General features: G+C 68.0%; 49 protein-coding genes and 1 riboswitch (2 of these 50 only partly in view). Of the genes, 32 read left to right on the top strand and 17 right to left on the bottom strand.

Annotation, left to right across the window (positions count from 1 at the left end; translation table 11 throughout):
- Positions 1-250, top strand: partial view of a curli assembly protein CsgF gene (locus IEX88_RS02320; protein ID WP_188848933.1) — the 3' portion only. 47 nt of this gene lie to the left of the window's left edge; only the last 250 of its 297 coding nucleotides appear in the window; its start codon lies beyond the left edge, outside the window; it ends in the stop codon at positions 248-250.
- A gap of 57 nt (positions 251-307) precedes the next feature.
- On the opposite strand, the gene IEX88_RS02315 is transcribed toward IEX88_RS02320, so the two are convergent.
- Positions 308-712 (bottom strand): hypothetical protein, encoded by a 405-nt coding sequence (locus tag IEX88_RS02315; RefSeq protein ID WP_188848932.1) that lies wholly within the window; start codon positions 710-712, stop codon positions 308-310.
- 865 nt (positions 713-1,577) lie between these two features.
- Here IEX88_RS02315 and IEX88_RS02310 point away from each other — a divergent pair.
- From IEX88_RS02310 to IEX88_RS02300, 3 genes are all read left to right on the top strand, one after another.
- Positions 1,578-2,533, top strand: a protein-coding gene (locus tag IEX88_RS02310) for an IS630 family transposase (RefSeq protein ID WP_188849286.1) whose coding sequence is annotated in 2 segments (ribosomal slippage) — positions 1,578-2,256 and positions 2,256-2,533 — 957 coding nt in all. Because the reading frame shifts where the segments join, the coding sequence is not laid out codon by codon here.
- A 609-nt stretch (positions 2,534-3,142) separates the two neighbouring features.
- Complete coding sequence (locus IEX88_RS02305; protein WP_244639768.1) at positions 3,143-4,111, top strand: mechanosensitive ion channel family protein; 969 nt, start codon at positions 3,143-3,145, stop codon at positions 4,109-4,111.
- A gap of 473 nt (positions 4,112-4,584) precedes the next feature.
- A complete protein-coding gene (locus IEX88_RS02300; protein ID WP_308423823.1) occupies positions 4,585-4,938 on the top strand; it encodes an OsmC family protein in 354 nt (117 codons plus the stop codon).
- A 97-nt stretch (positions 4,939-5,035) separates the two neighbouring features.
- Here IEX88_RS02300 and IEX88_RS02295 read toward each other — a convergent pair whose 3' ends face one another.
- Entirely contained in the window at positions 5,036-5,566 is a 531-nt protein-coding gene (locus IEX88_RS02295; protein WP_188848930.1) for a dihydrofolate reductase family protein, read from the bottom strand.
- A gap of 219 nt (positions 5,567-5,785) precedes the next feature.
- Here IEX88_RS02295 and IEX88_RS02290 point away from each other — a divergent pair, with 219 nt between their 5' ends.
- The gene (locus tag IEX88_RS02290) at positions 5,786-7,300 is read left to right on the top strand and encodes a cation:proton antiporter (RefSeq protein WP_308423815.1); all 1,515 of its coding nucleotides are present in this window, start codon (positions 5,786-5,788) and stop codon (positions 7,298-7,300) included.
- A 389-nt stretch (positions 7,301-7,689) separates the two neighbouring features.
- On the opposite strand, the gene IEX88_RS02285 is transcribed toward IEX88_RS02290, so the two are convergent.
- On the bottom strand, positions 7,690-8,904 hold the full coding sequence (locus IEX88_RS02285) for an adenylate/guanylate cyclase domain-containing protein (RefSeq protein WP_188848929.1): 1,215 nt from the start codon (positions 8,902-8,904) through the stop codon (positions 7,690-7,692).
- Positions 8,905-9,029: 125 nt separating this feature from the next.
- On the opposite strand from IEX88_RS02285, the gene pabB reads away from it, so the two are divergent.
- The 3 genes from pabB to IEX88_RS02270 are packed head-to-tail and all read left to right on the top strand — an operon-like array spanning position 9,030 to position 11,870.
- Positions 9,030-10,433, top strand: a complete 1,404-nt coding sequence (gene pabB / locus IEX88_RS02280; RefSeq protein ID WP_373289533.1) for an aminodeoxychorismate synthase component I — start codon at positions 9,030-9,032, stop codon at positions 10,431-10,433.
- On the top strand, positions 10,430-11,026 hold the full coding sequence (locus IEX88_RS02275) for an anthranilate synthase component II (RefSeq protein WP_188848928.1): 597 nt from the start codon (positions 10,430-10,432) through the stop codon (positions 11,024-11,026). The genes pabB and IEX88_RS02275 overlap by 4 nt, the downstream gene beginning before the upstream one ends.
- Positions 11,007-11,870, top strand: coding sequence for an aminotransferase class IV (locus IEX88_RS02270; RefSeq protein WP_188848927.1), 864 nt, complete (start codon positions 11,007-11,009; stop codon positions 11,868-11,870). Before IEX88_RS02275 ends, IEX88_RS02270 begins: the two co-directional genes overlap by 20 nt.
- Here the strand turns inward: IEX88_RS02270 and IEX88_RS02265 are convergent, their stop codons facing one another.
- On the bottom strand, positions 11,871-12,281 hold the full coding sequence (locus tag IEX88_RS02265) for a dihydrofolate reductase (RefSeq protein WP_188848926.1): 411 nt from the start codon (positions 12,279-12,281) through the stop codon (positions 11,871-11,873).
- Between the two features lie 269 nt (positions 12,282-12,550).
- Between IEX88_RS02265 and IEX88_RS02260 the strand changes: the two genes are divergently transcribed.
- From IEX88_RS02260 to IEX88_RS27020, 8 genes are all read left to right on the top strand, one after another.
- Positions 12,551-12,973 (top strand): MarR family winged helix-turn-helix transcriptional regulator, encoded by a 423-nt coding sequence (locus IEX88_RS02260; RefSeq protein ID WP_244639767.1) that lies wholly within the window; start codon positions 12,551-12,553, stop codon positions 12,971-12,973.
- 100 nt (positions 12,974-13,073) lie between these two features.
- Positions 13,074-14,042: an aldose epimerase family protein gene (locus IEX88_RS02255; RefSeq protein ID WP_188848925.1), complete on the top strand. Its 969-nt coding sequence runs from the start codon at positions 13,074-13,076 to the stop codon at positions 14,040-14,042.
- Positions 14,043-14,390: 348 nt separating this feature from the next.
- Entirely contained in the window at positions 14,391-15,950 is a 1,560-nt protein-coding gene (locus IEX88_RS02250; protein WP_244639766.1) for an OpgD/OpgG family glucan biosynthesis protein, read from the top strand.
- Entirely contained in the window at positions 15,950-16,333 is a 384-nt protein-coding gene (locus IEX88_RS02245) for a hypothetical protein (RefSeq protein ID WP_188848923.1), read from the top strand. The genes IEX88_RS02250 and IEX88_RS02245 overlap by 1 nt, the downstream gene beginning before the upstream one ends.
- A gap of 144 nt (positions 16,334-16,477) precedes the next feature.
- Positions 16,478-18,277: a glucans biosynthesis glucosyltransferase MdoH gene (gene mdoH / locus IEX88_RS02240; RefSeq protein WP_188848922.1), complete on the top strand. Its 1,800-nt coding sequence runs from the start codon at positions 16,478-16,480 to the stop codon at positions 18,275-18,277.
- 26 nt (positions 18,278-18,303) lie between these two features.
- Positions 18,304-19,518, top strand: a complete 1,215-nt coding sequence (locus tag IEX88_RS02235) for an OpgC family protein (protein WP_373289532.1) — start codon at positions 18,304-18,306, stop codon at positions 19,516-19,518.
- A 126-nt stretch (positions 19,519-19,644) separates the two neighbouring features.
- The gene (locus IEX88_RS02230) at positions 19,645-21,126 is read left to right on the top strand and encodes an L-lactate MFS transporter (RefSeq protein ID WP_373289531.1); all 1,482 of its coding nucleotides are present in this window, start codon (positions 19,645-19,647) and stop codon (positions 21,124-21,126) included.
- 11 nt (positions 21,127-21,137) lie between these two features.
- A complete protein-coding gene (locus IEX88_RS27020) occupies positions 21,138-21,260 on the top strand; it encodes an MFS transporter small subunit (RefSeq protein WP_274604568.1) in 123 nt (40 codons plus the stop codon).
- Positions 21,261-21,514: 254 nt separating this feature from the next.
- On the opposite strand, the gene IEX88_RS02220 is transcribed toward IEX88_RS27020, so the two are convergent.
- Positions 21,515-23,011, bottom strand: a complete 1,497-nt coding sequence (locus tag IEX88_RS02220) for a CoA-acylating methylmalonate-semialdehyde dehydrogenase (protein WP_188848919.1) — start codon at positions 23,009-23,011, stop codon at positions 21,515-21,517.
- Positions 23,012-23,136: 125 nt separating this feature from the next.
- Between IEX88_RS02220 and IEX88_RS02215 the strand changes: the two genes are divergently transcribed.
- Both IEX88_RS02215 and IEX88_RS02210 read left to right on the top strand, forming a co-directional pair.
- Positions 23,137-24,018 carry a LysR family transcriptional regulator gene (locus IEX88_RS02215; RefSeq protein ID WP_188848918.1) on the top strand — a complete coding sequence of 294 codons (882 nt, stop codon included), beginning with the start codon at positions 23,137-23,139 and terminating at the stop codon, positions 24,016-24,018.
- 199 nt (positions 24,019-24,217) lie between these two features.
- Complete coding sequence (locus IEX88_RS02210) at positions 24,218-24,412, top strand: DUF3329 domain-containing protein (RefSeq protein WP_188848917.1); 195 nt, start codon at positions 24,218-24,220, stop codon at positions 24,410-24,412.
- Positions 24,413-24,570: 158 nt separating this feature from the next.
- On the opposite strand, the gene IEX88_RS02205 is transcribed toward IEX88_RS02210, so the two are convergent.
- The 3 genes from IEX88_RS02205 to cobT form a co-directional block, all read right to left on the bottom strand.
- Entirely contained in the window at positions 24,571-26,511 is a 1,941-nt protein-coding gene (locus IEX88_RS02205; protein WP_188848916.1) for a putative bifunctional diguanylate cyclase/phosphodiesterase, read from the bottom strand.
- Entirely contained in the window at positions 26,511-27,029 is a 519-nt protein-coding gene (locus tag IEX88_RS02200) for a putative pterin-binding protein (protein WP_188848915.1), read from the bottom strand. Before IEX88_RS02200 ends, IEX88_RS02205 begins: the two co-directional genes overlap by 1 nt.
- A 252-nt stretch (positions 27,030-27,281) precedes the next feature.
- Positions 27,282-28,298: a nicotinate-nucleotide--dimethylbenzimidazole phosphoribosyltransferase gene (gene cobT, locus IEX88_RS02195; protein ID WP_188848914.1), complete on the bottom strand. Its 1,017-nt coding sequence runs from the start codon at positions 28,296-28,298 to the stop codon at positions 27,282-27,284.
- 284 nt (positions 28,299-28,582) lie between these two features.
- On the opposite strand from cobT, the gene cobS reads away from it, so the two are divergent.
- Complete coding sequence (cobS, locus tag IEX88_RS02190; protein ID WP_188848913.1) at positions 28,583-29,362, top strand: adenosylcobinamide-GDP ribazoletransferase; 780 nt, start codon at positions 28,583-28,585, stop codon at positions 29,360-29,362.
- On the opposite strand, the gene cbiB is transcribed toward cobS, so the two are convergent.
- Together cbiB and IEX88_RS02180 are read right to left on the bottom strand one after the other, a co-directional pair.
- Positions 29,349-30,326, bottom strand: coding sequence for an adenosylcobinamide-phosphate synthase CbiB (gene cbiB / locus IEX88_RS02185; RefSeq protein WP_188848912.1), 978 nt, complete (start codon positions 30,324-30,326; stop codon positions 29,349-29,351). The two genes, cobS and cbiB, sit on opposite strands and share 14 nt — an antisense overlap.
- Before the next feature lie 304 nt (positions 30,327-30,630).
- Positions 30,631-31,980, bottom strand: a complete 1,350-nt coding sequence (locus IEX88_RS02180; RefSeq protein ID WP_188848911.1) for a cobyrinic acid a,c-diamide synthase CobB — start codon at positions 31,978-31,980, stop codon at positions 30,631-30,633.
- Between the two features lie 152 nt (positions 31,981-32,132).
- Here IEX88_RS02180 and IEX88_RS02175 point away from each other — a divergent pair, with 152 nt between their 5' ends.
- Together IEX88_RS02175 and IEX88_RS02170 are read left to right on the top strand one after the other, a co-directional pair.
- Positions 32,133-33,257, top strand: coding sequence for a cobalt-precorrin-5B (C(1))-methyltransferase (locus IEX88_RS02175; RefSeq protein WP_188848910.1), 1,125 nt, complete (start codon positions 32,133-32,135; stop codon positions 33,255-33,257).
- A complete protein-coding gene (locus IEX88_RS02170) occupies positions 33,247-33,981 on the top strand; it encodes a cobalt-precorrin-6A reductase (protein ID WP_188848909.1) in 735 nt (244 codons plus the stop codon). The genes IEX88_RS02175 and IEX88_RS02170 overlap by 11 nt, the downstream gene beginning before the upstream one ends.
- 19 nt (positions 33,982-34,000) lie before the next feature.
- Here IEX88_RS02170 and cobM read toward each other — a convergent pair whose 3' ends face one another.
- The 6 genes from cobM to IEX88_RS02140 form a co-directional block, all read right to left on the bottom strand.
- The gene (cobM, locus tag IEX88_RS02165; RefSeq protein WP_188848908.1) at positions 34,001-34,777 is read right to left on the bottom strand and encodes a precorrin-4 C(11)-methyltransferase; all 777 of its coding nucleotides are present in this window, start codon (positions 34,775-34,777) and stop codon (positions 34,001-34,003) included.
- On the bottom strand, positions 34,774-36,831 hold the full coding sequence (gene cobJ, locus IEX88_RS02160; RefSeq protein ID WP_188848907.1) for a precorrin-3B C(17)-methyltransferase: 2,058 nt from the start codon (positions 36,829-36,831) through the stop codon (positions 34,774-34,776). Before cobJ ends, cobM begins: the two co-directional genes overlap by 4 nt.
- Positions 36,828-37,586, bottom strand: a complete 759-nt coding sequence (cobI, locus tag IEX88_RS02155) for a precorrin-2 C(20)-methyltransferase (RefSeq protein ID WP_188848906.1) — start codon at positions 37,584-37,586, stop codon at positions 36,828-36,830. The genes cobJ and cobI overlap by 4 nt, the downstream gene beginning before the upstream one ends.
- Positions 37,583-38,881, bottom strand: a complete 1,299-nt coding sequence (gene cbiE, locus IEX88_RS02150) for a precorrin-6y C5,15-methyltransferase (decarboxylating) subunit CbiE (protein WP_188848905.1) — start codon at positions 38,879-38,881, stop codon at positions 37,583-37,585. Before cbiE ends, cobI begins: the two co-directional genes overlap by 4 nt.
- Complete coding sequence (locus IEX88_RS26750; RefSeq protein ID WP_244639813.1) at positions 38,878-39,537, bottom strand: precorrin-8X methylmutase; 660 nt, start codon at positions 39,535-39,537, stop codon at positions 38,878-38,880. Before IEX88_RS26750 ends, cbiE begins: the two co-directional genes overlap by 4 nt.
- 902 nt (positions 39,538-40,439) lie before the next feature.
- Positions 40,440-41,744: a sirohydrochlorin chelatase gene (locus IEX88_RS02140; RefSeq protein WP_188848903.1), complete on the bottom strand. Its 1,305-nt coding sequence runs from the start codon at positions 41,742-41,744 to the stop codon at positions 40,440-40,442.
- Between the two features lie 755 nt (positions 41,745-42,499).
- On the opposite strand from IEX88_RS02140, the gene IEX88_RS02135 reads away from it, so the two are divergent.
- Together IEX88_RS02135 and IEX88_RS02130 are read left to right on the top strand one after the other, a co-directional pair.
- A complete protein-coding gene (locus IEX88_RS02135) occupies positions 42,500-43,243 on the top strand; it encodes a TSUP family transporter (protein ID WP_188848902.1) in 744 nt (247 codons plus the stop codon).
- 2 nt (positions 43,244-43,245) lie between these two features.
- A complete protein-coding gene (locus IEX88_RS02130; protein ID WP_188848901.1) occupies positions 43,246-44,751 on the top strand; it encodes a cobyric acid synthase in 1,506 nt (501 codons plus the stop codon).
- Here the strand turns inward: IEX88_RS02130 and IEX88_RS02125 are convergent.
- Positions 44,729-45,577 carry an SDR family NAD(P)-dependent oxidoreductase gene (locus tag IEX88_RS02125; protein WP_188848900.1) on the bottom strand — a complete coding sequence of 283 codons (849 nt, stop codon included), beginning with the start codon at positions 45,575-45,577 and terminating at the stop codon, positions 44,729-44,731. The genes IEX88_RS02130 and IEX88_RS02125 overlap by 23 nt on opposite strands.
- A 124-nt stretch (positions 45,578-45,701) precedes the next feature.
- Positions 45,702-45,949: riboswitch (cobalamin riboswitch) on the top strand.
- A 31-nt stretch (positions 45,950-45,980) separates the two neighbouring features.
- Between IEX88_RS02125 and IEX88_RS02120 the strand changes: the two genes are divergently transcribed.
- The 9 genes from IEX88_RS02120 to IEX88_RS02080 all read left to right on the top strand — a co-directional run.
- Entirely contained in the window at positions 45,981-46,157 is a 177-nt protein-coding gene (locus IEX88_RS02120; protein ID WP_188848899.1) for a CbtB domain-containing protein, read from the top strand.
- Positions 46,158-46,341: 184 nt separating this feature from the next.
- A complete protein-coding gene (locus tag IEX88_RS02115; protein WP_188848898.1) occupies positions 46,342-47,121 on the top strand; it encodes a CbtA family protein in 780 nt (259 codons plus the stop codon).
- Positions 47,118-47,654 carry a bifunctional adenosylcobinamide kinase/adenosylcobinamide-phosphate guanylyltransferase gene (gene cobU / locus IEX88_RS02110; RefSeq protein WP_188848897.1) on the top strand — a complete coding sequence of 179 codons (537 nt, stop codon included), beginning with the start codon at positions 47,118-47,120 and terminating at the stop codon, positions 47,652-47,654. Before IEX88_RS02115 ends, cobU begins: the two co-directional genes overlap by 4 nt.
- A gap of 2 nt (positions 47,655-47,656) precedes the next feature.
- The gene (gene cobW, locus IEX88_RS02105) at positions 47,657-48,736 is read left to right on the top strand and encodes a cobalamin biosynthesis protein CobW (RefSeq protein WP_188848896.1); all 1,080 of its coding nucleotides are present in this window, start codon (positions 47,657-47,659) and stop codon (positions 48,734-48,736) included.
- Positions 48,736-52,809: a cobaltochelatase subunit CobN gene (cobN, locus tag IEX88_RS02100; RefSeq protein ID WP_188848895.1), complete on the top strand. Its 4,074-nt coding sequence runs from the start codon at positions 48,736-48,738 to the stop codon at positions 52,807-52,809. Before cobW ends, cobN begins: the two co-directional genes overlap by 1 nt.
- Positions 52,809-53,447 carry a cob(I)yrinic acid a,c-diamide adenosyltransferase gene (cobO, locus tag IEX88_RS02095; RefSeq protein WP_188848894.1) on the top strand — a complete coding sequence of 213 codons (639 nt, stop codon included), beginning with the start codon at positions 52,809-52,811 and terminating at the stop codon, positions 53,445-53,447. Before cobN ends, cobO begins: the two co-directional genes overlap by 1 nt.
- A gap of 820 nt (positions 53,448-54,267) precedes the next feature.
- Positions 54,268-54,795, top strand: a complete 528-nt coding sequence (locus IEX88_RS02090) for a 2Fe-2S iron-sulfur cluster-binding protein (protein WP_373289545.1) — start codon at positions 54,268-54,270, stop codon at positions 54,793-54,795.
- Positions 54,792-55,775 carry an FAD binding domain-containing protein gene (locus IEX88_RS02085; RefSeq protein ID WP_188848892.1) on the top strand — a complete coding sequence of 328 codons (984 nt, stop codon included), beginning with the start codon at positions 54,792-54,794 and terminating at the stop codon, positions 55,773-55,775. Before IEX88_RS02090 ends, IEX88_RS02085 begins: the two co-directional genes overlap by 4 nt.
- Positions 55,772-57,671 carry the 5' portion of a xanthine dehydrogenase family protein molybdopterin-binding subunit gene (locus IEX88_RS02080; RefSeq protein WP_188848891.1) on the top strand. Its footprint extends 335 nt past the window's final position, so the window shows 1,900 of its 2,235 coding nt (coding positions 1-1,900); its start codon is at positions 55,772-55,774; its stop codon lies beyond the right edge, outside the window. The genes IEX88_RS02085 and IEX88_RS02080 overlap by 4 nt, the downstream gene beginning before the upstream one ends.

The following is a 57,671-nucleotide window of genomic DNA, read 5'->3' as shown; positions in this document are numbered from 1 at the left end:
TCTCGCCGCCGGTTCCACCACCTCGGCCTCGGAACTGGTCTACCGGCCGATCAATCCATCTTTCGGTGGCGATGCCATCAACGGGAACTGGCTGCTATCCCAGGCGACTGCCCAGGCACCTGGCGCAGGCAGCGGCACCGGGGGCTTCACCATCGATTTCCCTGATTTCGGCTCGATTCCGCAGACGACACCGACCGATCCGACGACCCTGCCGGAAGTTCCGATTACCACGCCCGTCGTCGGCAACTGAAACTGAGGCGTCGGCCGTCGCGCCCACCCGCGGCCATGGCGGACAGCGACGCTGCCGCTATCGCTGGGCGATGAAGGCCTGATTTCCGCGGCCGCTCTGCATGATGAAGGCGCTGTGGTCGTTGCCAAGCTGCGATATCGCCGCGATGTTGTAGGCGCCGGTCTGCTGAATGACGCCGACATTGTACTGCCCGTACTGCTGCACGGAGGCGGCGTTGCCCTCACCGTCTTGCAGCGTGTAGGCCAGATTGTTGGCGCCAGCGGCCGGAGATGGGATTGCGGCGATCTGCGCGGCAATCGGCCCGAAGATGTCTTTCGTCGTCGGGAAACTGCCCAGCTGTGAATAGGCCGACTGGCTGATCTGCGGCAGGTAGGCCAGCGAAGTGAACGAATCGTCGGCCTTCGTCGGCAGGGCGCCAAGGCTGAACGCGGCGACGGTCGCAATCCTCACGAGCATTGTCATGGTCTATCTCCTCAAGCGTCTTTGCAGTATTAGAATTACCTCATTCGTCGTAAGTTTCGGTTGATTAGAACGGTTACTTAAATACCTATTGGATAGACAAAATTCGAATAAATTTGTTTAGATTGTGTTGACTGTAGAGCTGATCGCGGGCGTCAGATCCGCGACGCAATCATCAGGCATAAGGCGGCCGATTGCGGCTCGATCGACGGGGTGCCACAGGTCGCCTGCTCGACAAGCCCCGCTGGGCAAAGCCCAAGCAAACGGCAGGAAGGAGAAAATGGTGGAGATCCGCCTATCGGCGCTTCTCATGAATAACGGTCGCCGGCACCCGCAGCCGATGGTTGACACCAAACACTAAATCCTTCTGACAAAATGGGTTCCCAGATCGCCTGAGGCGTGATTCAGGGGCGTCTTTTTAGGAGGCCGCATTGGCGCGGGACGATCTGTTGGACGAGGAATGGGCCGAAATCGGGCAGTTTCTGGCAAGCGAGCAGGGTCGCAAGTCGCGCGGGTCGTACGACAACTGCCGCGCTCCTCGACCGCCTGACCCATCACCGCGATATCGTTGAGACGGCAGCGAAAGCTGGCGGTTCAAGAGTCGGGTCTGATACCCGCGTCAGCCCTTAAGAGAAAATGACCAAGCGCCCGGCGCCCGCCAACAGCGGCAACAGGACCAGCGTCAGGAAAAAAGGCGCCCTTCATATACGAGTCGAACAGCGCGTCGAACTGAGCCTCCGTTGTCTCCGGCAGGCTCGCAGTTTCATATTGTCTGGCATTTTGACTAGAGCGTCGGACTGAATCCCAGAATCCGCGGCCCGCTTCCCTTTAAGCCTTCACCGTGATTCCCTCGTTTTGGAGGCGGATCCTGAGCAAGAGCTATTCGATTGATCTGCGTGAGCGTGTCGTCGGCTTCATCGACAAGGGCCAGTCGCGGCGGGCAGCGGCGCGCCATTTTGGCGTCAGCGAGAGCTTTGCGATCAAGCTGGACCAGCGGCGGGTGCAGTCGGGATCGATCGCGCCGTGCAAGCAGGGCCGCCCTCGCGGCAGCGGCAAGTTGGAAGTGTTCGAGGTCTTTTTGATCGCCGCCGTCGAGGCCAAGCCCGACATTACCATGCCGGAACTGGCTGTGCTGCTGTTGAAGGCGCACGGGATGACCGCAGCCCCGGCGGTCGTGTCGCGTTTTCTGTGCCGGCGCGGCTTCACATATAAAAAATGCCTGATGGCGTCGGAATGCGCACGCGCCGACGTGCGTGAGGAGCGCCGGATCTGGATGACCAAACGCCAGCCCCGGATGCGGCTGGCGCCGCAGCGCCTGGTGTTCATCGACGAGACCTCGGTCATCACCACGATGACCCGGTTGCGAGGGCGCAGTCGGCGCGGCCGCAGACTGCGGGCCGACGCGCCCTTCGGCCATTGGGGCACCCAGACCTTCATTGCCGGCATGCGCTGCCACGAGCTGACCGCACCCTGGGTGATCGACCGGCCGCTCAATCGATCCGCCTTCGACACCTACATCGAGACGCAGCTCGCCGCGACGCTGCGCACGGCGACATTGTCATCCTGGACAATCTCGCCGTCCACAAAAGCCAGCGGGCGGCCGAGTGCTTTCGACGAAAAGGCGCCTGGTTCCTGTCCCTGCCGCCCTATTCGCCGGACCTGAACCCGAGCGAGATGGCGTTCTCGAAGCTGAAGGCACATCTGCGCAAGGCTGCCGCCATGACATTCGGCGATCTCTGGAAAGCCATCGGCGATATCTGCGGCCTCTTTGAACCAGAAGAGCGCTGGAACTACCTCAAGGCCGCGGGATGCGCGTCTGATTAAGTGTCCGCTGCTCTAGATGGTCGAAGGTGGTACGGCCCCATTGCCGGAGAGATTCTCGAGGACGCGTCCGGCGAAGCTCGGACGCCGCCGATATCGGTGACGTTGAGGGGGAGTGCGACGGCCTTCCGCCCGAGCGGTTCGCCGCGTCCTCGGCATGGCGTTAACAGAGGATGACGTTACTGCCCTTCCGGTCGCTCAGCCAACTCGGTGGATTTGCCATAGTTGATCAACTTCGCCCGCCTCCGCGGTGGAGACGATCCCCTGGCAGGTACAGAATGTCCGATTCTGGGAAAAAGGTTTGTGTCCGGACAACCGTAAAGGGCGCGAAGCGGAAAATCATTTCCGATGACGCAGAGGGGCCGAAAGCGGCATGTTCGCTTCTGGGGCGCCTCCGCGGAAAGCTGCCGTTCTGCAAACGACCGGTAAGGGATGCCGTCGGCGGCCGGCGCTCCATCTTCTCCGGACGATCCCCGAAGCGATGTACCGTTCGCCGGCGTTCAACCGAAAGTCGTTCCATGCTCGAAGCCCAGGCGCAGACCGTCGCGCCCACCCGATCCCGCCGCCATCGACACCCTTGCGGCAACGGCGCCGCAGACGGTCGACCAGGCCGTGCGGATCGATCCCGCGTTTATTCTGGCGAAGATCGAAAGCTGGGTGGTCGGCTTTCAGAAGCTTCTTCCCAACATCGTCGTGGCACTCGTCCTCTTTGCGATCGTGTTCCTCGTCGCCTGGGGCGTCGAGCGCAGCTTTCGATCCTGGGCGCAAAAGCACGACCGCTCGAACCTTGGCGCGGTGCTCGGATCTTTCGTCAAATGGTTCATCCTTCTCGTCGGCGGTCTGTTGGCGCTGACGATCGTCATCCCTTCGCTGAACCCCGGAGACCTTATCGCTGGCCTCGGCATCGGATCGGTCGCGATCGGGTTCGCGTTCAAGGACATCCTCCAGAACTGGCTGGCGGGTCTCCTGATCCTCATCCAGCGTCCCTTCGGCGTCGGCGACCAGATCGTCGTCAACGGCTATGAGGGCACCGTTGAATGGATCGAGACGCGGGCCACGATCATCGCCATGTACGACGGCCGCCGCGCGATCATCCCCAATGCCGACGTCTATTCCAACGCGGTGACCGTGAACACGGCGCGCCCGACGCGGCGTTCCCAGTACGATGTCGGCATTGGCTATGGCGACGACATCGAGGCGGCGCGGATGGCGATCCTGGACGCGGTGGCAAGCGTGTCCGGCATCGAGGCGGAGCCGAAACCCGAAGTGCTCGTCTGGGATCTCGCAGGGTCGAGCGTCAACCTTCGCGTCCGCTGGTGGACGCACTCGAAGCGCACCGACGTCGTTCATGTCCAGGCCGCAGTGCTCGAGGCGGTGAAGGTGGCGTTGGACAAAGCGGGCATCAACATGCCTTTCCCGACGCAGGTCATGCTTTTCCACGACCAGTCCGAAGAAACCGACGGCCTGCGCGGGGCGCAGCGCGAAGGCTGGCCGAAGAAGCCCGGCCACGAGCCCCCTCGGCCGGCACGCGATCTTCGACTGGAAGTCCGCGACGGAGATCGCCTGCGAGGCGACTTGTAATCCGCACCGGCTGTTCGTCCCGCGGCATTTCAATCGTTGCCCGGTTCGGTCACCCTCCTTTGGTCGTTCGCGGGGTGCCGCATCGCGCCAGTATCGATCTGAAAGTCTTTAAGCTGCCGGTATCCCTCGCGAGCGGCTTGGTCCACTCAGCCAAATCAGAATAATCTCTGATCGCCGGAATGGGCCGAAAGCTGACCGTCCGCTCCTGGGGTGCCGTCGCGATAGCTGCCGTTCGCTCGCGGCCCCTCCGAGACGATTGAGTGCGCGTCGCCAGTTAGTGAGAGGAGCCACTTATTTGCCGTATCCCATGCAAGCTATGCGGTCTGTCTCACCTCATCTTGCGGTTTCATTATCCGTGGCTAGGCTTGACCCACAATTGACAAACGGATCCAACCTGATGGCTTCGATAACGGTAGAACTGCGCAGCGTGGATAACACAGAAGCCGCGTTAGGATGGGGCCGGTCATCATACAATAGTCGTTGATCGACCCGAGGGGAAAGCCGGCGGCTTAGGACTCGGGTTTAACGGCGCTCAACTCCTCGGCTTTGCGATCGGGGGCTGCTTTTCCAATGATCTTCGATACGTCGCCCACGATATCGGGGTGAAAGTCGGATCGATCACGATCACAGTCACCGTCGAACTGGATGGCGATCCATTGCTGATGACGGGCGCGACGATGACGGTGGCATGCGAAACGCTCGACGGCTCAGATTCCCATGACCTGATCACAAAGGCCGCGGCGACAACGATGGTCACGAACTCCATCCGCAACGGGGTACCGGTAACAATCCAGACAACCGGATCGAACGGCGCGAGGCCGACCTGAAACAAAGTAGGTCTTCTGCCTAAAGCTGCGACTGCTTATGATTTTACGCGCACGTCCGTTGTCGACCCGAAGCTCAGCGGTGAAATCCGTCGAGCGATCAAGCAGGAACGTACGTCAACCGGACCACATCCTCGTCCATCTGGTCACTGGTCACAAGGCGAAGCGGCGGGCGGGCGCCGGCGAAGAACGGCGTGCCGCGACCCAGCACCACGGGGTGGAAGTAGAGCCGGTACTCATCGACGAGACCAAGCTCGGTCAGGCTTCTCGCGAGCTCTGGCCCGGAAACGGAAATCTCGCCTGCCAACTCATCCTTGAGGCCGCGGACCACCCCACCAAGATCGTCGGCGACGAGCGTGGCATTCGGACCGACGGCCTTCAGAGAGCGCGACACGACCCACTTCGGTTGGCGCCGCCACGCCGCCGCAAAATCGCGGCGCTCCGCGTCCCACTCGGGATCGTCTTCGTCCCAATAGCGCATGATCTCGTACATTCGGCGTCCATACAGGCTGCCGGTCAGGTTGCGCACATGCGCGATCCAGTGACGAAAGAGCGCAGGACCCGGCGCGAATTTCTGATGGTCGACATAGCCATCCAGCGACAGGTTCATTCCGAAGACGAGATTGGCCACCCTGTGAGATCCCCCAAAGGTCTTCTTATCGTAGCCGATGCTAGCGGCTGCTTTCCACCCCGTCCGGTCTCGGAGGCAGAGGAGGCGGATGACTCCGACAAAACTGCTGGGCCATCGCGGGGCGTGCGCTAGATTGGACATGGAGAGCGATTGCTTCTCGCCGTCGCGTCCAAAGACACTGTCTATGCAGGCGGAATCTTTTCCGCAAAGGCCTAGACCATGGACATCTCGATCGACCTCACGCCCGATCCCTACATCCTCGTCCTGACAGGCGCGGGGCTCCTGATCGCGCTTGTGGCGTGGCTGCCGCTGGCCTTGCGTCACCTACCTCTGTCCCTGCCGATCGTTTGCATCGCACTGGGAGCGGCGATCTTCTCCCTTCCGCAAGCGGGCCGCGATCCTCTCCCGACGCAGTATCCAGAGATCACCGAACGCTTCTCGGAGTTCGTGGTCATCATCGCTCTGATGGGCGCCGGGCTGAAACTCGACAGGATCTTCAGCTTCCGGACGTGGGGGATCACGTGGCGCCTCATCACCGTCACCATGCCGCTCAGCATCGCAGCCATCACGCTCATCGCGGGGTGGTGGATGGGGCTGTCATGGACAGTGGCGCTGCTTCTCGGCGCAGCACTGGCCCCGACCGACCCGGTGCTGGCCGCGGACGTCCAGGTCGGCCCACCAAAGTCGGGCGAAGAGGACGAGGTCCGGTTCGGCCTGACGTCGGAAGCCGGCCTCAACGACGGCTTTGCGTTCCCGTTCGTCCACCTCGCCATCGCCCTCTCTCTGGCCGCCTCCACCGGCGAGCCCTGGCTGGCGAAGTGGCTCACCTACAACGTTCTTTGGGAAATCGTCGCAGGTGTCGCCGCCGGCTATGCCATCGGCCGCGTCTTCGGCTGGCTGACCTTTCACGTCCCGGGCAAGTCCAATCTGGCGAAGACCGGGGACGGCCTCATTGCGCTGTCGGCGACCTTCGTCTCCTACGGCCTGACCGAGCTCATCCATTGTTACGGCTTCCTCGCCGTCTTCGTCACCGCGCTGACATTTCGTCACTCGCACCGTAGTCATGACTTTCATCTCGAGATGCACGAGTTGATCGAACAGATCGAGCGCAGTGCGATGATGGTCCTGCTGCTGCTTTTCGGGGGAGCGCTGGTTCGCGGCCTGCTGGGTCCGCTGCACTGGATCGACGTGGGGGCGGCAATCGTCATCCTCCTCGTCGTGCGGCCAATCACCGGGCTCATCGGAATGCTCGGACATCGGGCGGACTGGCACGAGAAGCTGACGCTCGCCTTCTTCGGCATTCGCGGCGTCGGGTCGATCTACTATCTCGCCTACGGCCTGAACCACATGGAGAACGTTGAGGGCGGCGAGCGTCTTTGGGCCTTCGTCGGGCTGATCATCCTTTTGTCGATCCTGATGCACGGCCTGACCGTCACGCCCATCATGCGTCAACTCGACCGGAGCCACGGCCGAGACCCTGATACCGACGACGCAATCCCGCCCCNGACATCGGGCGGACTGGCACGAGAAGCTGACGCTCGCCTTCTTCGGCATTCGCGGCGTCGGGTCGATCTACTATCTCGCCTACGGCCTGAACCACATGGAGAACGTCGAGGGCGGCGAGCGTCTCTGGGCCTTCGTCGGGTTGATCATCCTTTTGTCGATCCTGATGCACGGCCTGACCGTCACGCCGATCATGCGTCAACTCGACCGGAGCCACGGCCGAGACCCTGATACCGACGAGGCGATCCCGCCCCCGGGCTTGCAGGGTCCAGCCTCCCATTAGGAGTGGCCCATTTGCCCGGCGGCATCGACGGCGCGACCGCCTGATGAGCGAGTGAAATTCCAGCAGGCGCGATACGATCCGGATCGAGCCTCATGGCGTCTGCACCTGTGCGCGACGACCACCGTGTGGTCCGGGTAAGCTATGGGCCGGAGCCGAAGATCGTGACCAGAAGCTGATCCTGCGGCCGGAGACGGTCGGGAAAGTTCAACCGTCTGAGAGGACGCCCAGCAAGTTTGAACGTGCGCCGCTCGCTTGAGGGGGAGGGCAGCTTGTCCCTGTTGTATCCCTAAAGCCGCCCGTCGCCTTTTCACCCCATGCCGCCGCGCCCCGCCTCCCCCTACAGCCGCTCCGGGTCGATCGTGAACAGCTCCTGCGCCCTGCCGACGCCGCGCAGGGCATAGCGGCCGACCGAGACGAGGTCGTTCCGCTCGGGCGCCGGCGTCGCGGCTTGAAAATCGGAGGAGACGAGGATGCCGCGGTCGACCGAGCGGCACATCGAGGAGATGCGGCTGACCTCGTTCACCGCCGGGCCGACGACGGTGAAGTCGAGGCGGTCGTCGCTGCCGATATTGCCGTAGGAGACCGGGCCGATGTGGAGGCCGAGGGTGACCGTCGTCACCGGTAGTCCCTCGGCGACGCGCCGCGCGTTCAGCGCCGCGACGCGGAAGCGCAGGTCCGCCTCGGCGGAAAGCGCGCAGCGGCAGGCCTCGGCCGGATCCTCGGCCTTGAAGATCGCCAGCACCCCGTCGCCGATCAGCTTCATCACGTCACCGCCGGCCGCATGCACGGCCGAGATCGCCGCGTCCGCATAATCGTTGAGGAGCGGGATGATCTCGCCGGGCTCGGCCGCGTCGGCGAGGGTTGTGAAGTTGTGGAGGTCCGAGAACCACAGCACCGCCTGGATCGTCTCCGTCACGCCGCGGGCGATGCGGCCGCTGAGGACGAGGCGCCCGGCATCGCGGCCGAGATAGACCTCGACCAGCGTGGCGGCGATGCGGGCGAGCGAGGCGCATTTTACCGCCAGCGCCAGCGCCGGCAGCAGCGCCCGGAGCGCCGCCAGCCCCTCCTCGCCGAAACCTTCGGGGTCGCGGGTGACCCAGTAGGAATAGAGGCAGTCCATCTCGCCGATGGCGGACTCGCCGGAAAAGCGGTGGACGAAGGCGATGTAGTCCGTGTGGCCCGCCGTCTTCAGCTCGGCGAGGTGCTTCCAGGGATGGGCATCCTCGGCGGCGATGCGCAGCCGGCACTCCTCCTCGCCGGCGCTGAGCATCCGGTAGAAGATGCTGGATTGCCAGTCGGCCGCGGCCTGGCCCGTATCGGTGCGGCCGTATTCGACCATCGGCTCCTCGGCGACGCCGTCATTGCGCCAGCGGAAGACGCGGCCCTCGTAGATCGGGTGCAGAGTGTCGATGATCAGCATCGCGCGCGACAGCGGCAGGCCCGCGGCCGCGCATTCGGCGCAGAAACCGTCGAGCAATGTGGTCTCACTGGCGCCGGCCAGCCCCTGCCGGGCGATCCAGGCGGCGACACGTTCGACATGGGGTTGCGTCATCTCGTCTTTCCCTGCGGACCGGGATATCACCCGCGCCCATCCCCATATGGGAAGAATGCGCCGGGGATCGATCGGCCCGCCTGCCGCCTTTCCCCGGCGAGCGATTTTGACGGAGCGGACGAGACATGCTTCACATCCCGGCCATGGGGCAGAGACGCATCGATTTCATGGAGCCGGCGGAAGCGGCAGGGCGGCTTCGCGGCCTCGGCGGCCTCGCCTTCCTGGACAGCGCCCTCCCCCATGGCGCGCTCGGCCGCCATGCCTATGTCGCGGCAGCGCCCTTCGCCGCCTTCACCGTCGACGCGGAAGGCGCGTGCTTTGCCGGCGAGCGCCTGCCCGGCCCGCCGCTCGAGGCGCTGCGCGCCGTCCTGCGGCGATTCCCGCTGGTGCCGGCGGCCGGCCTGCCGCCCTTCCAGGGCGGCGCCATCGGCGTCTTCGGCTATGATTTCGCCCATCACCTGGAACGGCTGGCGAGCCCTGGCGATCTCGATCCCTCGGAGCCGTCGCTGCGCCTGAATTTCTACGACACGATCCTCGCCTTCGACCTTGTCGAGCGCACGGCCACGATCCTCTCCTCCGGCCATCCCGAAACCGGGACCGAGGCCCGGCGCCGGCGGGCCGAGCGGCAGACGGACGCGTTTCTCGCCGCCCTCGCGCAGCCGCAGGACAATGCCGTGCCGGCCGGCCGCGGCGCCGCCCTCGACTGGACGTCGAATTTTACGCCCGAAAGCTACGGCGCGGCGATCGGAAAAGTGCGCGACTACATCCTGTCCGGCGACATCTACCAGGCCAACATCGCCCAGCAGTTCACCGCGCCCCTGCCGGAGGATTTCGACGCCTTCGCCTTCTACCTCCGGCTGCGTGCCGAAAACCCCGCGCCCTTCGCCGCCTTTCTCGACTTTCCCGGCCTCACCATCGCCTCCTCCTCGCCCGAGCGATTCCTGAAGCTCGGCGGCGCCGACGTGGAGACCCGTCCGATCAAGGGCACGGCGCCGCGCTCGGCCGATCCGGACGAGGACCGCGCCTTTTCCGAAGGGCTTCTCGCCTCGGAAAAGGACCGGGCCGAGAACGTGATGATCGTCGATCTCCTGCGCAACGATCTGGCCCGCGTGGCGACGCCCGATTCGGTCGAGGTTCCCGTGCTCTGCGGCCTCGAGACCTATGCCTCGGTGCATCACCTGGTCTCGGTGGTGACGGCAAAACTGCGCGAGGGCATGGACGGGCTCGATCTCCTCGCCGCCGCCTTTCCCGGCGGCTCGATCACCGGCGCGCCGAAGCTGAGGGCCATGGACATCATCACCGAGATCGAGGACCGGGCCCGCGGCACCTATTGCGGCTCGATCGGCTATCTCGGCTTCGACGGATCGCTCGACCTCAACATCGCCATCCGGACCGTGACGCTGCAGAACAATCGAGCGACGCTGCAGGCCGGCGGCGGCATCACCATCCTCTCCGAGCCCGAGGCGGAATATGCGGAGACTTTTGCCAAGGCGGCGCGTGTGTTTTCCGCCTTCGGGGGAAAGACGTGATCCTCGTCATCGACAACTATGATTCCTTCGTCTTCAACGTCGCGCGCTATCTGGAGCGCGCCGGCGGGCGCACCCATGTCGTGCGCAACGACGCCATCGACCTCGCCGGCATCGAAGCGCTTTCCCCCCGCGCCATCGTCGTCTCGCCCGGTCCCTGCACCCCTGACGAGGCCGGAATCTCGCTGTCTGTCGTCGAAGCCCTGTCGGGCACCGTGCCGCTGCTCGGCGTCTGCCTCGGCCACCAGTGCATCGGCAAGATCTTCGGCGGCACGGTCGAGCGGGCGCGGCGGCCGCTGCACGGCCGCGCCTCGACCCTCGACCACGACGGCGCGGCGCTGTTTGCCGGCCTTCCCAGCCCGATGCAGGCCGGGCGCTACCATTCGCTGATCGTCACCGAGACGGCGGCGATGGCGGACGCCCTCGTCGTCGACGCCCGCTCCGAGGAGGGCGAGGTCATGGCGCTCCGGCACCGCAGCCACCCGACCTACGGCATCCAGTTCCACCCGGAATCGGTGCTGACCGAACACGGCCTGCCGTTGTTTGAAAACTTTCTCGATCTTGCGGAGCGCTGGCATGCAGACCGTCTGGCTTGACGGCGATTTTCGCGACGCGGCGGGCGCCGTCGACGCGGGCGATCGCGGGCTTCTTCTCGGCGACGGCGTCTTCGACACCGCACTCGTCGTCGGCGGCACGGTGTTCCAGGCGGAAAGGCACGTCGACCGGCTGATGGCGGCGCTCGCCGTGCTGCAGATCCCGCTGGAGCGGTCGCGGATCGAGAGCGCGATGGCAGCGCTCGCCGAGCGCCAGCAGACCGGGTCGATCCGCCTCACGGTGACGCGCGGCCCCGGCCCGCGCGGCCTCGGCCTGCCGCCCGAGCCGAGACCCATGCTTCTCGGCACCAGCGCCCCGCTCGCGCCGGCGCTGATGTTTGCGCCGCAGCGCCTGGTGATTTCGCCCGTCCGCCGCAACGAGACCTCGCCCCTGTCGCGGCTGAAGGCGCTCGGCTATCTCGATGCCGTGCTGGCGCTCGAGAAGGCGAAGGAGGAGGGCGCGGACGACGCGCTGTTCCTCAACAGCCGCGGCATGGCCGCCTGCTCGGCGCTCGCCAACCTCTTCGTCGTCGACGGTTTCGAGCTTCTAACGCCGCCGCTGAAGGACGGCGTCCTGCCCGGCATCACCCGCGCCTGGATCGTCGACAATGCCGAAAATTTCGGCCTGAGGCCGCTGGAGCGCTCGATCACCGCCAAGAAGCTCGATGCCGTCGACGGGCTGTTCCTGTCGAACAGCCTGCGGCTGATGGCGCCGGCGGCGCTGCCCGGCGGGGCGGCTGACATTCCGGAAACCGTCCGGCGGCTGATGGAGGGGCTGTGCGAGGCGATCGCCGCCGAGTGCGGCACCGACCCGCGCGCGCTCGGCGCCCAACTGCCGCGCGGCTGATCAGCGCCGCCCGGCGCCGCCGGCGAGCAGCCAGGCCGGATCGAACCAGGTATCGGCCGGGCCGTCATAGGGCATGCGGTTGATGTCCCAGTGGCGGACGTATTTGGAATAGACGTCCCACACCCTTGGGCCGCCGCCGATATAGACGACGCGATCGGGAAAGCGCGCCAGCACCTCCTCGGGATCCTCGTGCGAGCGGATCTCGACGATGGTCCGCGTCTCAGCCACGAAGGCGGGAAAGGAGGCGACGGTGCGCGGGCCGGCGATGAGGACATGGCCGCGCGAGACCTCGAAAAAGCGTTCGACGTCCTCCACGAAGGGCCGCCCCGGATTGCCTTCCCAAGGCAAAACGCCGTCGAGGCCGAGCTGGCCGCTTTGTCCGATCGCGCAGATGACCCGTATGTCCGCCATTCCCATCCCTCGTCACTCGTCCGTCGTCCACCATCCCTAGCGTCGGAGACGGCCTCGCGATACCGGGGACTAGCACCGGTGCGCGGAGGTCGGCTTTGCCGATCATCCCGATTTGATCAATATGCCTGCTAAAATTCTTTAGCTTAACATAGTTTATGGAACGGCCCCGGGGTTCGGCACATAACTTCAGCATGATCGACCGGCAAAGCCTCTCAGACAGTTCCAACAGCGGCGGACTGCTCACACTCCCGGACAAGGGCGGGGAGCGGATGGTCCCCACCCTCCTGTCCATCGCGAAGTCCACCCGCGCCTTCCTGATGCTGATGCTGACCGAGATCGATCTGCACCCGGGCCAGGACCAGCTCCTCCACCGCCTCGAACTCGGCGTTCCCGTCAGCGTCTCGGCACTCGCCGACCTTCTGGCGGTCAGGCCGTCGACGGTCTCCAAGATGCTGGATCGCCTGGTCGACAAGAACCTCATCGAACGGACCGCCCATCGGCAGGACGGGCGACGGACCATGGTGGTGCTGACGCCCGAGGGCGATCGGGTGAAGAACTCGGTCCAGGGAATCTGGAACCGGCTGGAAGCCGATCTCATCTCCGCCCTCAGTCCGCGCGAGGTCGAGACCCTGACGAGTGCGCTCGTCCAGGTCGATGGGCTCCTGACCGTCAAGCTGCGGCGCCTTCGCTGAGACGCGTTTCTGCTTCGGCGGATCGCCTCGCCCCTTTGACTCCGCCTCGCCATCTCGACTAGCTGCTGCAGGATGTCGGCAGGACATGAGGGGCCCATCGATGCAGTCTGAACCGTCCATGATCACCCTTCGCTCGTCGTCGCTGGCGGTGGAGATCATGACCGCCGGCGCCTCGGTCCGCTCCGTGCATCTGGCCGGCATCGGCCCTTCCCTGGTCGTCGGCGCCCATGACAGGGCGCATTACGGCGCCGCCAACCGATCTTTTCTCGGCGCCACGATCGGCCGCCACGCCAACCGGATCGCGCACGGCCGGTTCGAGATCGGCGGGCAGACGTTCCAGCTGTCGCTGAATGAGCCACCGCACCACCTGCATGGCGGGCTGACGGGCTTCTGGGCCCGCGACTGGTCGCTCGTCGCGGCGAGCGACACGCAGGCCGTTCTGCGCCTCGAGGCCGCCGACGGCGAACACGGCTATCCCGGCGAGGCTGTGGTCACCGCGACCTTCACCCTGGCGGACGACACCCTGCAAATCGTCTATCAAGGCGAGGTCTCGCGTCCGAGCGTGATGAACCTCACCGCGCATCTCTATTTCAACCTGTCGGGCGGGCCCACCACCCAGGACCACCGCCTGACGGTCGCCGCCGACGCCTATCTGCCGGTCGACGCCGGACTGATCCCGACCGGCGAGATCGCCCCGGTCGAGGGCACGGCCTTCGACTTCCGTTCGGGCCGGACGCTGTCCGAGGGGCCTTCCCTGGTCGATCACAATTTCTGCCTGAACGGCGGACGCCAGGCGGTGCCGCGCCCGATCGCCCGTCTCAGCAGCGAGGCGGGACGGGTTGCGGTCGAGATCGCCAGCGGCGAGGCCGGGCTGCAGGTCTATGACGGCGCAAAATTCGACGGCACCATTCTCGGCCTGGACGGGCGCGCCATCGGCCGCCACGGCGCCATCGCGCTTGAGCCGCAGGCTTGGCCGGATGCGCCGAACCAGCCCCTGTTCCCCGCCTCCCGCCTCGATCCCGGACAGACCTACCGCCATGAGAGCCACTATCGCTTCACCCGGCTCTGAGCGCCTGGCACCCCGCTGGGCGCCGCGCTCTGGACCCGCGCGGCGCGATCGGCCGCGTCGGGGCGCAGCATCCGGTCGCACGACCGGTCATACTATGGCTTCAAACAGGCGCTTGAGGTGAAAAGATCGCCTGCCACCGGGCGCCTCGTCGGCCGTCAAGGCTTTGGTCATCAGGCTCGGCCAATACAGGCGGCCGGAGTCACACATTTCGCCTGACGCTTGCTATGCAGTGCCCAGAATTGTGCATATGCTAAGACAGTGAGCAGACGCACAACGTGAAGAACAAAAGACGTGGATCGAAGACTTTTGCATACCCGACGCGCTGCTCTCAAACTCGGTGTCGCGGCCGTGGCCCTGGCCTGCGCCGGGCCTGCCGCCGCCCAGACGCCCCCCGCGGCACCGGCTCCCCCGGTCGAGCCGCCGCCGCCGAGCTCCCCGAACGTCGTCGAGAACTTCGATTTCGAGACGTTCTCGCGGATGATGCGGACACGCGCCGAAGCGCCCTATGTGGAACCCGCCACGCAGCTGCCCGAGGCCCTCGCCAATCTCAGCTATGACGAATACCGGGCGATCCGCTATCGCCCCGATCACGCTTTGTGGCTCGGCGACCCCAGCAATTTCCAGCTGCAGGCCTTCTATCCCGGTGGCATCGTGCGCGACACGACGCGGGTCTTCATCGGCGACGGCAAGCGGTTCGAGCTGAAGGGCTTCACCGGCGCCGACTTCGAATACCGCGCCCCGCTCGACCCGACCGTCTTCCAGGGGATCGACCTTCCCGGCGTGGCGGGATTCCGCCTGCACTATCCGCTGGAGCGACCGGACGTCTTCGACGAACTCGTCACCTTCCTCGGCGCCAGCTATTTCCGCGCGCTCGGCGCCGGCAATCGCTACGGCTTGTCGGCGCGGGGCCTGGCGGTCAACACGGCGACCTCGGCGACCGAGGAATTCCCGCGCTTCACGACCTTCTACGTCGTGCGCCCGACGCCGGGCAGCAACAGCGTTCGCCTCTTTGCCGAGCTCGACAGCCCGAGCCTTGCCGGCGCCTATTCCTTCACCATCACGCCGGGTCCGCAGACGCTGATCGACGTGACGGCGCGGCTTTATTTCCGTAACGCCGTCGAGCGCCTCGGCGTCGCGCCGCTGACCTCGATGTTCACCTATGGCGAGAACGACCGCCGCGGGCGCGACGATTTCCGGCCGGAAGTGCACGACAATGATGGTCTGGCCATCCACCGCAAGAGCGGCGAGCGCCTGTGGCGGCCCCTGCGCAATCCCCAGGAACTGGCGCTTTCCTATTTCCAGGAGACGTCGCCGGCCGCCTTCGGCCTGCTGCAGCGCGATCGCGACTTCTCGCACTATCAGGACGTCGAGTCGCGATTCGAGCTCCGGCCTTCCCTGATGATCGAGCCGCTCGGCGACTGGGGCAACGGCATGATCGAGCTGGTCGAGATCCCGACGCGATCGGAAACCAACGACAACATCGTCGCCTTCTGGGTGCCGGAGATGAAGCCCGAGGCGGGAAGCCAGTATGAATTCCGCTACCGGATGCGCTGGGGCCAGTCGGCCCAGTGGCCCGACGGGCTGGCCCGTGTCGAGGGGACCTATGCCGGCGTCGGCGGCAATCCGGCCGACGACACGCCGGCGACCTCGCGGCGCTTTGCCATCAACTTCGTCGGCGGGACGATTGCCAATCTTCCCGCCGATGCCGCCCTCGATACCATCATCGAGGTGCCGGACAATGCGCGGCTGATCCACAGCAGTCTCGAGCGACTTCCGGACGGCGGCTGGCGGCTGGCGATGGAACTGGAAAAGACGAATTCTGCCCCCACGGAACTTCGGGCGAAACTTTCCATGCTGCAACGCATTGTCAGTGAAACATGGCTCTATCAGTGGACAGGTACAGTATGATGAGCGACACCATTGCGATTGCTGCCCCCCAGGTAGCCCCAGCGATGCCGATGTCCCGGACCGTTCCGCCGGTCAGGAAGGCTAGCGCGCGCGGCGCCGGCATGCTGGTCCGCCGCCCCGATCTGGGCAATGACGAGGTTCTGGCCGCGATAACCGAAAGGCTCACCTTCGAGGGCCGGGATCCCCGGCACGCCGCTGGGGTCCTGAAGGCGGCCCTCGAGGGACGTCCGGTCGCGCTGGCGTTCTTGCGCCGGCTCGTCCTGCCTTCGCCCCGCGTGCCGTTGTCGATGCCCATCCAGGCGATCCTGCGCAGCACGCCGGAGAAGTCCGAGCAGCGCCAAGGCACCTCCGTCTGGAGCCGTTTTGTTTCCTTCGGCCAGTGATACGAATCGATTCAATTTGCCGCCTGGGCACTTTGCTGCGCGGTCTGGGCGTCTTGTCGAAGCCTGCTATTTCGCTATGAACATCGCCAAACGGCCGAGGCGGCGTGGACCGCTTCTTCGCGGTTTCATTGGGTGGACTACTGATTGATCGCGCTTCGTCGCCTCGTTTTCGCCCTGACGGCCGTGCTGCTGGCGCTGCTCGCCGGCGCCCTGTTCGCGCTGATCGTCACCGCGAGCGGCACCAGCCGCCTGCAGGTGCTTCAGGTCAGCCTACTGACGATCTGCTGCCTGTGGCTGGCCTGGGGATTCAACACCGCCGTCACCGGCATTCTGGCCGGCCGCGGGGAGAAGCCCCGTCCGATCCAGCTCCTGCCCGTCAGTCCTTCCCGGACGGCGATTCTCGTCCCCGTCTATAACGAGGACCCTCAGGCCGTCTTCGCGCGCATCGCCGCGATGATCGAAGGCCTCAGGTCGATCGGGCGTTTCGACGGCTTCGACTTCCATGTCCTCAGCGATTCGACCAAGGCGGAATTCGTCGAGGCCGAGCGGCGCGCCACCTTCGTGCTGGCGGCCGAGCTCGAAGTGGCGGGCCAGCTCTATTATCGCAACCGGACGAAGAACGTCGGCCGCAAGGCCGGCAATGTCGGCGATTTCGTCACCACCAGCGGCGGTGCCTACGACTACATGCTCGTGCTGGATGCCGACAGCCTGATGCGGCCGCAGACCATCCTCGCCATGGTCGCCCGCATGGATGCCGACCCCGAGCTCGGCCTGTTGCAGACCCAGCCGCTGATCATCGGCCGGCGCACCCTCTTCGGCCGCGCGCTGCAGTTCTCCGCGGCGCTCTACTCGCCGGTGTTTTCGCGCGGCATCGCCGCTTTGCAGGGTCGCGAGGGCCCGTTCTGGGGCCACAACGCCATTATCCGCGTGCGCGCCTTCGCCGCCTGCTGCGGCCTGCCGAGCCTGCCGGGCGTGGCGCCTTTCGGCGGCCACATCCTCAGCCACGATTTCGTCGAGGCCGCTCTCCTGGCGCGTGGCGGATACCGCGTCCGTCTCGATCCCGATCTGGAGGGCTCCTATGAGGAGGCCCCCTCGAACCTCCTCGAATATGCCAAGCGCGACCGCCGCTGGTGCCAGGGCAATCTGCAGCACGGCCGCCTGATCGCCGCGCCGCAGCTGAACCTGTGGAGCCGCATCGCGCTGGTCTGTGGCATCATGGCCTATGTCGCCTCGCCGATCTGGCTGATGTTCCTGATCGTCAGCCTGCTCGACCCGATCATCGCCGCGGAGCCGAACTATTTTCCGGCCGATTCGCTGTTTCCGGTGTTTCCGACGCCCGAGACCGGCAAGGCGCTGCTGCTCCTGCTCGGCATCTTCCTGCTGCTGCTCCTGCCGAAGACGCTGATCGCCTTCTCCACCGCTTTCGGCTACCGCCGCCGTTCCTTCGGCGGCGCCCTGAAGGTGCTGGCCGGCGCGACGGCGGAACTGGCCATGACCAGCATCCTCGCCCCGATCATGATGATGTTCCAGTCCAAGGCCGTCGGCGAAATCCTGGTCGGCGCCGACAGCGGCTGGCCGGCGACCGAACGCGAGGACGGCAGCCTGCCCCTGTCGGAGGCCTTCCAGGCGAGCTGGTACATGGTCATCACCGGCACGGCGCTGCTCGGCTCGACCTTCTTCTATTCCCCCAGCCTCTTCCTCTGGGTCTGCCCGATCGCCGTTCCGCTGATGTTGTCGCCGGTTCTCATCAGCCTTTCCGGCAATCCCCAGCTCGGCGATGCGGCCCGGCGCCTCGGTCTCTTCGCGACGCCCTTCGAACTCGCCCCGGAACCGGTGATCAAAGCTTCCGAGACATGGCGCAAGCGCCTGGAGGCGATCCTGCCCGGCCATGGTTCCGACACGACGCCCAGCCATGGTCATGGGCTGGCAGTTCCGACGGCCTGATTTCGCATCCCTATTGCGCTGAGCCGATGACCTTGCAGACGAACCCCATCCCGGCGACGGGACGCGATCACCGCGTCGACTTCTACCGCGGCATCGCGCTGGTGACGATCTTCGTCAACCACGTGCCGGGAACGCTGTGGGAGAATTTCACCGGCCGCAATTTCGGCTTTTCGGACGCGGCGGAACTGTTCGTGTTCCTGGCCGGATTCGCCTCCGCCTATGCCTATGGCAGACCGTTTCTCGGCGGCGACCGGCTCATGGCCAGCCTCCGCTCGGTCCGCCGAGCGGGGCTTCTCTATATCATCCACATCCTCGTCACCATGCTGGCGATCGGGCTGTTCGCCTGGGCGAGCCTGGCCTTCGGCCGCGGCGACCTGATGCAGCAACTCGGGATCGAGATGCTGATGTCGCATCCGGTCGAGGCGCTCCTGGCCATCGTCACGCTCGGCCTGCAGATCGGCTACGTCAACATCCTGCCGATGTATGCGGTGATCCTCCTGATGCTGCCGCTGATGCTGTGGATCGCCGGCGTGTTCGGACGCAATGCGATGCTCGCCGTCTCCGTCCTCGGCTGGATCGTCACCGGCGTCCTGCGCCTCGATCTGCCGATCTATCCCAATGAGGGCGGCTGGTTCTTCAACCCGCTGGCCTGGCAGGTGCTGTTCGCGATCGGCCTCTATTGCGGCCTCGCCAAATGGCAGCGCGGCTATGCCGTGGCCGCCAATCCCTGGCTCTACGGCGCGGCGCTGCTCTATCTCCTGTTCGCGTTCCTGATCATCCGCCTCGATGTCTGGGGCTTCGAGCGGTCGCTCGGCCTGCCCTTCCTGATCGGCGAGTTCGACAAGACCTATGTCACGCTGCCGCGGCTCTTGCATGTCCTGGCCCTCGTCTACGTCTTCGCCTATGCGCCCAGCACCTCGCCCCTCAGCCAGGTGTCGAAAGGCAATCCGCTCGCCATGCTCGGCCGGCATTCCCTGCCGATCTTCGCCTGCGGCACGCTCCTGGCGCTGGCCTGCCAGGTCGTCCGGCTCGACCGGGACGCCTCGCTGCCGTTCGACACCGCGTTGATCGGCCTCGGCCTCGCCCTCCAGTTCGCGCTCGCCCGCTATCTCGACTGGTGGCGCCTGGCGTCGCGTCCCGCCGCCAAGCCGCAGCCCGGCGCTTCGCGCCCGGCCGGCCAGCCGGCATCCCGGGTCTCCGGACACGGTCTGGCGCCCGCGCAGGCGGCCTCCCGCCGGTAATCCTGCCGCCTGAGCTTCCCCCCGCGCGTCGCACTTTCAGTTTGCCGAGGGATAACCGCCTCAGCCGATTGTGTTGGCCGGTGGAAGCTGGAATCGTCCCGCCGCAATCGTAAGGGGACATTTCCATTGGCAACACCGCACCACGCTCCATCGACCGATGGAGGCGGCTGGCTTTCCCGCTCCCGCACCGTCGCAGAACCCGGCTTCAACCGCTGGATGGTGCCGCCGGCGGCGCTCTGCGTGCATCTGTGCATCGGCCAGGCCTATGCGTTCTCGGTGTTCAACCTGCCGATGAGCAAGCTCGTCGCCATCCAGACCGCCGATCCGGCCCTCGCCGGCCAGCCCATCCCGGCGATCATCAAGGCGACGGAATCGGTTCCTGACGACTGGAAGCTGACCAGCCTCGGCTGGATCTTCTCGCTCGCCATCGTCTTCCTCGGCCTCTCCGCCGCCTTTGGCGGCGCCTGGGTCGAGCGGGCGGGACCGCGCAAGACCATGCTCGCCGCCGCGGCCTTCTTCGGCGGCGGCTTCATCGTCGCCGGCGTCGGCGTCGCCTGGCACCAGCTCTGGCTGGTCTATCTCGGCTACGGCGTGCTCGGCGGCTGCGGCCTCGGCCTCGGCTACATCTCGCCGGTGAAGACGCTGATGACCTGGTTCCCGGACCGGCCCGGCATGGCCACCGGCATGGCGATCATGGGCTTTGGCGGTGGCGCCTTCATCGCCTCGCCACTGTCCGTCTTCTTGATGAACCACTTCTCCACCGAGACGCATATCGGCGTCGCCGAGACCTTCTTCGTCCTCGGCGTGGTCTATTTCGTCTTCATGACCGTCGGCGCCATCATCGTGCGCGTGCCGCGGGCGGGCTGGGTGCCGGCCGGCTACGTCGCGCCGACGCGCTCCTCGGCCATGGTCACCACCGCCAACGTGCATGTCGACGAAGCGCTGAAGACGCGGCAGTTCTGGCTTCTCTGGGGCGTCCTCTGCCTGAACGTGACCGCCGGCATCGGCGTGCTCGGCCAGGCCTCGGCGATGATCCAGGAGATGTTCCCGGCCGTCGTCGGCCCCGATGGCCTGACGACCGGCGGCATCACCGCGGCGGCGGCCGCCGGCTTCGTCGGCCTGCTCAGCCTGTTCAACATGCTGGGGCGGTTCTTCTGGGCCTCGACCTCGGACTATATCGGCCGCAAGACGACCTACCTGATCTTCTTCGTGCTCGGCATCGCCCTCTACGCCTTCGTGCCGACGGCCGGGCAGATGGGCTCCGTCGCCCTGTTCGTCGCGGCCTATGCCGTCATCCTGTCGATGTATGGCGGCGGCTTCGCCACCATCCCGGCCTATCTGAAGGATGTCTTCGGCACGCAATATGTCGGCGCCATCCACGGCCGGCTGCTCACCGCCTGGTCGGTCGCCGGCGTCCTCGGCCCGGTGCTGGTGAACTACATCCGCCAGTACCAGATCGATTCCGGCGTCGCCAAGGCCGACGCCTATACGGTGACCATGTACATCATGGCCGGGCTTCTGGCCGTCGGCTTCGTGCTGAACCTGATGATGCGGCCGGTGAACGAGCGCCACCACATCGCCGTCACCCCGTCGCCGCAGCCGGCATGAGGAGCACCGACATGCAGAACGAAGCCATCACCACCCACCCGGTCAAGCTCGCCCTCGCCTGGGGTTTCGTCGGCATCCCGCTGGTCTGGGGCGTCTATATGACCCTGCAGAGCGCCATGGCGCTGTTCGGCTGAAAGCAGAACGAAGCGCCATTCTTCTCCCCACCGGGGAGAAGGTGGCCGCGCAGCGGCCGGATGAGGGGAACGCCGGGTCAGGGCAAGCGCAATCAGCACTGCTTCGGTTGCAACCGCCGCGTTCCCTGGACCCCCTCTTCCCGCTGCCGCGACCTTCTCCCCGGAGGGGAGAAGAAAGCAGCGTCGGCGGCATCGACCATAAAAAAGGGCACCCTCGCGGGCGCCCTTTTTGCAATTCGGAAGAGGCTTTTGCCTTACTTCATCACCGGCATCGAGAACTCGGCGCCGGCCTTGATGCCCGAGGGCCAGCGGCTGGTCACCGTCTTCACGCGCGTCCAGAACTTGATCGAGTCCGGCCCGTGCTGGTTGAGGTCGCCGAAGGAGGAGCGCTTCCAGCCGCCGAAGGAATGGTAGGCGAGCGGCGTCGGGATTGGCACGTTGATGCCGATCATGCCGATGTTGATGCGGCTGGCGAAGTCGCGCGCGGCGTCGCCGTCGCGGGTGTAGATGGCGACGCCATTGCCGTATTCATGCTTCATCGGCAGGTCGAGCGCCTCCTCGTAGTTTTTCGCCCGCACGACCGACAGGACCGGGCCAAAGATCTCCTGCTTGTAGATCTCCATGTCGGGCGTGACGTGGTCGAACAGGCAGGAGCCGACGAAGAAACCGTCCTCATAGCCCTGCATGGAGAAGCCGCGGCCGTCGACCTTCAGCTCGGCGCCTTCCGCGACGCCCTGTTCGATCAGGCCGAGGATTTTCTGCTGCGCCGCCTTGGTGACCACAGGGCCGTAGTCGGCGGAGAGGTCCGTGGCCGGGCCGATCTTCAGCGATTCGACCTTCGGGATGAGCTTGGCGATCAGCGCGTCGGCGGTCTCCGCGCCGACCGGCACCGCCACCGAGATCGCCATGCAGCGCTCGCCGGCCGAGCCGTAGCCCGCGCCGATCAGCGCGTCGACGGCCTGGTCGAGATCGGCGTCGGGCATGATGATCATGTGGTTCTTGGCGCCGCCAAACGTCTGGGCGCGCTTGCCGTGCTTCGTCGCCTCGGCATAGACATAGGCCGCGATCGGGGTCGAGCCGACGAAGCTGACGGCCGAGATGTCCGGGTGCTGCAGGAGGTTGTCGACCGTCTCCTTGTCGCCGTTGACGACCTGGAGGATGCCCTTCGGCAATCCGGCCTCCATCATCAGTTCGGCGAGGCGCATCGGCACCGAGGGGTCGCGCTCCGACGGCTTCAGGATGAAGGCGTTGCCGCAGGCAATCGCCGGGGCAAACATCCACATCGGGATCATCGCGGGAAAGTTGAACGGCGTGATGCCGGCGCCGATGCCGACCGGCTGACGGATCGAGTACATGTCGATGCCGGGACCGGCGCCTTCCGTGAACTCGCTCTTCATCAGGTGCGGGATGCCGATGACGAACTCGCAGACTTCGAGACCCCGGACGATGTCGCCCTTGGAATCCTCGATGGTCTTGCCGTGCTCAGCCGACAGCATCTCGGCCAGTTCCTGCATGTTGTCGTTCAAGAGCGCCACGAACTTCATGAAGATGCGGGCGCGGCGCTGCGGATTGGTCGCGGCCCAGGCCGGCTGCGCCGCCTTGGCGGCATCCACCGCGCTCTGCAGCTGCGCCGCGTCGGCCAGCGAGAGTTTTGCCGTTACCTGGCCGGTTGCCGGGTTGAAGATGTCGGCGGTACGGCTCGTCGTCCCCGCCACGCGCGCGCCGTCGATGAAATGTCCGATCTCGTCCATGTCTCTCTCCCGTTTTGATTTTCGCTGGGCTGCACTGTCGGCCAAGCCTGGACGAAATCAAGGCGGGCGCGCGCGCATCCATTGTGCGAGAATTGACGTCCTCTCTCGCTTCGAAAGTGATTTTCGTGAATTGGGACGATGTCCGCCTCTTCCTCGCCGTCGCCCGCGCCGGCCAGATCCTCGGCGCCGCGCGACGTCTCGGGCTCAACCACGCGACCGTCGGACGCCGTCTCGACCAGCTGGAGACGGCCTTGAAGACAAAACTTCTCGACCGCCGGCCGAGTGGCTGCACGTTGACCCCGGACGGCGCCGGGTTCCTCCTCGCGGCGGAGCGGATGGAGGCCGAGATGCAGGGCGCCCGTTCAGCGCTCGGCGGCGAGGGCGCCGGCCTTTCCGGCACGGTGCGGATCGGCGCGCCGGACGGGTTCGGCACCGCCTTCCTGGCGCCGCGGCTCGGCCTCGTCGCCGCGCGCCATCCCGGCCTCACCATCCAGCTCGTTCCGGTGCCGCGCGCCTTCTCGCTGTCGCGGCGCGAGGCGGACATCGCCATCACCGTCGAGCGCCCGGAGCAAGGGCGGCTGGTGGCGCAGAAGCTCGTCGACTATGCGCTCGGCCTTTATGCCAGCTCGGCCTATCTCGATGCGCATGGTCGGCCCGTGGACATGGCGGACCTCGGCGGCCACCGGCTGGTCGGCCATGTCGACGACCTCCTCTACAGCCCCTCGCTCGACTATGCCGCGGAGATCTTGGGCGACCGGCCGAGCCGGATCGAGATCTCCTCGGCGCTCGGCCAGACCGAGGCGGTGGCGGCGGGGGCCGGCATCGGCATCCTGCACCGCTTCATCGCGGCGCGACGACCGGAACTGGAGCGCGTGCTGCCGGCGCGGGAGATCCGCCGTGCCTACTGGCTGGTCTATCACGAAAGCGCCCGCGGCCTGCCGCGGATCGCCGCCGTCGCCGCGGCGATCCGGGACCTCGTCGAGGCCGAGCGCGAGATCTTTCTGTGAGGGGCGCACCGCCGTCCGACGGGGAAGGAAGGGCGTGATCCGCCGTTCGTTTGCCCTGGCGGCGTGGCCGAGGCAGACACCGGTCGCCGGGCACCGCCAGCGAGACGGTGCCGGGTTTACCCCCGGGCCGGTTGCGCCTATCCGGGGGCAACGCCGCCCCACCGGCCGGACCAGATCTTTCCCAGACAGAGGCACGCGGATGACCAGCAACCAGGACCACCCCTTCTTCCGGCCGCTCTGGCGCCGCATCGCCATCCTCGTCGTCACCGGCGTCTGGAGCGCGGTGGAGCTGTGGCACGGCGAACAGCTCTGGGCGATCCTGTCCCTCGGCGTCTTCGCCTATTCGATCTGGACCTTCTTCATCACCTATCCCAAACAGCCGCGCGACGGCTGACGCGGCCGCGCGGACCCGCCGCGACGAGCTGAAGCAGTGTAGCGAAGGGCGCGCAGGCCCGGATCGCCCGGTCCGGGACCGACGCTGCGAAGACAGGCACGGTGGGCGCGAGGATCCGGGGCAAGTCTGTCCCGTCACAGGCCGACGAGCCGAGCCCTCTAGCGGTCCGACGCCCGAAGCGCCTCGGGCAGCGTTTCCGCCTTCAGCCACGCCAGCGCCTCTGCCGCGGGCATAGGGCGGGCGAACAGGTAGCCCTGGCCGTCGGCACAGCCGGCCGCGCGGACCATGGCCCGCTGCGCCTCGGTCTCGATGCCTTCGGCGACGGTCGACATGCCGAGCCTGGCGGCCAGATCACAGATGGCCTTGACGATGGTCTCGCTGTTCTTGTGCTCCAGCGATCCCCGGACGAAGGACTGGTCGATCTTGATCGTGTCGAAGGGAAAGCGGGTGAGATAGCTGAGCGAAGCATAGCCGGTGCCGAAATCGTCCAGCGAGATTTTCACCCCGATGTCGCGCAGGGCGTTCAGCGTGCCGAGAACCGAGTGATCGTTCTGGATCAGCGCCGTCTCGGTGATTTCCAGGGTCAGCCGGCTCGGTTCGAGGCCGGAAAGGGTGAGGGCCTCGACGATCGAAGGACCGAGCTGCGGATCGACGAACTGGCGGGCCGACAGGTTGACGCCGATCCCGACGGCTTCGGGCCAGGCCCGGGCGACCGAGCAGGCCTGGCCGATCACCCAGCGGCCGATCGGCAGGATCAGGCCCGTCTCCTCGGCGGCCGGGATGAAATCGGCCGGAGAGACCATGCCCCGCAGCGGGTGGCGCCAGCGGATCAGCCCCTCGAAACTGCGGGTGAGCCCGGTCGTCAACGAGACGACGGGCTGGAAGTGCATCTCGAACTCGTCGTTGTCGAGCGCCGATTCGAGGTCCTTCGACAGGGTCTGCCGGGCGAGGTAGGCCACCTTCAGGGCGGGCTCGTAGAGGCGGATGTCGCCCCGACGATCGTCCTTCACCGCATAGAGAGCCAGGTCGGCGTTTTTCAGAAGGTCTTCCGGCGTATCGTCTCCTGGGCCGCACACGGCGATCCCGATGCTGACCGAACAGTTGACGAGCGTCCCGGCGATGTCGAAAGGCGTGCCGAAGGCGTAGCGGATCTGCCGCGCCGCGACCTGGGCGAGGGCCTGGGCGTGCGGTGAGCGGAAGATGGCGGCGAACTCGTCGCCGCTGAGGCGCGCAAACAGCTGCGCGTCCGACAGAAGCGGCGAAAGCCTTTCGGCCACCAGGCGCAGAAGACGGTCGCCGGCCGCATGGCCGAGCGTGTCGTTGACGTTCTTGAACAGGTCGAGATCCAGCATGACGACGGTCAGCGTGTCGTTCGGCTCGTCCTTGTCGAACTCGGCCGCCAGCGCGGTGCTGAAGTGCAGCCGGTTCGGCAGACCGGTCAGAAAGTCGATGGCGGCGCTGTCCTGCGCCTTGCGGCGGGTGCGCTTCAACAGGACGATGAGGACGATGCCGCAGGCCAGAAGCCCGAGGATCTCGGCCAGCAAGAGCCAGTAGATGTCGATGAGCTTCTGCTCGCTGGCTGCGATCCGCGTCGCCGCGGACGATGTGGTGAGGGCCGCGAGCCGCGTCGCCTGGACGTTCAGCGGCTGGAAGACCCTGAGCACTTCGACCGCGTCTGCCGCGCTCTGCAGATCCTGCATCCGCGGTGCCACCGAGGCGACGGCGCTGCGCATGCGCTCGATCAACTCCGTCGCTTCCGCGCTGTCCTGGCGCAGGCGGCGCGAGGTTTCCGTGCCGAGCACCTCCATCCGGTTCTCGATGATGGCAAAGCGCAGGGCCACTTCCGCGTCGGTGACGTCGCTTCCCGGCAGGAAGCGGGCGGCGATCGTCGCCTGCAGCCGGGTCAGTTCCGGAGACGTCGTCATCACCTCATAGATGACGTTGTTCTCCGCCGACATGGAGATGCCCTTCATGTACTGGGTACTGAAGAAGAGCATCGCCGCGGCCGCCAGACCGAGGGCGGCCGTCGTCACCAGGAGCGGCAGTTCCCACCGGTATTCGCGTTGCGCCCTGTGCCGTGGCGCCCGCAGCGGTTCCATCAAAGGATGTCGAGCCGCGCGATCTGCCAGGCACACCGCATGAAGACCGATTGCTGCTGGAGCTTGGGATGGCCGTCGAAGGGATAGAGAATGAACAGAGGCCCCTTGTTGCTGATCGGCATCGGTTTCCCATCGCGGCGCATGGCCAGGATGGCGCCCTCTTCGCGCAGGCCCTTCATCGGCACGTCGGCGACGTAGTCGTTGAGGGCCGTGGCACGGATCGTCGTCCCCGACGCGCCCACGGCCTCCATCAGAACGGCCAGCGGCACGCCTTCCCACATCGAGACGCCCTCGGTCCAGGGGGTCGACGTCGCGAAACTCTCCGTGCCCAGAGCCTCGAGCCCCTCCCGATCGAACACCGCCTCCGTGCCCTCGGTGGGACGGGTGATGCGGCCGCCGACGCGCAGCAGCGGCGCTCCCGGGGACGCGGCAAGCGCGGCCACTGAGGCGACAGGCGGGATGACGAGCACGCCGGCAGCCAGCGACAGAAGGCGCCGTCGGGAAATACTGCTGGCCATGGGGATACGCTCCTCCGTTGATCGCCAGCTCAACTTAGCGTCATTATTCTGAAGAAAGAGTGTTTGAATTGCTGCGAGGTCGATGAATAGCGGCTCGGCTGCCGAAGCAGTCGATCCTGCTTTGCCAGCGGGCATTGCTGACCACCTGCAGGTGGACTTGCCCAAATCTTGCCATTATTCATAGTGGCTCACTGAGCATCGGTAATATCGCTATGGTTGTATCAGTAATGGGCACTAGCGTGACTGACTGGCTTAATCGCGGGCGGTAACTCCTGCCATCGCGAAGGTCGCCATGTCCGAATGGCAGGCGGCTGCAGCCTTGACGATGCCGGCGGCCAGCGCCGCGCCGGTGCCTTCGCCGAGCCGCATGCCGAGGGCGAGCAGAGGGACCTTGTCCATCGCCTCCAGCGCCGCGAGATGGCCGGGCTCGGCCGAGACGTGGCCGAACAAACAGTGGTCGAGCGCGCGCGCGTCGATCGACCAGAGGATGGCGGCAGCGGCAGTGGCGACATAGCCGTCGACGATGACAGGCACGCGCTGCAGGCGCGCGGCGAGGATCGCCCCGGCCATCGCCGCGATCTCGCGCCCGCCGAGCCGGCGCAGCACTTCCAGGGGGTCACCGAGATGAGCGGCGTGCAGCACCAGCCCCTGCTCGATCACCCGCGTCTTCAGCGCGATGCCCTCTGGGCCATGGCCGGTGCCGGGACCGACCCAGTCGGCCGTCTCGCCCTTGAACAAGGCCGCAAAGATCGCCGCAGCGACGGTCGTGTTGCCGATGCCCATTTCGCCGATGCACAGAAGATCGGGCTCGCCCATCAGGCATTCCATGCCGAAGGCCATGGTGGCGGCACAGGTGCGCTCGTCCATCGCCGGCCCTTCCGAAAAATCGTCCGTCGGCACTTCCAATGCCAGGTCGAAGATCTTCAGGCCGAGATCGTAGGCGGCGCAGATCTGGTTGATCGCCGCCCCGCCGGCGGCGAAGTTCGTGACCATCTGCGCCGTCACCTCCGGCGGAAAGGCCGAGACGCCCTTGGCGGCCACGCCGTGATTGCCGGCGAAGATCGCCACCAGCGGCCGCGTCACGGCGGGAACGCGCCCCTGCCAGGCGGCCAGCCATTCGGAAATTTCCTCGAGCCGGCCGAGCGAGCCGGCAGGCTTGGTGAGTTGCGCCTCGCGCTCGCGCTTGGCGCGCACGGCGGCGACGTCGGGCCCCGGCATCTGCCGGACGAGGGCGCGGATGTCGTCGAAGGGAAGGCCGGTGGCGGACATGATCACTCTTTCGCCCGGGAGAGCCGGGAATGGCGGACAGGCGCCTGCTGTAAAGCGCCGATCCGCCGCTGTACAGGTAAGGTGCGCTGCCCGATCATCGCGCCGTGCTTGCCGCAAGCGATCGTTCCGGGACGGCGATGGCCCAATGTCCACAGGGCGCGGCAGGAGGGCTCTGCGGGACGACCGCAAGGCGGCCGGCACCCGGCCGGGCCGTTCGCGCCGGGCTTGGCGGGCGACGGCGCGCCGGGCTTGGCGGGCGACGGCGCGCCGGGCTATCACGACTGATGCCCGACATCCTCGCCGCCACGCTTCGCTCCCTCGCCTTCCTCACCCGGCTGCCGCCGGTGTCGCGCGCCTTTTCCGGCGAGCATCCGCTCGGGCGCGACGCCCATGCCTTTCCGCTTGCCGGCCTCGTCGCGGCCCTGCCCTCGGCCTGCCTGGTCGTCGCCCTCGATGCGCTCGGCCTGTCGCCGGCGACCACCGCGATCCTGGCGGTCGCGCTGCTCGTCGCCGTCACCGGCGGGCTGCACGAGGACGGGCTCGGCGACGTCGCCGACGGCCTCGGCGGGCATCATCCGAAAGACCGGGCGCTGGCCATCATGAAGGACAGCCGGATCGGCGCCTATGGCGCGCTGGCGCTGGTCCTGTCGCTGCTCTTGCGCGTCTCGCTGCTGGCCGACCTCGCTGCCGGGAATGCGGGCCACGCGGCGCTCGCTTTTCTCGCCGTCGCTGCGGCCAGCCGCGGCGCCATGGCATGGCTCTGGTCGAGCCTACCCAGCGCCAGCGAGAGCGGCATCGCCGCGCGGGTGGGACAGCCGGCGGCGCGTACCGGCCGGGTCGCGGCCGGTCTCGGCGCCGCCCTCCTCGTCGTCGGTGGCGCCGTCGCCGCGGGCCCCGCCGGCGCGGTGCTGCCGCTGCTCCTGGGCCTCCTCGTCCTCGGCCAGTTTCGCAAATTCCTGATCCGCCGGCTCGGCGGCCAGACCGGCGACTGCCTCGGTGCCGCGCAGCAGCTGACCGAGATCGCCGGCCTCTTCGGCTTCGCGCTCGCCCTCAGCGCAGGCTGAGGACGAAGAGGAGCAGCGCCGCGGCGATCAGGAGGTTGGACAGCCGGCGCAGCAGCACGATCGCGCGGTCGATGTCGGCGGCCGTCGCCTGCAGCCGTCCTTCGGGATGCAGCAGCGGCGCGTCGACGATGAGGGTGCCGTAGCGGCGCGGGCCGCCCAAAGCGAGGCCGAGCGCGGCGGCGGCGGACGCTTCCGGCCATCCGGCATTGGGCGAGCGGTGCAGCCCGGCATCGCGCCGGGCGACGGCCCACGCATGGGCGAAACCCCGCGAGCCCGGCAGCGTCGGGGCGAGCGCGGCGAAGGCGAGGGCGTTCAGCCGCGCCGGCAGGAGATTGGCCAGATCGTCGAGCCGTGCCGCGGCCCAGCCAAAGGCGCGGTGGCGCTCGCTCATATGGCCGATCATCGAATCGGCCGTGTTCAGCACCTTGTAGGCGAGGAGCCCTGGCAGGCCGAAGACGAGATAGAACAGCCAGGGCGCGACGATGCCGTCCGACGCGTTTTCGGCGAGACTCTCGATCGCCGCGCGGCAGACGCCGGCCTCGTCCAACTGGTCGGGATCGCGCCCGACGATCATCGACACGGCGCGCCGCCCTTCGGCGAGCCCGCCGGAGGAGAGCGCCTCGGCCACCCGCCGGACATGCTCGGCCATGCTCTTCTGTGCCAGGAAGATGCCGACGACGACGGCTTCGAGCCCGATCCCCACCCAGCCGAGGCGGGCCAACAACGCATGCAGCCCCGCCCCGAGCGCGATGGCCGCAGCCAGCAGCGCGATCACGGCGACGACGCCGTTGCGCCGCTGCGCGGCGAAGGAGAGGTCTTCGCGGTTGAACCGCCGGTCCATCCAGCCGATCACCTGGCCTATCCACACCACCGGATGCGGCCAGCGCCGCCAGAGCCAGTCGGGATCGCCGACGATGCGGTCGAGCAGCGTGCCGAGGAGAAGGGCGAGGAAATGCGCGGTCATGGCATGATCTTCCGGCCGCTGAAGCGGTCAGCGCATCGCGTCGGTGACGACTGACGACGCCCGTCAGCCTGCCGATCTCTCCCCTTGAGGGGGAGATGCCCGGCAGGGCACAGGGGGGTAAAGCGCCGGCGTCTGCCAAAGCTTCCGCGTCCGTCGTCGCTGCTCTCTTGTCTGCTGAAGACTGAGGGCGGCAGCGTTTCAGAAGCTGCGCTCGCGACGCCGCGCCCGCACACCCCCCTCTGGCCTGCCGGCCATCTCCCCCTCAAGGGGGGAGATCGGAACGTCGGTGGAGTCGGGCCCTTCCTCATGCCCGGTCGATCACGTGCAGGAACGAGCCGCCGACGCGCCCGATCCGGAGCCCTCTCGGGCCGAGATCCGTGCCCGCGGCGTCGCTGGCGCGCAGCAGCGGTTCTGCCGCGCCCTCGTGGACGATGCTAGCATAGTGGAATTCATGCGCCGCGAGCGCCCCGTCCCAGGGAAAGCCCGACATCGCCACCCGGCGATAGCCGAGATGGCGGCGGCGCGTGGCAAAACTCGTCGACAGCGGCAGCAGGCCGAGCATGGCATGGCGAATGCCGTCCGCGTCCTCGATCGAATCGCCCAGCATCATGTAGCCGCCGCACTCGCCATAGATCGCGGCACCGCGACTGGCCGCGGCGCGCATTCCCTCGGCAAAGCGCCTGGCCACCGCCAGCCGCCCCGCATGCAGTTCGGGATAGCCGCCGGGCAGATAGACGGCGTCGGCATCAGGGTCGGGCGCCTCGTCGGCGAGCGGCGAGAAGAAGGACAGCGAGGCGCCCGCTCGGCGCCAGCCGCCGAGGAGATGCGGATAGGCGAAGGCGAAGGCGGTGTCGCGGGCGACGGCGATGCGCTGGCCAAGCGGCGCCAGCCGCGGCACCGCCAATGCGGACGGTTGTCGCGTCGCGGCGCCGTCGCTTCCGTCAGGACCGTTGCCGGGGCCTCGGCGGGCCAGCGCGCGAAGAGCCGCCAGATCGAGGCCGGAGGACACCCAGTCGGCGGCGCGCTCGAGGAAGCCTTCGAGATCGGCGTGTTCCATCGCCTGGACGAGGCCGAGATGGCGTTCGGGCAGGCCGAGACCGGGGTCGGCAGGCAGGACGCCGAGGACCGGCACGCCGAGCGGCGCGATCGCCTGAACCAGCATGGCGGCATGCCGGGGGCTGCCGACGCGGTTGAGGACGACGCCGGCCAGGGCCACGTCGGCACGGTGGTCGCGAAAGCCGCGCACCAAGGCGGCGGCGGAATGCGACTGTTTCGCGCAGTCGACCACCAGCACGACGGAAAGCCCGAGCGTCGCCGCGAGATCGGCGGAAGCGCCGGTGCCATCGGCGGCGCCGTCGAAGAGACCCATCATGCCTTCTACGACGAGCCCCTCGGCAGCGGAATGCCCCGCCTCGGTGGGCCAGAGCGCTTCGGCCGCCAGGACGGACAGAAGGTCCGGCCGCATCGCCCACGGGTCGAGATTGACGCAGGGCCGACCGCCGGCGGCCGCATGAAAGGCCGGATCGATATAGTCCGGCCCGGCCTTGGCCGAGGCCATGGCGATGCGGGCACGGCGAAAGGCGCGGAGCAGGCCGAGCGTCACGCTGGTCTTGCCGGCGCCGGAAGACGGCGCGGCGATCAGAAGGCCGGGCATGGGCGCCTCCGCAGACTGTCTCGGACGGACGGACAGGCCCGGTTGGCCGTCGGGCATCCCGCCCCGGACTGCCCGGCTCGCCCGGAAAGCCGCCGCTCGGCCCGAAGCCCCCCCTGCTTTCGCCCCGCCCCGCGCCGGCCTATAGACAGGACATGGAGCCCGACCGCCGCCCGACGACCGATGACAGCGCCGCGCCCGTGCCGGTGCTGCGGCGCGGCTGGACGACGGGGGCCTGCGCCACCGCGGCGACGAAGGCGGCGCTGACGGCGCTGCTGACCGGCGACTTTCCCGATCCCGTCGAGATCGCCCTGCCCAAGGGCGAGACGCCGGCCTTCGCCCTCGCCCGCCAAAGTCTGGCCCACGGTGTCGCCATGGCCTCGATCATCAAGGACGCCGGCGACGATCCCGATGTCACCCATCTCGCCGAAATCGTCGCCACGGTCCGATTTGGTAAGCCGGATTCGGGAATTCGTTTCCAGGCGGGAAAAGGCGTCGGGATGGTGACCCTGATCGGCCTGCCGATCTCGCCCGGCGAGCCGGCGATCAATCCCGTACCCCGCGCGATGATGCGCGCTGTGGTCGAGGCGCTGTGCGCGGCGCATGGCCGTGCCGCCGATGTCGAGATCGAGATCGGCGTGACCGGCGGCGAGGCGTTGGCGCAAAAGACCTGGAACCCGCGGCTCGGCATCGTCGGCGGCCTGTCGATCCTCGGCACAACGGGGATCGTCCATCCCTTTTCCTGCGCGGCCTGGATCCACTCGATCCACCGCGGCATCGACGTCGCGCGCGGCGCCGGGCTCGGCCGTGTCGTCGGCGCCACCGGCTCGAGCAGCGAGGATGCCGCGCGGGCGCTCTACCCGGAGCTGCCGGAGATCGCCTTCCTCGACATGGGCGACTTTGCCGGCGGCCTTTTGAAATATCTGCGCGTCCACCCGGTGCCCCAGGTGACCATCGCCGGCGGATTCGCCAAGCTGACAAAGCTCGCCGCCGGCTCGCTCGACCTCCATTCCGGCCGCAGCCAGGTCGACTTCGCCTATCTGCACGGCCTCGTCGCGGAAATTGCCCCGGAGCGTGCGGAGGCGCTTGAACCGGCGATCCTCGGCGCCAACACGGCCAAGGCCGTGCTCGATCTCTGTGTTGCCGGCGGCATCGATCTGGCCGGCGCGGTCGCCCGGGCAGCGCTCGCCACGGTCAGCACGACCCTGCGCGGCGCCGACATCGCTGCCGAGATCATCGTCGTCGACCGGACCGGCGGGGTGATCGCCCGTGCCGGCTGAAACCATTTTGATCCTCGGCGGCACCGCTGAAGCGTCGGCGCTCGCCCGGCGCATCGCCGAGGAGCGGCCCGGCGAGCGACTGATCGTCTCGCTCGCCGGCCGGACGAAGTTTCCGGCGCTTTCGTCCGGGGAAAGCCGCATCGGCGGTTTTGGCGGCGCGATGGGGCTGGCGGAATATGTCTGCGCGCAAAGGGTCACGCGGCTCGTCGACGCGACGCATCCCTTTGCCGTCGGCATGTCGCGGAACGCCGAAAAAGCCGCCGCGCTGACGGGCGTGCCGCGGATCGCGCTCGTGCGCCCGGCCTGGGAGCCGGTCGAGGGCGACCACTGGATCGCCGCCGACTGCCTCGGCGCCGCGCGCGACGCGCTTCCCGAAGGCGCGCGGCCGTTCCTCGCCCTTGGACGGCAGCATCTGGCGCCCTTCGCCGCGCGGACGGACCTCTCGCCCGTGCTGCGGATGGTCGACGCGCCGGACGCCCTGCCCTTCCCGGCCGAAGTGATCCTCGGCAAGCCGGATCCGGACTGGCATGCGGAAGCCGCCCTTCTCGCCCGGCTCGGCATCACCCATCTCGTCTGCCGCAACTCGGGCGGGGCCGCCTCGTATGCCAAGGTCGAAGCGGCGCGAAAACTCGGCCTGCCCGTGGTGATGATCGCGCGCGCCGCAGCGCCCGCGCCACCGACCGCGGGGGATGTCGCGGCGGTGATGGACTGGCTCGTGGCGTAGCGCCCCGCGGCGTCGCGCCTCACGCCCCGGCCTTCCGCTTCGGTCGGAGAAGGTGGACCTGCGCGGCATCGTAGAGTTTGGAATCGATGAAGTCGGTCGCGCCCAGCGCCCGGCCGACGAAGATCAGCGCCGTGCGCGTCAGCTTGGCCGCCCGCGCCTTCGCATGGATGTCGGCAAGCGTGCCGTGAATGAAGGCCTCGTCCGGCCAGCCGACGCGATAGGCGATGATGGCCGGGCAGTCCGGCCCGTATTTTTCCAGCGGCTCCAGCTCGCGCTGGATGTGCGGGATGTTGCGGATCGACAGGTGGATGGCGAGCGTCGCGCCGCTCTGCCCGAGCGTCGACAGCTCCTCGCCGACGGGCATGGAGGACGATTTCATCGCCGTGCGGGTGAGGATCACGGTCTGGCAGAGTTCCGGCACGGTCAGCTCGGTCGCCAGCGCCGCGGCGGCGGCGGCGAAGGCGGGCACACCCGGCGTCACGTCATAGGGGATGCCGAGCGCCTTTAGCCGCCGCATCTGCTCGGCCGTCGCGCCATAGAGCGAGGGGTCGCCCGAATGCACCCGCGCGACGTCGAGACCTTTTTCGTTCGCCGCCGCCATCTCAGCGATGATCTCGTCCAGCGTCATCGGCGCGGTATCACGCACCAGCGCGCCCGCCGGCGCAGCGGCGACCACCGCCTCTGGCACCAGCGACCCGGCATAGAGGCAGACCGGACAGGACTCGATGAGGCGCAAGCCCCGCACGGTGATGAGATCGGGCGCGCCGGGGCCGGCGCCGATGAAGTGGACGGTCATGGCAAAGCCCTTCGTATCGCGGCGGCTTCTGCCTGGCCGATCTCCCCCCTTGAGGGGGAGATGTCCGGCAGGACAGAGGGGGGTGAGGCCGGGACGGCTAGGCTTGAGGTTTTGGACTGCTCGATCCTGGAAACGTCAGCGCCGGGGCCACCCCCCTCTGCCTTGCCAGGCATCTCCCCCTCAAGGGGGGAGATCGCAGCATCGCCAGGCGATCGCATCCCCGTCCCCGCCTTGCCCGAATACCCCCGCGGCGTGAAGGCCCAGCGGCGCCCGTCGCCGGTGGTAACGACGCGCGTCTCGGACGAGCCGACGATCACCACGGTCAGCATGTCGACGTCGTCGATGTCGAGCGCAGCGAGCGGCACGATGCGCACCGTCTCGCCCGGACGGCCGAGATTGGTGGCGAGGATCACCGGCGTGTCGGATGGGCGGTGTTCGAGCAGGCGGTCGCGGGCAAAGGCGAGCTGGGTGCGGCGGCGTTTCGACACCGGGTTGTAGAAGGCGATGACGAAGTCGCCTTCCGCCGCCGCCTGGACGCGGCGCTGGATGTCGGCCCAGGGCGTCAGGAGGTCGGAGAGCGAGATGGTGCAGAAATCGTGGCCGAGCGGCGCGCCGGCGCGGGCGGCGGCGGCCTGGAGGGCGGAAATGCCCGGCGAGACGGCGATCTCGATGCGCCGCGCGGCCGGGCCGACGCCTTTTGTGTCGAGGAGCTCGAAGACCAGCGTCGCCATGGCGTAGATGCCGGCGTCGCCGGAGCAGACGAGGGCGACGGTTTTTCCCTCGCCAGCGAGCTCCATCGCGTGCCGCACCCGCTTTTCCTCGGCGCCGAGGTCGAAATCGTGCCGCGCCTTGCCTTCGGCGAGCGGTCCCAGCAGGTCGAGATAGAGCGAATAGCCGACGAGGTCGGTGGCATCAGCCACCATGCGACTGACCTCCGGCGAGCGCCACTCCACCCCGCCCGGCCCGATGCCGACGACATAGAGCGTTCCGCGCGCGGTGCCGGTGCTTGGCATGTCGATCGGCGCCGGCGCGCGCGCCAGCGCGGCGGTGGTCCGCGCGCTTTTGTGCTTGGCGACGATCAGGTCGCCGCCCGGGCCGGCAGCCGCCAGCGCCGCGCCTTCGGCGACGCCGTGGCAGCCGGTCTCGGCGAAGACGACGTCGGACGGGTTCTTCAGCCGCGGCGCTTCCGCCTCCAGACGGACGGCGTCAAAGAAGCGGGCGGGCACGCCGAAATGGGTGGCCACGGCGTGCACCGCCGGCTCGTCGGCCTTGAGGTCGAGCGAGAAGATGCCGGCGAGCGAGAGCGGCGAAACGCCGGCCTTAACCAGCACGCTTTCGGCCAGCGCGATCGCCTCCTCGGCCGGCGCGTGGCGCTCGGCGCCGATCCCGAGCGCCAGCGTCGCCGGGCGGTAGAGGAGTTCGAGAGTTTCGGGCGCCCGCGCGGTTTCGGTCACAGTCAGCGTCACGGCGCTGGCCGAGAAATCATCGCCGGCAGCCGACCCGCCACCTGCATCCGACGTGGCCAGAGGCAGGCGCGAGGCCTCCAGCCAGGCGGCTGTGCCGCAGAGCCGCGCCGGGGCGCCGGCGACGAGTTCGGCCATGGCCGCCTTGGCGTCGCAGGCGGGATCGAGGCGCCAGCCGGTCGGCGGCGCGTCGAGGGCGACGCCGAAGCGCAGGTCGCCCGCCGTCGTCACCGCCGCGACCGCGCCGAGCGTGGCCGCCAGCTGCCGGGCCAGATCATTGGCGCCGTGATGGCCGCCGAGCAGCGGCACCACGACCGAGCCGTCATCGGCGACGGCGAGCACCGGCGGTTCGGCGGCCTTGTCGGCGAGCACCGGCCCCAGCAGGCGGATCACCGCGCCCGCCGCCATCACCGCGACGATCGGCCGGCCCTCGGCAAAGAGCGCGCGCAGATGCGTTCCGGCCTCGGCAAACCGCACGTCTGCCGCGGCGATCCGCGCGGCCGCGCCATGGATCTCGCCGCCCAGCGCCTGGCGGATGCGCTCGGCCAGCGGCAGAGCAGCGCTCGAGAGAATGACGATCGCCGGGGTCATGCAAGGCTCTCCGGAAGGGGGACGGCGACCGAGAGGCTCGCGCCCGACCGGCCGCGGATCGCCGCCTCCGCGCCGCGATAGCCGAGGATCATCGAAAAATACGGCGCCTCGCCGCCGGCCGCGGCCAAAGGCAGGATGCGCTGCTCGGGCAGCGAGACGCGCTCGCAATAGGCGCAGGCTTCCGTCAGCCCCAGGCTTTCCAGCAGCGCCCGCACCCGCGCGAAATGCCGGCCGAGCTTCATGATGGCGAATCCTTCGGCGCCTGCGATCCGCGCGACGATGGCAGCGTCGTCGAGGGGGCCCGGAATGATCGTCAGCACGTCGTTGCGGGCGGCGAGCGGCCGGCCGAGCGCGGCGGCGGCAGCCGTGACCGAGGCGATGCCGGGGACGATTTCCGCGGGATAGCGGCCTGCCAGGCGCTCGAACAGATACATGAAGGAGCCGTAGAAGAAGGGGTCGCCCTCGCAGAGCACGGCGACGTCCTGACCGGCCTCCAGCCGCGCGGCGATCGTCTCCGCCGCGGCGTCGTAGATCGCCTGGCCGGGAAAGCGCTCGACGCGCATCGGGATGACGATGGCGATCTCCTCCTGCCCGCCGGGCAGATGGCCGTCGACGATCGCCCGGGCAAAGCTCGGCCCGGTATCGGGCGCGGGGTACGCGATCACCGGCGCGCTTTGCAGGATGCGAAGGGCTTTCAGCGTGATCAGCTCGGGATCGCCGGGGCCGACGCCCAGGCCGTAGAGCGTGCCGGTCATGGCGCGTCTCCGAGCGACTTGGCATGGGGTTTTGCCATGGCGAAGTGCAGCACGGGCATGGCCGGCCGCCAGCCACGAAACGGGCCGACCGGTTCCGCCCGGTCGACCGAGAGCCGGAGCAGCTCGCCGCCATGCGTGGCGTGCAGGTCGATGAGCAGGCGTTCCGATTCCAGCGTCACGGCATGGGCGACGAGGCGGCCGCCGGGCTTCAGCCGGGCGAGCGCCGGCGCGAACACGTCCTCCGACAGGCCGCCGCCGATGAAGACAGCATCCGGCGCGCCCAAAACGGCAGCCAAACTTTCCGGAGCACGGCCTTCGACGATCGTGATCCCCGGCGTTCCCAGCGCCTCGGCATTGGCGGCGATCAGCGCGCGGCGCTCCGCCAGCGGCTCGAAGGCGACGGCGCGGGCGCCGCGCGCGGCGCGCATGAACTCGACCGCGACCGAGCCGCTGCCGGCGCCGACATCCCAGAGCACGGCGCCGGGAAAGGGCGCGAGCGCGGCGATGGCGAGCGCCCGGGCGACACGCTTGGTCATCTTGCCGTCATGGACGAAAGCCTCGTCCGGCAGGCCGGCGACCGTGGGCAGCAACGCCGCGTCCGGTGCGGCGATGCAGTCGACGGCGACGAGGTTGAGCGCGGCAATGTTCGGGAGATCGAAGTTTTGGGCGATCGTCGCGCGAACGCGCTCGGCCGCGCCACCGAGATGCTCGAGCACGGTGATCCGGCTTTCGGCAAAGCCGCGCCCAACCAGCAGCGCCGCCAGCGCCGCCGGCGTCGCGGCCCCTTCCGACAGCACGAGCAGCCGCGCCCCTGGCTGGATGGCCGGCTGGACGGCGGCCAGCGGCCGGCCATGCACGGTCAGGCATTCCACGCTTTCGACGGGCCAGCCGAGGCGGGCGGCGGCGAGCTGGAAAGACGAGGGCGCGGGCAGCACCCGCATCTCGTCCGGCCCATAGACGGCAGACAGCGTGCCGGCGACGCCAAACCAGAAGGGATCGCCGCTGGCGAGCACCGCCACGCGCTGCGATCGGGCCGCCGCGATGTCGGCGAGCGAATCGCGGAACGGGCTTTTCCAGGCGACATGGCGCTGGGCGTCGGTCGCAGAGCGACCTGTCGCGCGGGCCGAAACGGCTGAGCCAACAGACGCTGCGTCATCGCGTTCCGCCAGCATGGCCAGATGCCGCGCCCCGCCAAAGACCACCTCCGCCGCATCCAGCGCCGCGCGCGCCTCGGGCGTCAGCGTGGCGAGGCCGCCGTCGCCGATGCCGATCACCGTCAGGCGCGGCCCCGTCATGATCCGGTGCCGAGACCCGCCGCCACGGCATTGACGGCAGCGGCGGCGAGCGCGCTGCCGCCGCGTCGTCCGGTGGCGGTGATGAAGGGAATGCCGCGGGAATCGCGGACGAGTTCGGCCTTGGATTCGGCCGCGCCGACGAAGCCGACGGGCATGCCGATGATCAGCGCCGGTTTCGGCGCGCCCGCATCGATCCGCTCCAGCAGGCGGAACAGCGCCGTCGGCGCATTGCCGATGGCCACCACCGCGCCGCGCAGATCGCCGTCCCAGAGATCGACCTGGGCGGCCGAGCGGGTCGTGCGCTGCCGCTCGGCGAGCGGCGCGACGGAAGGATCGTTCAGCCGGCAGATGATCTCGCTTGCCGCCGGCAAATTGCGGCGGATGATGCCGTGCGACACCATCTCCGCATCGCAGAGGATTTTTGCCCCGTGCTGGAGAGCGCGCCGGCCGGCGGCGACGGCGCCGGGCGAGACGACGAGGTCGGCCACCAGATCGGTCATGCCGCAGGCGTGGATCAGCCTTATGGCGAGATCTCGCGCCTCCTTGGCGACGCCGGAAAAGTCCGCCTCGGCCTGGATGGCGGCAAAGCTCGCGGCATAGATGGCGGCGGGATCGCGGAGATAATCGAGGCCGGGCAGCCGGGCGACGGCCGGCATCGGCAGTTCCGGCGATGGCGCCTGCGGGCCGCCGAGGCCGAGGATCCAGCCCTCTTCCGTCAAAACGGTCTCGCGCTCGTCGGGCGTCAGGTCTTCAGGGCCGGCGAGGAACGTGCCGAGCGTGCCTTCCGCATCGGCGGTGGCAAAGCCCTCCGCCAGCGTCTCGACCTGCGCCTGGTCGAGGCAGGTGCGGTCGCCGAGCATCACCGGGAACAGCGCGGGATAGATCTCGGCGAGGACGCAAGGCGCGGAGAGATCGTCGGCAAAGCCGGTCTCGAACGGCCAGACCTTGATCTTGCCGGCCAGCGTCTCGTCGCGGCGCAGCGCCTCGAGGCGCGAGAAGCCGAGCAGCGACTGGCTGCCGACGCTGCCGGCGAAGGCGAGTTTCCACACCGGCTGGGCCCGCGGCAGCCGCTCCTCGCAGAGGCGCTTTTCCGGTAGGGCGGTCGGATACGGCTCCGGCTTCTTGTCGGAGAGGCCCGAGATGACGAGATGCGGCGGGCGACCCCAGAACATCGGCGCGTCGGCCAGGACCTCGCGGTTCAGCTTGCCGCCGACCTCGAATCGGTTGGAGGCATTGTCCGGCCGGTCGCGGACCATGGCTGATATCGCCGACCACAGCGCCTGCCAGTCCGCCCGGCCGCCGATCGCCGCGGCCGCGCCGCGGGGGTAGCCAAAGGGAAAGTCGAAGCCGATGAGCAGCCGCTTGCCCTCCTCGATCGAGGCCCGGATCAGGCCCTCGAGGATGTGCATCGCCTCGTCGCGGGTGCGCGGATTGACGCTTTCGAGCAGGGTGATGGTCTCGCCGTCGCGCTGCGCGCAGCCGATCCAGATCGAATCCTTGCCGGAGACGGGCGAATTGGAGGCCGACCACTCGACCATGGCATAGCGTTCGAACAGGCTCATGGCTTCACCGTCGCTGGGACCATCGATTGGGGGCCGAGCGGGTGATCGGCATGCGGATAGGGGTGGTGGACGTGGTCGCCATGGGCGTGCCCGTGGCCGTCGGGACCGTGGGAATGGGCATGGCCCGCAGCGGCATGGTCGCCATGCGCGTGCCCATGATGGGTGTGCCCGTCATGTTCGCCGGCGTGAGCGTGGTCATGTCCGTGTTTGTGGTCGTGATCGTGGCCATGGTCGTGCGAGTGATCGCGGCCATGGTCGTGGGGATGCGCATGATCATGATCGTGGGAATGCCCGTGATCGCGACCGTGCGCCGCGGCCACCGGGCTTGCGGCCTCGGGTGCCTGCCGCGCGCGGACGGGCTTTGTCGGCGCCGCCTTCACCGCCCGGCAGGCGCCGGTGCAGACCTTGTCGCAGAGCGTGCAGTCGGCCGAGGAGCCGACGCCCTCGACATGGTGGTGATGGCTTTCCTGCGGCAGGCCGACTTCCGCCTCGAAGCCCAGCACCTGCTCGCGGTACTTGCACATCTGGCAGTTCATGTTGTTCGTGCCCTCGAGAATCTCGGTCAGGCGGTCGACAAACGTTTCGACGACGAGATCGTGGGCGCCGAGATAGGAGGCCTTGAGGAAGGCGATCTCGGGATGGCGGGCGGCGACCGCATCGGTCTGGTCGTAGATCCGCCGCACCAGCACGCCGGTGAAGAGGAAATAGGGAAAGACGACGATCTTCTTGTAGCCGAGCTTGGCCGCATGCTCGAGGCCGGGCTCGACGAGCGGGAAGGTGACGCCGGAATAGGCCGTCTCGCCCCAGCCGAAGCCGAGGCCTTCCCAGAGCATGCGCATGACCTTGGAGACGTTGGAATTGGCGTCGGGGTCCGAGGCGCCACGGCCGACGACGACAAGCATCGTGTCGTGCAGCGGCTCGCCGTCGCGCCAGCCAGTGGTGCGCAGCGCCTCGCGGATGCGCGCCCCGGCGGCGCGGATCATTTTCGGATCGATGCCGAGCTCGCGCCCATAGGTAATGTCGAGACCATTGGCCGCAGCATAGGTGTTGAGGACGGACGGGATGTCGTTCTTGGCGTGGCCGGCGGCAAACAGCATGCCCGGCAACGCCAGAACGTGCTTCGCGCCGCGCGCGCGCAAGGCGTCGAGGCCCTCGCGGATGATCGGCTTGGCAAATTCGAGATAGCCGTATTCGATCGCCCAGTCCGGCAGGCGGACGCGCATCTTGGCGGCGAGGCCGGAGAATTCTTCCATCGCGCCGGCATCGCGGCTGCCATGGCCGCACATCATCAGAGCCTGCATGTCGTCCTCCGTTTGTCGCACGCCGGAGGAGACGCCAGGACGAAAGCCCAGGGCGTGCCGTTCCGACAGCACCGTCTTGGCCCCCTCTTGGGTCGGCCGCACCGGAATCGCTTTCAGCCCGCTGGGGCGGGCACCGTCAGTTCGGGCGAGGTAAACAGCACGGCGGCGATTTGGTCAAATGGGAGTGCCTGAGGATGTGGCAGTAAGGATGCGCGGGGGGCCGGGACAAACCTGCCAGTAGCAAGGCGCAAACCTTAGTGTTTAGTCATTCCGGGCTTGACCCGGAACCCATGCCGAGGCGCTGTCACTGCCAAATCGGGTCAGGATTGGGAAGGTCCACCGTCCTCGACCGCGTTCAGCGATTTGGAATGGGTCCCGGATCAAGTCCGGGATGACTAATCTGAAAGGATTGTGGCTTGCGCTCGCAAAGGATTGTGCCTTGCGCTCGGCAAGAACGGTGCTTCGCGCTCGGCAGGCAATGCTTCCCGCTCGGCAGGCAGTGACGCTTCGTGCCACCCCCTCAGACTAGTCATTCCGGGCTTGACCCGGAACCCATGCCGAGGCGCTGTCACTGCCAAATCGGGTCAGGACGGAAGGTCCGCCGCCCTCGATCGCGTTCGGCGATTTGGAATGGGTCCCGGGTCAAGCCCGGGATGACTAATCGCAGAGGACGGTGCAAGAGGGAAAGGTGCAGCCGGGCGTCCATCAAGACGCATCACGCACCCCGAATCTCAGACCGCCCCCGAAAGCCCGCAATGCTCGCCTCCACCTTCGCCCTTCTCGTGCTCGCGGCCTTCGCCGCCGGTTTCGTCGACGCCATTGCCGGCGGCGGCGGGCTGATCACCATTCCGGCGCTGCTCATCGGCGGCGTCGATCCGCTGGCGGCGCTGGGCACGAACAAGCTGCAGTCGCTGTTCGGCTCGGGCTCGGCGTCGATCAGCTATGCCGCCAAGGGGCATGTCGACCTCAAAAAGCTGGCGCCGACGGCGCTCCTGTCCTTCGCCGGCGCGGTGCTGGGCGCGATGGGCGCGATGGTGCTGCCGACGGAGGTTCTCGAGACCCTCCTGCCCTTCCTGCTCATCGCCATCGCGCTCTATTTCGCGCTGAAGCCCGGCCTGTCCGACCGGGATGCCGAACGCCGGATCTCGCCCATGGTCTTCGCCTTCTTCCTGGTACCGCTGATCGGCGGCTATGACGGGCTGTTCGGGCCCGGCACCGGCTCCTTCTTCATGCTCGCCTTCGTCACGCTCGCCGGCTACGGCATTCTCAAGGCGACGGCGCACACGAAACTTCTCAACTTCGCCTCGAATGTCGGCGGTTTCGTCGTCTTTGCCTTTTCCGGCGCGATCGTCTGGAAGCTGGGCCTTGCCATGGGCGCCGCGCAGTTCGCCGGTGCGCGCCTCGGCGCGATGTTCGCCATGCGTTTCGGCGCAAAACTGATCCGCCCGCTCCTCGTCGTCGTGTGCCTCGCACTCGCCGCCAAGCTGCTGCTGAGCTGACGATGACGGCGGCGATCATGCTCCAGGGTACGGGCTCGGACGTCGGCAAGACCGTGCTCGTCGCCGGCCTCTGCCGCCTGTTCGCGCGGCGCGGCCTCGTCGTCCGGCCGTTCAAGCCGCAGAACATGTCGAACAACGCCGCTGTCGCCGCGATTCCCGGCAGCGCGGCCATGGGCGAGATCGGCCGGGGGCAATGGCTGCAGGCGCTCGCCTGCGGCGTCGGGCCGACCGTGCACATGAACCCGGTGCTGCTGAAACCGCAGTCGGAGACCGGCAGCCAGATCGTCGTCCAGGGACGCGTCGTCGGCGAGGCCCGGGGGCGCGACTACCAGCGGCTGAAGCCGCAACTGCTGGCCAAGGTGCTGGAAAGCTTTGCCCTCGTCGGCGAAGGCGCCGACCTCGTCATCGTCGAAGGCGCGGGCTCGCCCGCCGAGATCAACCTCCGGGCCGGCGACATCGCGAACATGGGATTTGCCACGGCGGCAAGCGTGCCGGTGATCCTCGTCGGCGACATCGACCGCGGCGGCGTCATCGCCTCGCTCGTCGGCACCCATGCCGTCCTGTCGGAAGAGGACCGGGCGATGATCGCGGGCTTTCTCATCAACAAGTTCCGCGGCGACGTCTCGCTGTTTGACGACGGGCTCGCCGCCGTGACCCGCTTCACCGGCTGGCCCTCGCTCGGCGTCATTCCCTTTCTCCAGGCCGCCGCGCGCCTGCCGGCGGAGGATTCCGTCGCGCTGGAGCGCCTCGCCCGGCCGCAGGCCGGGTTTGCCGGCAAGGGCGGGCGGCTCGTCGTCGCCGTGCCGATACTCGGCCGAATCGCCAATTTCGACGACCTCGATCCGCTCCGGGCTGAGCCCGGCCTCGACGTCGTCTTCGTCAGGCCGGGAGACCGCCTGCCGGACGACGCTGCGCTGGTCGTCATTCCCGGCTCGAAGTCGACCATCGCCGATCTGGAAGGTTTTCGCAGCAATGCCTGGGACGCCGATCTCCGGCGCCATGTCGGGCGCGGCGGCCATGTCGTCGGCCTCTGCGGCGGCTACCAGATGCTCGGGCGGCGCGTCAGCGACCCGCTCGGGATCGAAGGCGGCGCGCGCGAGGCGGAAGGTCTCGGCCTCCTCGACGTCGAGACGGTGATGGCGCCGGAAAAGGTGCTGCGCACCGTCGCGGCAACCGCCCCGACCGGCGAGGCGCTCGAGGGCTACGAGATCCATCTCGGCGAGACCACGGGGTCGGATTGTGCCCGGCCCGTCGTCCTCGTCGACGGCGTGCCCTCCGGCGCGACCAGCGCCGATGGAAAAGTGCTCGGCACCTATCTGCACGGCTTCTTCGCCGCGAATGCCTTCCGCCGCAGCTTTCTGGCTCGACTCGGACACCAGAGCGCCCTGCGCGACGACCGCCGGGAAATCGAGGCCGCCCTCGACCGTATCGCCGAGGATCTGGAGAAGGTGGTGGACGTGGAGAGGCTGCTGGCGACGGCTCGCGCTACTTCGCCGCCCACGCCTTGAACTTCTCCGCCCAGTCCGTGTGCCAGCGCGACAGCGGCGGGCGATTCTCGACGATGTCGCCGGCGGCCCAGGCGATGCGCTTTTCGTCCATTTCTCGCGTCACCTCGCCATCGGGGCAGAGGATGTAGAAGTCGCCGGCCTCCAGCTTCTCCAGCATGAAGTCGGCGGTCTCGTCGGGCGTCCAGGCGCCATCGGGCTTTTCCGTCCGGTCGAGCGCGGTGAGGCCGGTGAAGACGAAGCCGGGAATGAGGAGATGCGCCGAGAGGCGGCCGCCTTCCATGTTGCGCAGTTCGTGCTGCAGGGCCTCGGTCAGCACCTTCACGCCGGCCTTGGCGACATTGTAGGCGGGATCGCCCGGCGGCGTGGTGATGCCCTGCTTGGAGCCGGTGTTGATGACGAGGCCGCCCTCGCCGCGCGCGATCATCCGGGGCACGAAGACCTGCACGCCGTTGATGACGCCGCCGAGATTGACCTGGAGCACCGCGTCCCAAGCCTCGCGGGGGCCGAGAATGCCGCTGCCGGGCTGGATGCCGGCATTGTTCATCAGGACGTGGATCGTGCCCCAGCGCTCGAAGATCATCTCGGCGACCGCCTCCATCGCCTCGCGGTCGGAAACGTCGACGGCGACGGCCACCACCGCGTCTTCCGAAGCGCCCGCGATGCCCCGCAGGGTGCCAGCGGCCGAAGCGAGCTTTTCCTCGTCGCGGTCGACGATGCAGACTTTCAGGCCGAGGGCGACGAGGCGCGCGGCAACGGCCAGGCCGATGCCGGCGGCGCCGCCGGTGATGAAGGCAGTATGGCCGGGAACGAGCAGGGGATGGGTCATGATGGGCCTCACAGGAGTGTCATGGCTTGAAATAGACAGGCAGCCGGCGAAGTCGAACGCAAGGGAAGGCTTGGCTGCGGCCGTCGCAGGGCCGGCATTTCGATTGACAGAAAGCTGCACCCGTCTATCCTTGGCGCCGGATGGTCACGAGGGCACACGTTGCGCCTCGGGCTAAGAGGGAATGCGAAGGACCGACCCAAACAGGGGATCCGTATCGCAGCCGACCCCGCGACTGTAGAGCGGCGAGGTCTTTCCACCTTTTCCCGGCAAGCGCCGGAAGAGGAAACGCCACTGAGGCCTTGCGGCCTTGGGAAGGCAGGAAAAGACCGATGACCCGTGAGCCAGGAGACCTGCCATCCCTTGAAAAGGCTGTGATTCCGCAGTCTTCACGGAGGTTGAGTCCATGAACGTTTCCACCCTCGCGCCCGTCGCGACACCCGCCACCGCGCGTCTCGGCGCCGGCCTGTTCGCCCTAGTGCTCGGCGCCTTCTTCGTCTGGGGCGCGGGCTTTGCCAGCGCGCAGACGCTGCACGACACCGCCCACGACATGCGCCACGCCTTCGGATTTCCCTGCCACTGACGCTTGAACGCCGCCCGCCCAAGCGGTGAGCGGCTGAGTGTTGCAGGCCTTGGGCATGGCGTCGCGTCTGCACGGCGCGCCGGTCATCGCCTAGTGAAATCAATCGCTCCCCGCCGGCTGGTGCCGGCCGCTGCTGCTCGTCCGCCTGAGGCGGGGCGGCGCGCGGGAGCCATGAAGGTGTCCCATGATCGTTCGCGTTTTTCTTGCCGCCCTAGCCGCCGGACTCTTCGCCGGCCTTCTCATCACGCCGGTGCAATATGCCCGGGTGATCCCCCTCATCCTGCACGCCGAATCCTTCGAGGACGGCGGTGCCCCGGCGCACGACCATGCCGCCGGCCTCAGCCTCGTGACGCCGGCGGAAGCCGCGCCCCTGGCCCCAGACGAGGCAAAGGTGATTCTCGTCCACACCCACGCGCCTGCGGACGGCGAGGCCACCGGCGGCGGGCCGCTCGTCGAAAGCCGGCTTCTCGGCACCGTGCTCGCCAATCTGATCACTGGGGCGGGTTTCGCGCTTATTCTGGCCGCCGCCAGCCTCGTCCTCGACCGGCCGGTGACGGCGGCGAACGGCGCGGTCTTCGGCCTTCTGGGCTTTGCCGTGATCCATCTCGCTCCGGCCCTCGGCCTGCCGCCGGAACTGCCGGCCATGCCCGCCGCCGATCTCGGCGCAAGGCAGGTCTGGTGGATCGCTACCGTCCTGCTCACGGCCTTCGCCGCCTATGCCGTGATCCTGCGCCGCGAGCCCTGGCTGAAGGCGCTGGGCGTCGTCGCCCTGGTGCTGCCGCACATCGTCGGCGCGCCGCATCCGGCCGATCTCGCGAGCCCGGTGCCCCCGACGCTCGCCGCCGAGTTCGCGGTGGCCTCGCTGGTGACGGCGGCCGCCTTCTGGGTCCTGCTCGGCCAGCTTTCCGGCCACGCCTTCGACCGGATGCGCCGGGGCGCCGTCGCCGGGCCGGGCCTCGCATGAGCCTCGCCGCCCCCCTCGCCTCTGGCGCGACGCTCGTCCTCGGCGGCGCGCGCTCGGGCAAGAGCCGGTTTGCCGAAGGGCTGATCGAGGCCTCCGGCCGTCCGGCCTTCTATATCGCCACCGCCGAGGCGCATGACGACGAGATGCGCCGGCGGATCGGCGAGCACCGCGACCGCAGAAGCGGCCTGTGGACCACCGTCGATGCCCCGCTCGCCCTCGGCGAAGCGATCACCGCGCATGCGCAGCCGGATGGCGCCATCCTCGTCGACTGCCTGACGCTCTGGGTCACCAATCTGATGCTAGCCGGAGCCGACATTCCTGCGGAGTCGGAGGCCCTCGCCACCCTACTTTCCCAGCCGCTGCCCTGCCCCGTGGTTCTCGTTTCCAATGAAGTCGGCCTCGGCATCGTGCCGGACAATGCCATGGCGCGGGAGTTTCGCGACCATGCCGGCCGACTCCACCAGTCCATCGCCGCCGTCGCCATGCGCGTGACCTTCGTCGCCGCCGGCCTGCCGCTCATCCTCAAGGGATAGACATGATCGCTTCCAAGATTCCCGCCACCGTCATCACCGGCTTCCTCGGCGCCGGCAAGACGACGCTGATCCGCAACCTCCTGGAAAACGCCGGCGGCCGCCGCATCGCCCTCATCATCAACGAGTTCGGCGATCTCGGCGTCGACGGCGATCTGCTCAAGGGCTGCGGCATCGAGACCTGCAGCGAGGACGACGTCGTCGAGCTCACCAATGGCTGCATCTGCTGCACGGTCGCCGACGACTTTCTGCCGGCCATGGCCAAACTCCTCGCCCGGCCCGGCAAGCTCGACCACATCGTCATCGAGACCTCGGGCCTCGCTCTGCCGCAGCCGCTGGTCGCCGCCTTCAACTGGCCGGAGGTGAAGGCGCGCGTCACCGTTGACGGCGTCATCACCGTGATCGACGCCTCGGCCGTCGCCGCCGGGCGCTTTGCCGATGACGAGGAGAGCATCGCTGCGCAGCGCGCCGAAGACGAGAGCCTCGACCACGACAATCCGCTGGAAGAGCTGTTCGAGGACCAAATCCGCGCCGCCGACCTTGTGATCCTCAACAAGGCCGACCTCGTCGACGCCGATGCCATGGAAGCCGTTCGCGCCGCCGTGGCCCAGGCGGCCGGCGACCGGCCGGTGAAGGCGATCGTCGCCTCGAACGGCAAGCTGCCCGCCGACGTGCTGCTCGGCCTCGGCTCGGCCACCGAGGACACCATCGCCTCCAGGCGCTCGCATCACGAGATCGAGCATGAGGGCGGCGAGATGCACGATCACGACGATTTCGAGAGCTTTGTCGCCGAAGCCGGCGCCATTGCCGACCCCGCCGCCTTCGCCGAAGGGCTGAAGGCGCTGATCGGCCGGCACGACATCCTGCGCCTCAAGGGATTCGCGGCCGTGCCGGGTAAGCCGATGCGGCTCGTCGTCCAGGCCGTCGGCGGGCGCGTCGAGACCTATTTCGACCGGCCCTGGCGCGAGAGCGAGACCCGGGCGACGCGGCTCGTCGTCATCGGGCTGCATGATGGCCTCGACGAGACGGCGATCGGCCGGGAGATCGCCGCGCTGACCCTCGCCGCGGAGACGGCGGCGGCCTGATGCATCTCCTCGTCGCCCAGCGCGAAACGGTCGCGGAGGCGGGCGAAGCGATCGACATCGGCCAATCGCCGGGCGACATCGTCTTCCTCTCCGCCGCCGACACCGAGCTCGCCGGCCTCGCAGCGGCGCGGGGGCGGCAGAGCGAGGGCGCGCCCAGCCTACGGCTTGCCAACGTCCTGCAGCTCGCCCATCCGATGTCGGTCGATCTTTATGCCGAGAAGACGCTGGCCAATGCCAAGCTCGTCGTCGTTCGCCTGCTCGGCGGCGCGGCCTACTGGAACTACGGCTTGGAGGCGCTGCTGCAGCTGGCGCAGACGCGGGGCGTCCAGATCTGCGCTTTGCCCGGCGACGACCGGCCCGATCCGAGCCTCGACCGGTTCTCGACGATCGGCGGGGAAGCGCGGGCGTTTCTCTGGCGCTGTCTCGTTGAAGGCGGGGCGGAGAACGCCGGAAAATTTCTGGACGGTTGCGCGGCGGTGATCGGGGCGGGGGAGTGGCCGGCGGAGGCACAGCCGTTGTTGAAGGCGGGGGTGTTCACCCCGTCGTCGCGTCCGGATGGTCGAACGGCAGTCCCCTCATCCCGCTGCCGCGACCTTCTCCCCCAAGGGGAGAAGAAGGCAGCTCCGGCAGATGGCACCCCGCTTTCGAACGGCGCAGAACAAGGCGCCATTCCTCGCCCCTTGGGGGAGAGGGTGGACGCGAGCGATAGCGAGCGGACGGGAGAGGGGACAGACGCTTCCGAAAACCCCACCCCGCGCCCCCTCGCCGCCGTCCTCTTCTACCGCGCCCTCGTCCAGAGCGGCCAGACCGAGCCCATCGAAGCGCTCTGCGACGCGCTGGCGAAAGCCGGCCTCGACGCCCTCCCCGTCTACGTCTCCAGCCTGAAAGACCCCGTTTCGATCGAGACCGTGCGCGCGGTCTTTGCCCGCCGCCAGCCGGCGGTGGTGATCAACCTCACCGGTTTTGCCGTGTCCTCGCCGACCGGCGCCCGCCAGCCGACGGTGCTGGAAGAGCACGGCGCGGTGGTGCTGCAGGCGATCCTGTCGAGCGGACGGCGGGAGGCCTGGGAGATCTCGAGCCAGGGCCTCTCCGGCCGCGACCTCGCGATGCAGGTTGCGCTGCCGGAGGTGGACGGGCGCGTGCTGTCGCGCGCCATCGCCTTCAAGGCGGCGGGCGAATGGGATGCGCGTTGCGAGATCGACATCGTCGCGCACCGCGCCGTGCCGGACCGGGTGCGGTTCGTGGCCGAGCTCGCCGCCGCCTGGGCATCGCTCCGCGCAACACCCCCGGAAGAGCGCCGCGTGGCGCTGCTGCTCGCCAACTATCCCAACCGCGACGGCCGCCTCGGCAACGGCGTCGGCCTGGACACCCCGGCCGGCACGATCGAGGTGATGCGCGCGATGGCGGCCGCCGGCTACCGCGTCGACAGCATTCCTGCGACCGGCAACGCGCTGATCGAAGAGCTGATGGCCGGGCCGACAAATGCCGGCGTAATCGCGCGCGAGATCCGCGAGACACTCTCGCTGGAGAGCTACCGCGCCTTCTTCGCCACCCTGCCCGCGGCGGTGCAGGCCGCCGTGACCGACCGCTGGGGCGCGCCCGAAGCCGATCCCTTCGTCGATCCCGCTTTTGGCTTCGCTCTGCCGCTCATGCGCTTCGGACACCTCGTCGTCGGCGTGCAGCCGGCGCGCGGCTACAACATCGACCCGAAGGAGACCTACCACTCCCCCGACCTCGTGCCGCCGCACAACTATCTCGCCCTCTACACCTTCCTGCGCCGGGAATTTCGCATGCAGGCGGTGATCCACATGGGCAAGCACGGCAATCTCGAATGGCTGCCGGGCAAGGCGGTGGCGCTGTCGGAGGCGTGTTTTCCCGAGGCCGTGCTCGGCCCGGTGCCGCATCTCTACCCCTTCATCGTCAACGATCCCGGCGAAGGCAGCCAGGCCAAACGCCGGGCGAGCGCCGTCATCATCGACCACCTGACGCCGCCGCTGACCCGCGCCGAGAGCTACGGCCCGCTGCGCGACCTCGAGGCGCTGGTCGACGAATACTACCAGGCGGCGGGCAGCGATCCGCGCCGCGTGGCGCTGCTGACCCGGCAGATTCTCGACCTCATGGCCGACATCGGCCTCGACGCCGATGCCGGGATTTCGCCTGATGAGGCCGAAGACACGGCGCTGGAAAAACTCGACGCCTATCTCTGCGACCTCAAGGAAATGCAGATCCGTGACGGGTTGCACGTCTTTGGTGTCGCGCCCGAGGGGCGGTTGCTGACCGATCTCGTCGTGGCGCTGGCCCGCCTGCCGCGCGGGATGGCGCCGGGCGATGCCTCGCTGCACCGGGCGCTGGCGGCGGATTTGGGGCTGGCGAGTTTTCCTGAAACGGCAGTCCCCTCATCCGCCCTTCGGGCACCTTCTCCCCCGAGGGGAGAAGAATCGCGCCAACCTTCAGACGGCGCAGAAACAGACGGCATTCCTCGCCCCTCCGGGGAGAGGGTGTCTGCGAGCGGGAGCGAGCGGACGGGAGAGGGGAGCGCGACGGTCGCTCATTTCGACCCCCTCGACTGCGCCATGGCTGCCCCCTGGACCGGCCCGCGCCCACAGCTTCTCCACAGCCTGTCCCCTGATCCCTGGCGCAGCACCGGCGACACTGTAGAGCGGCTAGAGCTGCTCGCCGCAGGGCTCGTTTCGGGGGCGATCCCCAGGGATATCCACTGGTTGTCCACAGAACCGGTGCTGGCCGAGATCGATGCGCGGCTGCGCCCGTCCGTCACCGCCTGCGGGCGAGCGGAACTCGCTGGCCTCCTCGCGGGTCTCGACGGCCGCTTCGTCGCGCCCGGCCCTTCCGGCGCGCCGACGCGCGGGCGGCCGGAGGTGCTGCCGACGGGGCGCAACTTCTTTTCCGTCGACACGCGCTCGGTGCCGACGCCCGCCGCCTGGACGCTCGGTCAGAAGTCGGCCGAGCTTCTCGTGCTGCGGCACCTGCAGGACCACGGCGACTGGCCACGCGCGGTCGGCCTCACCGCCTGGGGCACCGCCAACATGCGCACCGGCGGCGACGACATCGCGCAGGCCCTCGCGCTGATCGGCGTCAAACCCCGCTGGGACATGGCCCGCGTCACCGGATTCGAGATCTTGTCCCAGGCCGTCCTCGGCCGCCCGCGGGTCGACGTCACCTTGCGCATTTCCGGCTTCTTCCGCGATGCCTTTCCCGACCAGATCGCTTTGTTCGACCGCGCCGTCCGTGCCGTCGGCGCGCTGGAGGAGGACGAAGGCGACAACCCGATCGCGGCGCGCATGCGCAATGAGGCCGCCGGCCTCGTCGCCGCGGGCACGAGCCCGGCAGAGGCCGAACGGCGCGCGGGCTTCCGCATTTTTGGCTCGAAGCCCGGCGCCTATGGCGCGGGACTGCAGGCGCTGATGGATGAAAAGGGCTGGGCCGAGCGCGCCGACCTTGCCGAGGCCTTTCTCGTCTGGGGCTCCTATGCCTATGGTGCCGACGCCGAGGGAGAAGCCGAGCGGAAAACGTTCGAGATGCGGCTTTCGGGCGTCGAGGCGGTGGTGCAGAATCAGGACAACCGCGAGCACGATCTCCTGGATTCCGACGACTACTACCAGTTCGAGGGCGGCATGACGGCGGCGGTCGAGCACGTCTCGGGCGCAAGGCCCGCGGTCTACCACAACGACCATTCGCGCCCCGAGCGGCCGGTGATCCGCACGCTGGAGGAGGAGATCGGCCGGGTCGTGCGGGCCCGCGTCGTCAACCCGAAATGGATCGCCGGCGTCATGCGCCACGGCTACAAGGGCGGCTTCGAGATCGCGGCGACAGTCGACTATCTCTTCGCCTTCGCCGCCACCACGGGCGCGGTGCGCGACCACCATTTCGACGCGGTCTACCAGGCCTTTGTCGCCGACGAGGCGGTGCGTGACTTCATGCTCGACAACAATCCCGCTGCCTTCGCCGAGATGCAGGACAAGCTCGCCGAGGCGGTGGCGCGCGGCCTGTGGTCGCCGCGCTCGAATTCGGCGAGGATCGCCCTCGACGTCGCTCTGGAAAGGACACCCTCCTGATGGCCGAAAAATCCGCCGCTCTGACCGGCCTCACCGAGGCCGAGCTCGACGCCCGCCACGCCGACAAGATGAAGAAGAAGAAGGCCGCCCGCGACAAGATCCTCGCCACCAAGACCGAGGTGAAGGGTCTCGTCATCGTCCACACCGGCAAGGGCAAGGGCAAGTCGACCGCCGCCTTCGGCCTCGTCTTCCGGGCGCTCGGCAACGGCATGAAGGTCGGCGTCGTGCAGTTCGTGAAGGGCAAGTGGGAGACCGGCGAGCGAAAGATCCTCGAACACTTTCCCGAGCAGGTGTCGATGTCGGCGATGGGCGACGGCTTTACCTGGGAGACGCAGGACCGCCAGCGCGACATCGCCGCCGCCAAGGCCGCCTGGGAGCGCGCCACGGCGCTGATCCTGGACGAGGAGCATGACCTCGTCCTCCTCGACGAGCTCAACATCGTCCTGCGCTACGACTATCTCGACGTCGCCGACATCATCGCGGTGCTGAAGCAGAAGCCGGCGATGAAGCACGTCGTCATCACCGGCCGCAACGCCAAGGACGAGCTCATCGAATTTGCCGACCTCGTCACCGAGATGGAAGCCATCAAGCACCCCTTCCGCTCCGGCGTGAAGGCGCAGCGCGGGATCGAGTTCTAGGGGCGGCGCGGCCCTGGCGCGGGCGGCCCCGCTGCCGGCGACAAGGCTCCGCCTCTGAGGTCAGGGCCTGGCCCACCCTCAGAAACTCGTCATCCCGGCCTTGAGCCGGGATCCATGCCGAGGCGCCCATTCCGGCCCAATCGGTTCAGGACGACAGCAAGGGTCGTCCATCCTTCAACGGTTTGGAATGGATCCCGGGTCAAGCCCGGGATGACGAAGCTGAGAGGCTGGCAGGAAGGGTCACTGGCTGCCGAGCGCGACGCACAACCCTTGCCGAACGCTAAGGTACCGTCCATTCCGATTCGTCATCCCGGGCTTGACCCGGGATCCATTCCAAATCGCCTAAAGCGATCGAGGGCGGTGGACCGTCCCGTCCTGCACCGGTTTGGCAGTGACAGCGCCCCGGCATGGGTTCCCGGCCTGCGGCCGCGAAGGACGAGCCTCATGAGAATGCGGCGGTTCCAGGCGGCACCGACGGACGCGGGATGCCTCGCCAGATCATCGTCATCCTCGGGACCCTGGCCCCCGGGGATCCATGCCGAAGCGCTCATTTCGGCCAGATCGGTTAAGGACGGCAGCATCGGCCCTCCTCGCTCAACGGTTTGGAGTGGATCCCGGGTCAAGCCCGGGATGACGAAGCTGTTGTCTGGGTGCCCGAAAAGAGAGCGCAGCGGCGGAGACACTTGTCCCAGGTGCACCCCCGGCGTCGCGTCCCTTCCGGCCACCGGCGGCTGACCCTCCCTGCGTCATTCTTTCCCATCCCGCCCGTGCTTTTCCATTGAACCCTTCCTGCTGCACCGGCGTTGCGCAGACTGGAACGATTCAAAGGAGAGCGGTCTTGCCGAGACTGACCATCAACGGAAAAGAACACGATCTCGAGCTCGACGTGCGCACCTCGCTGCTCGACGCCTTGCGCGACCATCTGGCCCTGACCGGCACGAAGAAGGGCTGCGACCATGGCCAGTGCGGCGCCTGCACCGTTCTCGTCAACGGCCTCAGGGTGAACTCCTGTCTGACGCTGGCCGTGATGCACGAGGGCGACGCCATCACCACCATCGAGGGCCTCGGCGAGCCCGGCAACCTCCACCCGATGCAGCAGAGCTTTCTTGAGCATGACGGCTTCCAGTGCGGCTACTGCACGCCGGGGCAGATCATGTCGGCGGTCGGCATGCTCGGCGAGGCCGAGGCGAACTGGCCGAGCCACGTGACGGACGAACTGGAAGGCGGCGCTAGCCTGTCCAATGCGGAGATTTCCGAGCGGATGAGCGGCAATATCTGCCGCTGCTCGGCCTATCCCAACATCGTCGACGCGATCCGCACCGTTGCCGAAAAGAAGGACGCAGCATGAGATCGTTCGACTATTCCCGCGCTGCCGAGCCGAAGGCAGCCGCTGCGGCCGCCGCCCTCGCCGGCACGAAATTCATCGCCGGCGGCACCAATCTCCTCGACCTGATGAAGCTGCAGATCGAGACCCCGGAAAAGCTGGTCGACATCAGCCGGCTCGACCTCCGCGACATCACGCCGACCGAGAACGGCCTGCGCATCGGCGCCATGGTGACGAATAGCGATCTCGCCGCCAACGAGACCGTGCGCCGCGACTATGCCGTGCTGAGCCGCGCACTGCTGGCCGGCGCCAGCGGACAGCTGCGCAACAAGGCGACGACCGGCGGCAATTTCCTGCAGCGCACCCGCTGCGGCTATTTCTACGAGACGAATTCCGCCTGCAACAAGCGCGAGCCCGGCTCGGGCTGCGACGCCATCGGCGGCTTCAATCGCATTCACGCGATCCTCGGCGCCAGCGAGCACTGCATCGCGACGCACCCGTCCGACATGGCGGTGGCGATGCGCGCGCTCGGCGCCGAGGTCGAGACGGTGAAGGCCGACGGGTCGTCGCGCCGCCTCGGCCTCGGCGACCTCTACCGCCTGCCCGGCGACACGCCCCACATCGAGACCAATCTGGAAGCGGGCGAGCTCATCGTCGCGGTGCACCTGCCGAAACCGGCGGGCGGGTGCCATGTCTACCGTAAGGTCCGGGACCGCGCCTCCTATGCCTTCGCCTTAATCTCGGTGGCCGCCGTGGTGACCATGGAAAACGGCAGGATCGGCAGCGCCAGCCTCGCCTTCGGCGGCGTCGCGCACATGCCGTGGCGCGACACCGGCGTGGAGACCCTCCTCGCCGGCCAGACGCCTTCCCCCGACCTCTTCGCCCGCGCCGCCGACATGCTGCTCGCCGACGCCCGCGGCCAGGGCGAGAATGATTTCAAGATCGAGCTGATGCGCCGGACCCTGCCCGCCGTCCTCGCCGAAGCCACGGGAGCCACGACATGAATTCCGAGCACACGATCCAGATGGACGCGCCGGTCGGCGAGACCCGGCTCGACCGCAATGTCCAGGCCGTCATCGGTAGGGGTGTCGACCGCATGGAGGGCCCGCTGAAGGTCTCCGGCAAGGCGACCTATGCCTACGAAAACCTGCACGGCAAGCAGGTCGCCTACGGCTATGTCGTGACCTCCGGCATCGGCGCCGGCAAGATCAAACTCATCGACACCATGAAGGCGCTGGGCATGGCCGGCGTCCTGCACGTCGTCACCGACGAGACGGGACCGCGCGCCGCCGCCGATCCCGGCGACGAGAAGCCGGCCTCGATCAAGGGCGAGGTGACGCATTTCGGCCAGCCGATCGCGCTGGTCGTCGCCGAGAGTTTCGAGATCGCCCGCGCCGCGGCGAGGCTCGTCGAGGTGGAATACGCCCCGAGCGAGGGCGTCTATTCGCTCGATGACGCCAAGGCAAAGGCGTTCGATCCCGGCGAGGGAACCATGCCGTCGATCGTCAAGAAGGGCGATTTCGCCAAGGCGTTCGACGAGGCCGCGGTGAAGTTCGACCAGACTTACACGACGCCGAGCCAGAGCCATTCGGCGATGGAGCCGCATGCCGCCGTAGCGGTGTGGGAGGGCGAGGACCTGACGCTCTATGGCTGCTATCAGCTGGTGCAGACCAATGTCGGCCAGCTCGCCGCGGCTCTCGGCATCGACAAGGCCCGCATCCGCATGCGCAATCCCTATATCGGCGGCGGTTTCGGCGGCAAGCTCGGCATCGGGCCGGAAGCCGTCTTCGCGGCGCTGGCGGCGAAGGAGACCGGCCGGGCGGTGAAAATCGCCCTCACCCGCCAGCAGGTCTACCAGGCCACCTCGCGGCGCACCGATACCGTGCAGCGCATCCGCATCGGCGCCGACGAAAACGGCGTCATCTCCGCCATCGCGCACGACACGCTCTGCGGCAACACGCCGGGCGACAAGGTGTTCGAGCCGGCGGGCATCTCCACCGTCTTCCTCTACGGAGGCGAGAACCGGCTGATCACCCACCGGCTGTCGGCCGTAAACGTCATCCTCTCCTCCTCTATGCGGGCGCCGGGCGAGGCGGTGGGCATGCTGGCGCTGGAAAACGCCATGGACGAGCTTGCCGAGCAGCTCGACATCGATCCGATCGAGCTGCGCAAGCGTAACGAGCCGGCGGTCGATCCGCAGGAGGGCCTGCCCTTCTCCTCGCGCATGCTGATCGAATGCATGGACGAAGGCGCGCGGCGCTTTGCCTGGGCCGACCGATCGACGACCCCGGGCCTCAGGCGCGAGGGCGAGTGGCTGATCGGCATGGGCATGTCGGCGGCCTCGCGCAAGAACCTCCTGCAGAAGTCCTCCGCCCGCGTGACGCTGTCGGCAGAGGGAACTGCCCTCGTCGAGACGGATATGACCGACATCGGCACCGGCACCTACACCATCCTGCAGCAGATCGCGGCGGAGATGCTGGGGCTGCCGCTGGAGAAGGTGACGGTCAAGCTCGGCGATTCCACCCTGCCGCCGGCGCCGGGCTCGGGCGGATCCTGGGGCGCCAGCTCCTCGGGTTCCTCGGTCTACGCCGCCTGCGAGGGCATCGTCGGCACGCTGGCCGAGAAGATGGGCGTCGACGCCGCGGAGCTGACGCTGAAGGACGGCACCGCCATCGGCGGCAACCGGCAGACGGCGCTGACCGATCTCCTCGCCGGCGAGCCACTGGTCGTCCTCGGCAATTTCAAGCCGGGCAAGGCCTTCGAGGATACGCACCAGGCGAGCTACGGCGCGCATTTCTGCGAAGTCGCGGTGAACGCCGTGACGGGCGAGACGCGCATTCGCCGCCTGCTGACGGTGGCGGCCGCCGGCCGCATTCTCAACGAAAAGACCGCGACCTCGC

It is taken from the genome of Aureimonas glaciei (assembly GCF_014643375.1).
Taxonomy (GTDB): domain Bacteria; phylum Pseudomonadota; class Alphaproteobacteria; order Rhizobiales; family Rhizobiaceae; genus Plantimonas; species Plantimonas glaciei.
The sequence above is the reverse complement of the archived record's forward strand: the minus strand, read 5'-3'. Positions and strand labels throughout refer to the sequence as shown.

Bases quoted from the DNA above. Each gene is read 5' to 3' on its own strand.
- IEX88_RS02130 (WP_188848901.1), top strand. From the start codon at position 43,246: ATGACGGCGGCGATCATGCTCCAGGGTACGGGCTCGGACGTCGGCAAG.
- IEX88_RS02255 (WP_188848925.1), top strand. From the start codon at position 13,074: ATGCAGTCTGAACCGTCCATGATCACCCTTCGCTCGTCGTCGCTGGCG.
- IEX88_RS02115 (WP_188848898.1), top strand. From the start codon at position 46,342: ATGATCGTTCGCGTTTTTCTTGCCGCCCTAGCCGCCGGACTCTTCGCC.
- IEX88_RS26750 (WP_244639813.1), bottom strand. From the start codon at position 39,537: ATGCCGGCCGTCGCCCGGCTGCCCGGCCTCGATTATCTCCGCGATCCC.
- cobO (WP_188848894.1), top strand. From the start codon at position 52,809: ATGGCCGAAAAATCCGCCGCTCTGACCGGCCTCACCGAGGCCGAGCTC.
- IEX88_RS02220 (WP_188848919.1), bottom strand. From the start codon at position 23,011: ATGGACGAGATCGGACATTTCATCGACGGCGCGCGCGTGGCGGGGACG.
- IEX88_RS02210 (WP_188848917.1), top strand. From the start codon at position 24,218: ATGACCAGCAACCAGGACCACCCCTTCTTCCGGCCGCTCTGGCGCCGC.
- cbiB (WP_188848912.1), bottom strand. From the start codon at position 30,326: ATGACCGCGCATTTCCTCGCCCTTCTCCTCGGCACGCTGCTCGACCGC.
- IEX88_RS02285 (WP_188848929.1), bottom strand. From the start codon at position 8,904: ATGACGCAACCCCATGTCGAACGTGTCGCCGCCTGGATCGCCCGGCAG.
- IEX88_RS02265 (WP_188848926.1), bottom strand. From the start codon at position 12,281: ATGGCGGACATACGGGTCATCTGCGCGATCGGACAAAGCGGCCAGCTC.
- IEX88_RS02260 (WP_244639767.1), top strand. From the start codon at position 12,551: ATGGTCCCCACCCTCCTGTCCATCGCGAAGTCCACCCGCGCCTTCCTG.
- cobT (WP_188848914.1), bottom strand. From the start codon at position 28,298: ATGTCCGCCACCGGCCTTCCCTTCGACGACATCCGCGCCCTCGTCCGG.
- IEX88_RS02205 (WP_188848916.1), bottom strand. From the start codon at position 26,511: ATGGAACCGCTGCGGGCGCCACGGCACAGGGCGCAACGCGAATACCGG.
- cobN (WP_188848895.1), top strand. From the start codon at position 48,736: ATGCATCTCCTCGTCGCCCAGCGCGAAACGGTCGCGGAGGCGGGCGAA.
- IEX88_RS02180 (WP_188848911.1), bottom strand. From the start codon at position 31,980: ATGCCCGGCCTTCTGATCGCCGCGCCGTCTTCCGGCGCCGGCAAGACC.
- cbiE (WP_188848905.1), bottom strand. From the start codon at position 38,881: ATGACGGGGCCGCGCCTGACGGTGATCGGCATCGGCGACGGCGGCCTC.
- cobM (WP_188848908.1), bottom strand. From the start codon at position 34,777: ATGACCGTCCACTTCATCGGCGCCGGCCCCGGCGCGCCCGATCTCATC.
- IEX88_RS02120 (WP_188848899.1), top strand. From the start codon at position 45,981: ATGAACGTTTCCACCCTCGCGCCCGTCGCGACACCCGCCACCGCGCGT.
- cobJ (WP_188848907.1), bottom strand. From the start codon at position 36,831: ATGACCCCGGCGATCGTCATTCTCTCGAGCGCTGCTCTGCCGCTGGCC.
- cobS (WP_188848913.1), top strand. From the start codon at position 28,583: ATGCCCGACATCCTCGCCGCCACGCTTCGCTCCCTCGCCTTCCTCACC.
- pabB (WP_373289533.1), top strand. From the start codon at position 9,030: ATGCTTCACATCCCGGCCATGGGGCAGAGACGCATCGATTTCATGGAG.
- IEX88_RS02125 (WP_188848900.1), bottom strand. From the start codon at position 45,577: ATGACCCATCCCCTGCTCGTTCCCGGCCATACTGCCTTCATCACCGGC.
- IEX88_RS02200 (WP_188848915.1), bottom strand. From the start codon at position 27,029: ATGGCCAGCAGTATTTCCCGACGGCGCCTTCTGTCGCTGGCTGCCGGC.
- cobW (WP_188848896.1), top strand. From the start codon at position 47,657: ATGATCGCTTCCAAGATTCCCGCCACCGTCATCACCGGCTTCCTCGGC.
- IEX88_RS02245 (WP_188848923.1), top strand. From the start codon at position 15,950: ATGAGCGACACCATTGCGATTGCTGCCCCCCAGGTAGCCCCAGCGATG.
- IEX88_RS02315 (WP_188848932.1), bottom strand. From the start codon at position 712: ATGACAATGCTCGTGAGGATTGCGACCGTCGCCGCGTTCAGCCTTGGC.
- IEX88_RS02235 (WP_373289532.1), top strand. From the start codon at position 18,304: ATGACCTTGCAGACGAACCCCATCCCGGCGACGGGACGCGATCACCGC.
- IEX88_RS02140 (WP_188848903.1), bottom strand. From the start codon at position 41,744: ATGCAGGCTCTGATGATGTGCGGCCATGGCAGCCGCGATGCCGGCGCG.
- IEX88_RS02270 (WP_188848927.1), top strand. From the start codon at position 11,007: ATGCAGACCGTCTGGCTTGACGGCGATTTTCGCGACGCGGCGGGCGCC.
- cobI (WP_188848906.1), bottom strand. From the start codon at position 37,586: ATGACCGGCACGCTCTACGGCCTGGGCGTCGGCCCCGGCGATCCCGAG.
- IEX88_RS27020 (WP_274604568.1), top strand. From the start codon at position 21,138: ATGCAGAACGAAGCCATCACCACCCACCCGGTCAAGCTCGCCCTCGCC.
- IEX88_RS02135 (WP_188848902.1), top strand. From the start codon at position 42,500: ATGCTCGCCTCCACCTTCGCCCTTCTCGTGCTCGCGGCCTTCGCCGCC.
- IEX88_RS02175 (WP_188848910.1), top strand. From the start codon at position 32,133: ATGGAGCCCGACCGCCGCCCGACGACCGATGACAGCGCCGCGCCCGTG.
- IEX88_RS02085 (WP_188848892.1), top strand. From the start codon at position 54,792: ATGAGATCGTTCGACTATTCCCGCGCTGCCGAGCCGAAGGCAGCCGCT.
- cobU (WP_188848897.1), top strand. From the start codon at position 47,118: ATGAGCCTCGCCGCCCCCCTCGCCTCTGGCGCGACGCTCGTCCTCGGC.